Genomic DNA, 54,409 nt, shown 5'->3' with positions numbered 1-54,409 from the left:
ATTTCAGCGGCGGGAAGGTGAATCCGCTGATCGGCTCGGCAGGCGTGTCGGCAGTGCCGATGGCCGCCAGGGTCAGTCAGATCGTCGGGCAGAAAGCCAATCCCGGCAATTTCCTGCTGATGCATGCTATGGGACCGAACGTGGCCGGTGTTATCGGTACTGCTGTAGCCGCCGGCACCATGCTGGCAATGCTGAAATAATAACTGCCGGTGGAAATTAACCGATAAAAGGAGGAAGAAACGTGTCTCCAGCTCTGATTACACTTTTGGTATTGGGAGTAGTCGCGTTATTGTTTGTTACGGAAATTATTCCGCTGGAAATTACGGCAATGGGCGGCGCCATAGCTCTCGGCATTCTGGGCATTATTCCGATGAAGGTTGTATTTTCCGGCTTATCCAATTCCACAGTCGTTCTGTTTGCCGGCATGTTTGTCATCGGTGCGGCCATGTTTCATACCGGACTGGCGCAAAAACTGGGCGCGGCGATTGTCCGCTTAGCCGGAACCGGGGAAAACAGTTTGATGTTCGGTACGATGCTGATTGCCGCCTTGATTTCATCGGTATCATCCAACACAGGCGCCACGGCGGCTTTAATGCCTGTCATTATCGGTATTTGTTCAGTTGCGAGGATGCCGGCTTCCCGCCAGTTGATGCCGCTGGCGTATGGAGCCGGTCTGGGCGGTATGATTACCCTTGTGGGGACGCCGCCTAACATTATCGCCGCAGGGACTTTAAAGGCTGCAGGTTTTCAGCCGTTCGGCTTTTTTGAATTTGCCTGGATCGGCATTCCCCTTACAATAGCGGGGATTGCTTATATGATGTTTGCCGGAAAATATTTTCTGCCGAAAGAGCAGCTGACGCCGCAGGATTCAGCGGCAGATGCCGCGCCTATCGCAGCCAGCCAGACAGCGGCAGCTGCCGGCAGTGATTCAAAGAAAATGTGGATCACCGGGGCAACGCTGATTGGAGTCGTTATTGTCATGGCGCTTGATTTACCGCAGCTGCCATTGGAAGTGGCGGCTGTAATTGGTGCGATTATTTTGATCCTGACGAAATGCCTGACTGCAGACCAGGCTTATTCCGGCATAGACTGGGTAACTATTTTTCTGTTCGCCGGCATGATGCCGATAGCAACGGCGTTGGATCAAAGCGGGGCGGGCAAACTGATAGCCGATCAGGTTGTAAGTTTGCTGGGCGGCCATCCCCATCCGCTGATGGTGACCGCGGTGCTCTTCTTACTGTCAGGCGGTTTGACCCAGTTTATGTCCAATACAGCCTCTGCCGCATTGCTGGCGCCCATTGGCATATCTATTGCCCAAAGTCTTGGCGCCAGTCCTTATGCCGTGCTGATGGCCATTGCCGTCGCTGCTTCCTGTGCTTTTATAACGCCGGTGGGAACTCCGCCCAATACGCTGGTACTGGGACCCGGACGATATAAGTTTATGGATTATGTCAAAGCGGGAAGCGGACTGACAGTAGTTTGCTTTGTGTTGTCCCTGGTTATTATTCCGATTGTATGGCCGTTTTTCCCCAAATAGCAAATAAAATTAGTAGCGGCCAGTATCAGAGTATCATGCCGGCCATGCTGAAATCACTGATGGGATACGGCTGCAGGGCTATTCCGGGGGCAGATGATCATGCTGCCCCCTTGGTTTAGCGCATTCCACAGCCAAAAGTGGAGGACAGATGGAAATATATCGTGAACGATCACACTATAACAGCAGCAAACTGATCTGGCTTTGGCTGGCTGCCGCCGTGCTGGCAGTGTGGCTGGGCGAAGAACTGCACTCCGTTTGGACAGGCAGGCCAAGTCTTTTGGGAATTGGGTATATTGTTTGTTTTATCGGCCTGCTGCTCTGGCGCTATGCGATCCGTTACACCTACAGCCTGACAAAACAGCAGCTGGTGATTCGCAGTCATTTTCTCTGGCTTTCCCGCACTTTTACAGTAGACTTGAATTCGGTGGAGAGTTACTCCGATCAATATGTAAAAAAGTTATTTAACCGTAACGGGATAAAACGTTATGTGTACCGCTATTCTTCCGGCGACGGCAATCTCATCAGGATTATTGTTTTTCATTGCAAGGGAGAGCGGCAGGCCGTGCTGATTAAGGTGCAGGATTGTTTTATGGATGAACTCAGCAGGCTGCTTCCGGGTAAATACAGGGAGACAGCAAATCAGTGAGGTGATGGCTGATGAGTGAAGCGGAACAGGCAGCAAGAATTATTTTATTGTTTTTCATTGTTTTACTCATTACTTTTATCACTTCTAAAATCATTGGCGAAGAGCGGAAGACTCAGTGGTTTAAAAAACGGCAGCGAAATTCATTTTTTACCAGACGGGGAATTTTGGGTGAAGCCTGCTGCTTTGGGGTTCCCTGCAAATGGCAGGGGTTAGCGGTGGCTTTTCTTATGCTTGGCAGTATCGGTATAATCAGTTATTTGCTGCTGTTTGTGCTAGGTTCTAATTCGTTATAATGACAACGGTTTAACGTTTATATCAAGTTAAGGAAAAGCATCCTGCGGATAAAAAGGTCACGCGGGATGTTTTTATTGTGGGTCAACAGCAAATTCAGCAAGCTTCTTTTTATGCGGATAAAAGAACAGCAGGCCAAAAATGAATTGACAAAACAAGATAGTAGATAGTACAATTTAGCTATGGATAAGAAATATCCATAGCTAAAAAATACTAATTAACGCGAAGGGAGAGTAAGCGGATGACAGAATTGTTATTGGCACGCTGGCAATTTGGCATTACTACCACCTATCATTTCTTATTTGTACCGTTGACTCTGGGTTTGTCCATCCTGCTGGCTATTATGGAGACAATCTATGTCCGGACCGGTAATCAACGGTACAAAAAGATGACTCAATTTTGGGGGAAGCTGTTTTTAATTAATTTTGCCTTAGGCGTGGTAACCGGTATTGTCCAGGAGTTCCATTTCGGGATGAACTGGTCGGAATATTCCCGCTTTATGGGGGATATTTTTGGCGCTCCTTTGGCAATGGAAGCATTAACGGCATTTTTTCTGGAGTCGACTTTTTTAGGGTTGTGGATCTTCGGCTGGGAGCGTCTGCCGAAACGGCTGCACGCCGCAACTATCTGGATCGTGGCGCTGGCCAGCAATTTATCGGCTTTCTGGATTCTGGTCGCCAATTCGTTCATGCAGTCGCCGGTAGGGTATGTTTTGCGGAACGGCCGGGCGGAAATGATTGATTTTACCGCACTTGTTACCAATCCTTATGTGGCGTTTCAGTATTCTCACACTTTTTTTTCCGCGCTGACAACAGCCGGCGTTTTTGTTACGGCGATCAGTGCGTATTACTTGTTAAAGGAAAGCTATCGGGAATATTTCCTGCCGTCGTTTCGGTTGGGAGTTGTTTGTATGCTGCTCGGGGCGGTGCTGGCTGGAGGGACAGGACATTTACAGGCGCAAAATATTGCTAAGGTTCAGCCGATGAAACTGGCTGCCGTGGAGGCGCTGTGGGAAACGGATTCATCGGCGCCGCTGGCTCTATATGCTTCCATTGATGAAGAAAAACGGCTGAACAGCAGCGAAATCAGTATTCCGGGAGCGCTCAGCTTCATGGTACATAATTCTTTTACCGGCGAGGTGAAGGGTATTAATAATCTGCAGGCAGAATACACGGCTGAATTTGGGCCGGGCAATTATATTCCTCAGGTGACGCCGTTGTTTTGGAGTTTTCATATCATGTTTTTAACCGGCGGCTGGCTGGTGCTGCTTGCCGCGCTCGGTGTTTTATTGCTGCTTACCGGGCGCCTTGAATCTCAGCGCTGGTTTTTATGGGCAGCCTTGTGGACGCTGCCGGTTCCCTATATTGCCAATTCTACGGGCTGGTTTGTGACGGAAATAGGGCGGCAGCCCTGGATCGTTTACGGACTGCAGCGGGTGGAGCAGGCGGTTTCTCCCGGTGTGCCGGCGCCCAGTATTTGGATCTCGCTGATTGGCTTTACCTTGGTTTATGGTGTGCTGGCGTTGTCGGCGGTGTATTTGGGGCGGAAGATTATTCTGCAGGGACCTGACATCGGTCATGGCCGGGAGCAGCAGCAATCTAAGGCGACGAAGGAGGCGGCATTATGGAGCTGAATGTCCTATGGTTTATTCTGATAACGGTTCTGTTTGTCGGGTTTTTCTTTCTGGAGGGGTTTGACTATGGCGTAGGAATTCTGCTGCCCTTTTTAGGAAAAAATGATACGGAACGGCGAATGCTGATTCAAACCATCGGGCCGGTCTGGGACGGCAATGAAGTCTGGATGATTACGGCCGGCGGTGCGTTGTTTGCCGCTTTTCCCTCGGCATATGCCACGTTATTCAGCGGTTTTTATCTTGCTTTGTTTTTGCTGCTGCTGGGCTTGATTGTACGGGGGGCGGCTTTCGAATTTCGCAGCAGGGATGAAAGCCCGGGCTGGCGATCAACCTGGGATGGGATGATTTTTATCGGCAGCTTTCTGCCGGCTCTCCTTTGGGGTGTTGCAGTGACTAATTTAATCCAAGGGGTCCCTATTAATGATAAAATGCAGTATGTGGGAACTTTCTTTGACTTGCTCAGTTTATATACCGTTGTGGGTGGTCTGGCGTTTTTACTGGTGTTTACGTTCCATGGCTCCCTATTTCTGACCTTGAAGGTGGAGAAGGGGAATTTGATGGAACGGGCCCGCAAAATAGCGCTGGCGGTTGGCGTGGCTGCCGCTGTCGTATTTTTGGGACTGGTGGGACTGACATATACGAATACCGGCTTGTTTAGAAACAGCGGCGCTGCAGTCAGTTTATTGGCGGCTGTTCTGGCTTTTGTCTTTGCTTATTGTTTCGTGTATGGGCGCCGGTTTGGTCTGGCGTTCGTCTTAAACAGTTTATCGGTGGCTTTGACAACGGCTGCCTTTTTCTGGGGCTTGTTTCCCCGGCTGATGGTATCCAGTTTGAATCCGGAGTGGAGCCTGACTATTTACAATGCTGCTTCTACTCCGTATACTTTAAAAATCATGACGATAGCCGCACTGATTCTGGTTCCGGTCATTCTTCTTTATCAGGGCTGGACTTATTGGGTGTTCCGTAAACGGGTTACTGCCAAAGATTTGGAATACTAGCAGCCGGATTCACGTTTCAACCGGTTACGGGGTGGGCTTTGCTCACCCCGTTCCCAGTTCAGGGAGGAGTTTATGATTGATAAAAGACTGCTGGGCCTGCTCAGAGACAAGAAAAATTTACCGACGGTGCTGGGCCTTGGTGCAGCCGGCGGAGTGCTGGCTGTTTTGCAGGCTGATTTTCTGGCAAAGATTATAAATGGGGTCTTTTTGGCGGGAATGGCCTTGGATGCGGTCTGGCCCTGGCTGCAGGGATTGCTGGGCGTCATTCTGCTGCGGGGGGCAGTGGCGTGGGCGGCCGGGGTTCTGTCCCATTCCCTTGCCGCGGCGGTACAGGATGATATCCGGCAGCGGCTGGTGCAGCAGATGTTTGCGTTGGGACCGGTACGGCTGGCAGCGGTGGAAACGGGGAAGCTGGTGAATTTGCTGACCCAGGGGGTGGATAATTTAGAACCCTATTTTGCCCGTTATTTTCCCCAGCTGGCAACAGCGGTAGTGGTTCCGGTTATTATTTTGACGGCAGCGTTTCCGGTGGACCTTTCCAGCGGGCTGCTGCTGCTGCTGTCGGCGCCGCTGATTCCGCTGTTTATGATTTTGATCGGCAAAGCCGCCGCTGGGAAGAATCAGCGGCAGTGGCAGACGCTGTCCCGGCTGAACGCTCATTTTCTCGATGTAGTGCAAGGGCTGACGACACTGAAGCTGTTTGGCCGCAGCTTGGAACAGATTCAGGTGATTGCCCGGGTTAGCGACCGGTTCCGGGATACGACTTTGGGAGTGCTGCGCATTGCTTTCCTTTCCGGTATGGTGCTGGAACTGTTATCGACAATGAGTATTGCTCTGGTGGCGGTGACTGTGGGCTTGAAGCTGCTGTATGGCAGGTTGGAATTTGTTCAGGCTTTTTTTCTGCTGCTGCTGGCGCCGGAATTTTATTTGCCCATCCGGCTGCTGGGAAACCACTTTCATGCCGGTATGGCGGGAAAGGCAGCGGCTGAGGATATTTTCCGGCTGCTGGAACAAAAGGCTGACAGACCGGCTGGCGGGATGAAAGCTTTGTCCCGTCAGCAGCAGATCAGCGTTGTTTTTCAGCAGGTTTGCTTTTCTTATTCGCAACAGGAGCTGCCTGTTCTGCGGGAGCTTTCTTTTCGCTTGGAGCCGGGGGCGAAGGTCGCGCTGGTGGGCCCTAATGGGGCGGGAAAAACGACGGCTGCCCACTTGCTGCTGGGGTTTATTCAGCCTACGGCCGGCAGAATCTTGGTTAACGGAATACCGCTGCTGGAGATCCGCCCCGAAGACTGGCTGCGGCAGGTGGCTTTTGTTCCTCAGTTTCCTTATGTATTCCGGGGTACGGTGGCGGACAATATTAGGCTGGGCCTGCGGACGGCGGGGAGCGATGAGGTATTGACAGCGGCGCGGGCGGCGCGGGCGGCTGAGTTTATTGATCAGCTGCCTCAGGGTTTTGATACGATCATCGGCGACGGCGGTTTGCCCCTAAGCGGCGGAGAAATTCAGCGGCTGGCGTTTGCCAGAGCCTTTTTGCGGGATGCGCCGCTGCTGGTATTGGATGAAGCCACAACAGCTTTGGATCCTCAAGGGGAAATGGATATTCGCCGGAGCCTGGAACAATTAATGGCCGGCAGGACGGTATTGATGATTGCCCACCGGCTGGTTACTATACGGAGCGCCGACCGGATTTGTGTTTTGGAAAACGGCTGTCTGACGGAATCGGGCAGTCATGCTGAGTTGGTTTCAGCCGGAGGCCGTTATGCCGCAATGGTATCGGCGGGAGGGATTAGTATATGAAAGCGATGAAACAATTGTTTTCGATTCTGCTGCCGCTTTGGCCGCCAATGCTGCTGGCGGCGGCTCTTGGAGTGCTGACAGTCGGCAGCGGCGTTGGCCTGATGGGCGTTGCCGCTTTTTTGCTTGCCAGTGCCGCGCTGCATCCGTCTATCGGGGAGTTGTCGGCGGCTATTGCCGGAGTGCGGCTGTTTGGCTTGTCACGGGCTGTTTTGCGCTACTTGGAGCGATATTTGTCCCATAATGCCACTTTTCGGCTGCTGAGCCGTCTGCGGGTATGGCTGTATACTCAATTGGAACCCCTGGCACCGGCAGGATTGGAAGAATATCACAGTGGACAGCTGTTAAAACGGATGGTCTTGGATGTGGATCAGCTGCAGTTTTTTTATCTGCGGGTGTTGTCTCCCTTTATGGTCGCTTTATTGATACTGCTTGCCATGGCGTACTGGCTCAGCGGTTTCAGTATGGAAGCCGCCTGGCTGCTGGCAGCCGGTTTTGCCGTTACCGGTCTGCTGCTGCCGGCAGTGCTTCAGGCGGGCAGTAAAACAATGGAGCAGCGAATCTCCGGTTCCAAAGAACAGCTGCATACGCTGTTAATTGATTGTGTCGGCGGGATGAGCGAATTGTCGGCCTTTGACCGGACCGGGTTGTATCGGGAACGGCTGGCTGCTGCCAATGACCGGCTGACAGTGCTGGGAAGAAGGAGATCCCATTATTTTGCTTTGGCGGATTCTTGCGGTGGATTGGGAATGAATTTAACCGTATGGGTACTGCTGGTCATTACCATACCATTAGTGGGACAGGGGTCTGTCAGCGGAATTCAGCTGGCGGTGCTGGTTTTGGCAGTACAGAGCTGTTTTGAAGCGGTGCTGCCGCTGACAGTGGTGCCTCATTATTTTCAGGCAAGTCTGCAGGCGGCAAAGCGGCTTTTCTTGTTAACGGATAAACGACCGGCAGCAGCTTTCGGCAATGGGATTGTGCCGCAGCATTTTTCTATTGAAGTGAAAAATCTGGGGTTTAGTTACGACGGAACAACGCCGGTGCTTGATCGGGTGTCTTTTTCTCTGCCTGTCGGGAAAAAATTGGCCATTGTGGGAGATAACGGCGCCGGTAAAAGCACGCTTTTTTCCTTGCTGTTAGGGTTTCGGCCGGTGCGGCAGGGGGCGATTTGTTTTAATGGGATAGACATACGGGAGTTTAAGCCGGAAGATTTGCGCTGCCGGTTTGGAGTCGTACCCCAGCAGACTCATATTTTCCACGGCAGTATTCGGGACAATATTTTACTGGCGAAGCCGGAGGCAGATGAACGGGAGTTTGTCTCCGCCGCGGTCAATTCCGGCGTGGATGGTTTTGTCAGACTGCTGCCTCAGGGCTATGATACTCTGGTAGGGGAAAACGGGCACCGGCTTTCCGGCGGCCAGCGTCAGCGCCTGGCTATTGCCAGAGCTCTGCTTAAAGAAGCACCGGTGCTGCTGCTGGACGAACCCACAGCCGGGTTGGATGCCGGAGCGGAACGGGGCATTATGGCGGTTGTGGAAACAGCTATGTCCGGAAGAACTACGCTCCTTATTACTCACCGTCTGCTGGGATTGGAGACGATGGATGAGATCCTGGTTATGAAGCAGGGAAGAGTGGTGGAGCGTGGGACACACCAGCAGCTTATGGCGGTGAAGGGGTTGTTTTACACTCTATGGAAGCTTCAGCAGGAAGCAGTGTTTTAAAATTTGACAAAGAGATTATTCCGTGGTATACTACATTATTGTCAAATACCAAATATAAACCGTCCTGTGACGGTAATCTGAAAGAAAGAGTTAGAATTACCCAAGTTCTCTCTGTTCTATCGCGTATTGGTAAAGATAAGAGGTAATTGCGGCTGATAACAGGCGTAAGTCTGTTGTAATTACCAATCCATAGTAGGGAGGAACAAAAATGAATATTGAACAGCGTATCTATGCCGTTGGGAAAAGGCTGGTTGCTTTAGGCTACTATCCCTTCCAGGTAAAAAATATTATCCAGGATGTAATTGGTAATATTCAATTAGAAGATACAAGTCCTGTGCAGCGTATTCAAGTCATTAATGCCTTGGAAAATTATGAAAAACTTGGCAATGAATTCTTGTTATGCTACAGTAAATAAGAGCCGTCAGGCTCTTATTTTTGTTGTAGAATGGGCGATGGCTACTATTATAGCTATCATCGCAAGGCGTTAGCCGCGGCGATCTTACGGCGGATGGGTGCAATTTGCAGCAGAGAGATTGCTTCGCTGCCGCTCGCAATGACAGCGCCAAGTACCAAGCTCCAACCAGAAAATACAGAATTATTATTAAAGTGGTTCAATATAAAGTGGGACAGCCTTGATTTTTTTCCCAGCATTTGCTATAATTAGAGTTGGGCTTATGGGATAGTCCGTACATAAAACGCATAATTCAAATAAGAGGGGGCATTTGTTTATGAAAGTTACCGTTGTAGGTGCTGGTAATGTAGGCGCAACCTGCGCGTATGTGCTTGCCCAAAAGGAAATTGCCAGTGAAGTTGTTTTGTTGGATATTAAAGAGGGCCTTTCCGAAGGGAAAGCAATGGACATGATGCAGACTGCTGCTCTGCTTAATTTTGACAGCAGATTGATTGGCAGTACCAATGATTACAGTAAAACCGCCGGTTCCAGTGTTGTAGTCATTACTTCCGGTATTCCCCGTAAACCGGGTATGAGCCGGGAGGATTTGATTGGAACGAACGCCGGCATTGTTAACGGCGTAGTTTCAAATGTTTTGAAATATTCACCGGACGCAGTTATCGTTGTAATCAGCAACCCAATGGATACTATGACTTACCTTACTCTTAAAACCAGCGGCATACCGAAGAATCGCATTATCGGTATGGGCGGTCTTCTGGACAGCAACCGTTTCAAATATAATCTGGGTCAGGCGCTTGGCCGTCCTGCTACCGACATTCAGGGCATCGTTATCGGCGGTCATGGCGACAAGACCATGATTCCGTTGGCTCGTTTCGCTACCTATATGGGCATTCCGGCTGCCGATCTGCTGGATGCTGAAGCTTTGCAGAAAGTTGTTGCCGACACTATGGTTGGCGGGGCTACTTTGACTAAATTACTGGGAACCTCCGCTTGGTATGCTCCCGGCGCTGCCGGAGCTACTCTGGTAGAAGCCATCGTTCGCGACGAAAAGAAGCTTATGGCTTGCTGCGTAGCGTTGGACGGCGAATACGGTCAGAAAGATATCTGTATTGGCGTTCCTGTTGTAGTTGGCAAAAACGGCGTGGAGAAAATTGTGGAATACAAACTCAACGACGCAGAGAAAGCCAAATTTGCCGAGAGTGCTGCTGCGGTTCGCAAGACGAACAGCGTGCTCCACGATATGAAATTAATCTGATTAATTTTCCGTTAATTAAAGAAGGCAGCTCGGGAGAGCTGCCTTCTTTTAATAACTGGGGGGAGAACATATGGACTTGCAAACGGTTCGTAAAATCGCCCGGGATAAATTCAAGGGCAGCTGCCGGGTCTGTCCAGTATGCAATGGTGTGGCTTGCGCCGGGGAAGTACCCGGCATGGGCGGGTTGGGAACAGGAGCAGGGTTTAAAAATAATATACAGGCATTAGCAGGCTGTCGGCTGAATTTGCGCACCGTTCATAATGTGGAGCAGCCTAAAATGGCTTGCCGCATTCTCGGGATGAATCTGTCTCTGCCGGTGATTGGGGCGGCTATTGGCGGGATAGGCTTCAATATGAATGAAGCGCTCACTGAAGGTGAGTACACTGCCGCCGTCGTATCCGGCTGTCGTCAGGCCGGGATTATCAGCATGACCGGCGACGGCCCCAAGCCGCTGGTGTTTAACGCCGGGATGGAGGCAATTCAGGCGGAAGATGGCTGGGGAATTCCTATTTTTAAACCGCGCGAAACCGATAAGATTATTGAAAAGGCAAAGCTGGCGGCTGCTGCCGGAGCGCCGGCCTTTGGTATTGATATTGATGCCGCGGCACTGATTAATATGACAAATGCCGGTCAGCAGGTGGGACCGAAGACCCAGGCCGATTTGGCGTATATCAAGCAGCATACTACGATACCGTTTATCGTAAAGGGCATTATGACCCGGGACGAAGCGGAAATGTGCCGGCTGGCCGGTGTCGATGCGATTGTAGTATCGAATCACGGCGGGCGGTCGCTTGATTATACACCGGGAACGGCTGAGGTGCTGCCCCACATTGCCAAAGCGGTTAAAGGAAAGCTAACGATTCTTGCTGACGGTGGCATACGAAGCGGCGCTGACGTATTGAAGATGCTGGCGTTGGGAGCCGATGCCGTTCTGGTCGGCCGGCCGCTGGCCATTGGCGCTGTGGGCGGCGGTAAGGAAGGCGTAATGCTAACGGTGCAGAAACTGGCCGGTGAATTGCGGGCTGCTATGGTGCTGACAGGAACCGCCGATGCTGCTGCGGTTTCGCAAGATATTCTTTGCTAGCGGGGGAGAACCCAGAGAAGGTTATGGGGATTTTGAACCGCGAAGGGGGTGTAGTGGGGGAGTTTGAACCGCAGAGAAGGCAGAGGGGTTACGGTTTTATGTTGTTAGAAAAAAATATTGCCAGCGATTGGTCCAGCGGGATATAATAGATTTGTCGGAAATAAACCATGGATCTTTTTTGGGAAATACCCTGCTTAAAGGAGGGAACAGCGCGGTGTGTGGCTTTTTACTGCGCATTATCATTAATTCAGTGATTTTATTTTTTTTAATGGCCGAAATACCGGGGGTTTTTGTGGATACCTTGGGTGGAACCTTATTGGGAGCTGCGATTATCGGGCTGGCGAATGCGGCAGTGCGGCCCATTTTGACACTGGCGGCGATGCCGTTTAATTGGGTTACACTGGGTGGGTTTACTTTTTTCACCAATATACTGGCACCGCTGATGGTTGTTAAAATGCTGCCGGGATTTCAGGTTTCCAGCTTTTTGGCACCCATGGCCAGTGTTATTGTAATGACACTGTGCAGCTCTACTTTGTCGAAGGTAATTCATGATCGTTGATGAGAATTTTGCCTAAAGCAGAGTTCTCATTTTTTCCCTTAGTTAGGAGGTAAGTATGTCGATACGATTGGTAGCTGTGGATTTGGATGATACGTTATTAGATAACAATACGGCTGTTTCCCTCCGGACGCGGCAGGCAATTCAGACGGCCATCGAGCAGGGAGTAACGGTGACAGTCGCTACGGGGCGGATGTATCCGTCGGCGCTGCCCTATGCCAGGCAGCTGAAGCTGGATGTACCGATTATCACTTATAATGGAGCGATGATCACGGCTTGCTTATCGGAAAAAAGATTATATTACCGGCCATTGGATTATGCTGTGGCGTGTCAGGTTTTAGAACTATTTCGGGAGCGGGGCTGGTATATTCAATCTTACGTGAATGATGTGCTGTATGTCAGGGAAAAAAATGACAGGACCAGACGGTATGAGAAAGCGGCGGGTGTTACGGCCCGGGAAATAGGCGACAAGCTTTATCGGCCACCGGTGGCGCCGACCAAAATGCTGGTCATTGCGGAACCGGAGAGATTGGACGAAATTAGAGAAACGGTAAAATCAATGTTTGGAGAACGGCTTTATGTCGCTAATTCTAAATCAATTTATTTGGAAATCGCTCATTCTACAGTGAATAAAGGCCGGGCTTTGGCATTTTTAACCGATCAGCTCCATATTAACCGCCAGGAAGTAATGGCGGTGGGAGATTCTATTAACGATTTAGATATGATCGAATACGCCGGCTGGGGAGTGGCTATGGGGAACGGGGCGGATGCCGTGAAGGAGGCCGCTCAGGCGGTTACTTTGCGTAATGATGAAGACGGTGTGGCGGCAGCCATTGAAAAATATGTTTTACGTTAACAAAAATAGCGAAGCAGCAGGAATATAACAATATTTACTCTAATATTCTAAATATACATATTAATTTTAGCCAATGACTGGCTGAATGGAGAGTGACTGGACAATGAATATTGTAGTAGCTCCGGATTCTTATAAAGGCAGTGTTTCGGCAATGGGTGTGGCCAATGCTATGGAACAAGGCGTGCTGGCGGTATTCCCTGAAGCAACAGTGCAGAAGCTGCCGATTGCGGACGGCGGTGAAGGAACGGTGGAAGCACTGGTAGCATCTACCGGCGGGCAAATGATTCAGGAAGAAGTGGTTGGCCCGCTTGGTACGCCGATAAAGTCTTATTGGGGAATACTGGGCGACGGGGAAACGGCGATTATTGAGATGGCCGCTGCTTCCGGCCTGCCCCTTGTGCCAAAAGATAAAAGAGATCCCCGGATTACTACTACTTATGGTACCGGGCAGCTGATTCAAGCCGCTTTGCAAAAAGGACTGAATAAGATCATTATCGGGATTGGCGGCAGTGCTACGAATGATGGCGGAGCCGGCATGGTACAGGCCTTGGGGGCAAAATTCCTGGATGCTTCCGGCACTCCGCTGCCCCAGGGCGGCGCTTCACTGGCTAAACTGGCTCAAATTGATCTTTCCGGTTTGGATAAACGGTTGGCAGCGGCGGATCTTATGGTTGCCTGTGATGTGGATAATCCACTGTGCGGGCCGCGGGGGGCTTCGGCGGTATTCGGGCCGCAAAAGGGTGCGACGTCGGCGATGATTGCCGAATTGGATAAGGCTTTGAAAATTTATGCTCAGTTAGCTGCCAAGGCGACCGGCAAGGACATTGCCGAATGTTCCGGCGCCGGGGCAGCCGGCGGATTAGGTGCCGGATTGTTGTTCTTTACGAATGCTAAACTGCGTCCGGGGGTTGAGATTGTTTTGGAAGCCGCCGGATTTGCCGCCATGGTGGAAGCCGCCGATTTGGTTATTACCGGTGAAGGCCGGACGGATTTTCAGACGGCTTTTGGCAAGGCGCCGGTGGGTGTGGCAAAAGTAGCAAAACAATGGAAGGTACCGGTGGTCTGCCTTGCGGGCGGCTTGGGGCAGGGAGCCGACGATGTGCTGCAGCAGGGGATTGACGGCTTAATGAGCATAATTCCCCAGCCTATGACGCTGGAAGAGTGTATGGAAAACGGCGCGGCGCTGATTGAAACGGCTACCGCTCGCTTATGCCGCCTGGTTCAGGTTGGCATGCAGGTTCGTAAATAAGAAATCGAAGCAGATAACAAAAGAACGATTGCCATTTCTTCCGGCAATCGTTCTTTTGTTATCTTTCTTAAATAATGACAGAATTTAGTACCAAGTGCTATTTTTTCGTTCCTCGTCCCTCGCAATATGAGCTGCGTGCCAAAAGCCAAAAGCCAACAGCCAACAGCCAAAAGCCAACAGCTCATCGCCAATAGCCACTCCCCAGCCCCGGCAGTTCTCCATACTGTTCCCCGCTTTTTCCCCTACGATTTTATATACATTTTTGTCAAAAAGCAGTTTACTGATCCCCATGTCAGGAATATATGTAGATGAGGGATAAATTCGGGGCAAAGGAGGAAGGGGTTATGATGCGGTTTATGCGGCAGGAGTGGAAATTTTTTATCGTTCTGCTGCTTGTTATCGTGGCATTGGGCGTGATTTATTATGAGTACAGGCAATACAAAGAGGAGCATCAGGCGGCCCAGGCGGCAGCGCAGCCGGCTGTTACCATTAATACCGCCGGGGAAAAGTCTAAATCAGGTGAACCGCAAGTCGTCTATGTACAAGGGCAGAATACCAATACGAAAGAAATTGTCTATGTTCCCCGGGAGGTGGACTCTCAAACCGGACAGGCGGAGAAAACCGATGTCCAGTTTGAACGGCAGCAGGAAAAAATCTACGTCAAAGTAAATGGTAAGGACTTTGAGATTCCGGCCAATGTTAAGGAGAGCACTAAGTTTGAAAATGGCAAGCTGGTGGTAATGGAGCAGTCGGAAATGCAGGTCAAGCTCACAGCCCCTAAGCCTGCCTTTAATTTAGGCGTGGGATGGTCCAGGGAAGGGGCGGCGGTGCAAGTCAACGGGCCATTGTATAAGAATGTCTCCTGGTGGGTATATGGTGATAAAAAGACGATGGCGGGAGGACTGCAGTTTCCTATTATGAAGTAAGGAAAAACCGGGGCCTTTTTGCTTTTTTGGCCGATTTGCCCTATAATTAATGGTACCGAAAAGAGGGCTGTGGCGATGGAGTTTTTCGGAGAATGCGGCAGAATGAATTGACCCCGGGGGAGTGAGAACATGGATAATTTTCGTTTGGTTATTGTTACAGGAATGTCGGGCGCGGGTAAAACCCAGGTGGTACGGGCCATGGAGGATTTAGGGTACTTTTGCGTGGATAACCTGCCACCGGCGCTGATTCCAAAATTTGCCGAGTTATGTTCCCAATCCGCCGGGCAGGTCAGTAAAATTGCACTGGTGGTGGACATCCGGGGACGCGAGTTTTTTGATACCTTGGTACAGGTATTGGAAGACATGGAAAAACAGGGATACATGTATGAAATGCTGTTCCTGGAGGCATCGGATGAGACGCTGATTCGCCGTTATAAGGAAACCCGCCGGCGTCATCCGATGGCGCCTCATGGACGGATCAGCGAGGGTATTGCCCGGGAACGGGAGCGGGTGGAGCATGTCCGGGGGCGTGCTACCCATATCATTGACACCTCGGACTTATCTACTGCCAACCTGAAAGAGAAGATCATTGCGCTGTTTGGCGGTGAAAAAGAGACGGAGCGGATGACCATTACAGTGGTATCCTTTGGTTTTAAATACGGTGTGCCGCTGGATGCGGATATGGTTTTCGATGTGCGGTTCTTGCCCAACCCTTTTTATGTGGAATCATTGCGGCGCAAAAGCGGTATCGAACCCGAAGTGGGAGATTATATTTGGAAATGGCCGATTACCCAGCAGTTTATGGAAAAATTGGCGGGATTAGTGGACTTTTTGGTGCCAAATTATATCAGGGAAGGAAAAAGCCAGTTAATTATTGCTATTGGCTGTACCGGCGGACTGCATCGCTCCGTATTTGTGGCTCATAAAATCTACGAGGGTTTGCGCAGCAAAGGGTATAAAGTCAATATTGAGCATCGGGATATTAAGCATAATATAGTGGATGCTCGTCCTGAGTGCAGCGGTTCTTTATAGTGGACAGTCAGGGATGATGATTTTGTTGTGTGGGTTTGTTATTGATCTCGACGATCAGGGAAGGTGTAGCTCGTGCACTTTTTAAAGTGGATGTATCCTGGTATAAAGCTGAAACGCTGGTTGTTACTGTTTTCCCTGGGGGTTATTGCAGCCAGTATCGGGTTAGCCATCGTCTTTAACTATAAATATGTCGGGGTCATCGAAGAAACGATCTTTAGGATGGCTTATTTGATGACAGGCAACTATCATTATACGGTTACTACTTTGGTGGGAATTACGGTGATTCTGTGCGGATTGGCGATTATGACGCTGGCTACCCGCCAAATTATCCGTTCCGTGATCAGTGTGCTGATTCCGGAAGGTGCCGATCGCCTGATTGAAATCATTTTCGAAAAGCGCAAACTGAACCGGGGACCGGCGGTGACGGTGATTGGCGGCGGCACCGGTTTGTCGGTGCTGCTCCGGGGGATAAAAAGTGTAACCAGCAATATTACGGCGATTGTTACGGTAGCCGATGACGGTGGTTCTTCCGGCCGGATCCGGCAGGATCTGGGAATGATTCCGCCCGGAGATTTGCGCAACTGTCTGGTGGCGCTGGCTGATACGGAGCCCTTGATGGAAAAGTTGTTTCAGCATCGTTTTGGCGGTGCCGGCGATTTGTCCGGGCATAATTTTGGCAATCTGTTTATTGCTGCCATGACGGAAGTGCTGGGAGATGTGGAAAAGGCACTGAAAGAGTCCAGCAAAGTGTTAGCCGTAAGGGGACAGGTGCTGCCTGCTTCGACGGAAACGGTGCGTTTGGCGGCGGAGATGGAAGACGGCAGCATTGTTGAGGGAGAATCGCAGATTCCCTTGGCGCATAAACGAATCCGGCGGGTATTTTTGCGGCCTCGGGACGTTACTCCGGTAAAAAGCGCTTTGGAAGCGATCCGGGAAGCGGATGCGGTTATTTTAGGGCCGGGCAGCTTATATACCAGCGTGCTGCCGAACCTGCTGGTAAAAGAAGTGGCGGAAGCTTTGCGCCAGACTTCGGCAGTGAAAATTTATATATGCAACGTGATGACCCAGCCGGGAGAGACGGATGGATATACGGCTGCCGATCATGTACGGGCAATTTTGGATCATGTGGGTCCCGGGGCTATTGACTATGTAGTGGTTAATTCCCAGGATGTAGCGGATAATCTGCGGACGCTTTATGCCAGTCAGGGCGCCTATCCGGTCGTGGCGGATATTGAGGCGATTGAGGCATTGGGCGTCAAGGTGGAGGCTGCCAATATTATCAGCGAAACCAATTTGGTGCGCCATGATCCGGTGAAGTTATCCCGGACCATTATATCCATGGTTTATAACTTAAAGGCAAGCTCGGAACGGATGCGGCTGCTGGATTATTATTTAATTGCCGATAATATTAAAAAGCTCAAGGATTTAGAGGACTGAAAAGCGAAGTGAGGGAAAGTGTCGTCTTATTCTACTGAGGTAAAAAACGAACTGGCACGGCTGATCGGAGAATCTTCCTGCTGTCAGGTGGCCGAATTGGCGTCGCTCATGCGGATGGGCGGTACGATGCTCATTGGCCGCAACGGCAATTTGGGAATTAATTTTACCACCGAAAATGCAGCTGTTGCCCGGAAAGCATTAAGTTTGATGAAACGGGGATTTAATCTGAAAACTGAAGTGGTGGTTACTCGGGGACGCCGCCTGAAAAAAAATAATTCTTATCAGATAAAAGTGGTTCCGTCACCGGTGGTAACGGAGCTGCTTTCAGTGCTGGGCATCATGCGCGGCGACAATATTAATACCGGCAAGGATACGGGTATTTTACGGAAAACCTGCTGCCGGCGCTCTTATTTGCGGGGGGCTTTTCTCGGCGGCGGATCGGTGAATAAACCGGAAGGGGAGTATCATCTGGAGCTGGTTACCAGTAATATTGATTTTGCCAAAACCCTGGTTCGCCTGATGAAAAATTTTCATTTGCCGGTGGGAATGACAAGCCGCAAGAATGATTATATTGTCTATTTGAAAGATGGCGACGGGATTACCACTTTTCTGCAAATTATCGGTGCCTGCAATGCGTTGCTTGCTTTTGAAAATGTCCGGGTGGTCAAGGATATGCGCAATCAGGTTAACCGGTTAGTCAACTGTGAGACCGCCAATTTGCAGAAGACAGTCAATGCCGCGGTACGACAGATAGAGTCTATTCGGCGGATTGACCGGAAGCTGGGACTGGCGAATTTGCCGCCTGCATTGCGGGAAACGGCGGAACTGAGGCTCAGTCACCCGGAAGCTACTTTGCAGGAACTGGTGGATGTAATGGACGGACGGGTCGGCAAATCCGGAATGAATCACCGTCTGCGGAAACTGGAACAGATAGCCCTTGAGCTCAGAGAGGGAGGAACATATGAAACGAATCAGTAAACTGTTGGCGCTGGGCGCCTTTTTTATGCTTGCTGCCGGTGTCTGGCTGTCTAGCCCCGGAGCGGGAGTGCCGATCCTCGAGTATCATCAGGTGGTGGATGATCAGGAAATGTACAGTATCAGTCCGGCGGATTTTGCCAGCCAAATGGAATATTTGGCACGCCATGGCTATACGGCTATTTCCTTGAAAGAGTTTTGTGATGTGAAAGAGGGGAAATATAAACTGCCGGCAAAGCCGGTTATTATTACTTTTGATGATGGCTATGATGATAATTATTTTACAGCGCTGCCGATCATGGAAAGATACGGTATGCGGGCCAGCGTTTTTGTTATCAGCGGTTTGGTGGGAGAGCCGGATTATCTTACCTGGGATCAAATCCGGGAATTAGCGCAGCATCAGATTGAAGTTGGTTCCCATACCGTTAACCATGTGCCTTTGGGACAGGTCGATTCCGCTGAATGTCAACAGGAAGTGGCGGAATCAAAACAGGTGATTGAGGCGCAGTTAGGCAAAAAGGTGGAATTTCTGACCTATCCTTATGGCAGTTTTAACGCCGCTGCAGCGGAGACTTTGCGGCGGGCCGGGTATCGGGGTGCTCTGACCGGGGTTGTCGGTTTGAATTTTAGCGGCGATAACACCTATACGTTAAAACGCATCAATGTCCCCCGGCCTAAACTGGGGCTGCTGGAGTTTCGGGTACGACTGTTTCGTGCCTTGCTTTACAGTAAATTAGAAATTTGATAGTTTACATAACGGAAGTCTATTGCTATAATGTAACTAGCGAGGGGGGAGTTTATGAAGTGGTTACGCTACATAGTGCCGTTGGTGGCACTGGTGGTTACTATGACCGGCATAACACCGGACGCCGAAGCCGGGGCTGTCAGTCAGCAATTTGCTAAAAACGATTTTTTAAAACTACCGGAATGGTCAGTTACAACTTCCGGTTACGGCGGTAAATTGCTGCTATCAGACAGTCCGGAAACAGTGACGGCTGACGGGATCATGTATCAGGATACGGTGAAGGGCGATGCCCGGTTGTTTTTTCATCATGTGAATGGTACGGATAAGCCGAAGAAAATTGTTGTTTTATTGGAGAATACCGGCACCGAGCCGGTTCATATCACTGTGTCCCAGCATGGTCTGGGCGGTCCGGGGCTTGATTACCTGGCAGTGGGAAAAGCGGCCCAAATGGCTTATCTGAAGGGCGGCGATCTGTATCTGGTGGAAGTCTCGCCTCAAGGTACGGCGGAACTGGCAGTCGGTCTCAGCAGTATCATTGTGGAGCCCAACGCGCTGGTCAATGGAATTTATGATTTTTCGGCGGATCAGCCGGTGAAGGTTAAAACCATCATGCTGCCGGTGAATGAGGATATCGAAAAATTTGCGGCTCAGGCTAAGGTGCTTCCGGCCGATCAATATAAGCTGCGGGGAACTTTTGACAATAAAGACCGGCTGCTGGTACCGGTTAATGTTTATAATGCCAAAGACGATGGTATGGTGGCAGTAACCCTGGCCGATAACAAAATTGACCGGTATGCGAGAGGCGTGGATGCTACCGATGGGTCTCAGGTGCTGAACTACGGCAATTACGGCGTAGTGTACAAACTGTTTATTCCATCATCAGCCCTGGACAACAAATTATCTTGCTATCTCAATCCCCGGGGCGGTGAATATGCCGGTGGACTGGGCGTGAAATACCGTTACCAGGAGCAGCCGGTGCTGGCGACACCTTCCGACCGGTTGTCCTTCGGTGTTCATGGGTCAACTGATGCCGCTTTTATCGGCGCTTTTGACGGCGGACAATCCCTGTGGCTGACCTTCAGCCCGCCGGGAGCTTCCAATTTGCCGGTGAAGCTGGTAATTGCCCCTGATTTTGCTGCGGCAATTCATGGCTCATAGTTTTTGGCTCATGGCGTAAAGCACTTGGCACTTAGCACTTGGAACTGGGGGTAAAGAACTATTTTACGGTTGAGGTCGGCGCAGCAATCTTAGCAGCGCCGCCTTATCTTTCTTGATAATGATAAAGTGAACTTTTTTTAGCAAGTAGCCGCAAGTAAAAAATCGTTCAGCCAACGTTGAACGATTTTTTTACTTGCGGGTTTAAAAAATTTCGTCCTTTCTTCATTTCCCGGTGCCCATTACCCGGTTCCAGTCTCCGGTGCCATGAGCTATGAGCCATAAACCATGCGCGAAAAGACGCGTCAGCGGCTTTACTTATGCACTCGATATTTTTTTCACAAATAAAAGTGATTTTTTTAACAAAGCTAAAAGGAATATTTTTATTCGTGGCGAAACATACTATATACAGGGACGAATGATGTTCCTGTGGGACGTTTATAAACCCAATCGGGTATAAACGCGCTTAAAGCTGATAGTGACCTCCCAATTTAATAGATTCATTCTATGGGTTACTAAGAGCAAAAAAGAGTGTGCTGGACACTCTTTTTTGCATTTTCGGCTAAAAATGCTCATCCTTCGCGGAATAGATGTTGATTCCTGAGGGGAAAACGGCTAAAATAAAAAGAGTAATAGTACATATGCTGTCAAGGAGGGGTTATTGTGGCGAAACATATTACTACTGTAAATACAGCGTCTTTGCAAAAAACTGTACATACGGGCGGCTGCGGCGAATGTCAGGCTTCTTGTCAGTCGGCATGCAAAACTTCGTGTACCGTTGGCAATCAGGTCTGCCAAAAGCAGTAGTCCGCGGGGACAGCCCCTTGCCGAAAGTTTCCGGCAGGGGGCTTAATTTTTATCTGGGTTGGAAAGGTGAAAAAAAGATGAACATCCATAAATTTCATGTCAATAATATGTATATTCTGCTGGATGTGAACAGCGGTGCGGTACATGTGATTGATAAAATGGTATACGATATCATGGACAGCTTTGACGGCAGCAACGGGGAAGAAGTGCTGTGGAAGCTGTCTGGCCGGTACAATCCGGCTGATTTGCGGGAAGCCTTGGCGGAGCTGGGCAGCCTGATCGAGAGAGAGGAACTGTTTGCTCCGGTGTTAACTGTACCGCCTACTTTCAGCGCCAAACCGCTGGTGAAGTCCCTGTGTCTGCATATTGCTCATGACTGTAATCTGCGCTGCGGTTATTGTTTTGCCGGAACCGGCGATTTTGGTCATGACCGGGGTCTGATGCCGAAAGAAGTAGGTCAGCGGGCAGTTGATTTTATTATTGAAAATAGCGGTCACCGGCAGCATTGCGAGATCGACTTCTTTGGCGGCGAACCGCTGATGAATATGGAAACTGTTAAGCATGTGGTACAGTATGTCCGTAAACGGGAACAGGAAACCGGCAAGATTTTCAAGCTGACGCTGACAACGAACGGAGTACTGCTCAGCGAGAAAGTTACGGCGTATCTGAACGAAAACAATATCAGTCTGGTTCTCAGCCTCGATGGCCGGCGGGAAGTCCATGACAGAATGCGGCCTTTTGCCGGCGGTCAGGGATCCTATGACCGGGTGCTGAAAAATATTAGACGGACAATCGAGTCCCGGCATGATCAGAATTATTATCTGCGGGGAACTTATACGGCTTATAATCTGGATTTTGCCGCCGATGTTCTGGATATGGCTGATCAGGGATTTTCTCAGCTTTCCGTAGAGCCGGTGGTGGCGAAAGATTGTGATTATGCTTTGCAAGAGGAACATCTCCCGGTATTGTTTGCGGAATATGAAAAATTGGCGCAAGAGTATTTGGATCGCAAGCTGGCCGGACGGGGTTTTGATTTTTTTCATTTCAATGTGGATATTAATAACGGTCCCTGTGTCGCCAAACGGTTAAGCGGCTGCGGTGCCGGTCACGAGTATTTCGCAGTAACGCCGACGGGAGATTTGTATCCCTGCCACCAGTTTGTCGGTCGGGAAGAATATCTTTTGGGCAATGTATTTGACGGGGTGCAGCGGCCGGAGATGCCGGAAAAATTTCGTCAGGCTCATGTGCTGAATAAACCGGACTGCCGGGAATGCTGGGCCCGCTTTTATTGCAGCGGCGGCTGTCATGCCAATGCCCAGCTGTTTAATAATGATATTTACAAGCCCTACAAAATCGGTTGTGAACTGCAGAAGAAACGCTTGGAATGCGCTTTGATGGTTCAGGCGAAATTAGCGTTGATTAGGCAGGAGAATCATGAACAAGCGCGGAAGTAATAAGCATCCCCGAAAGTAGGAATTGCGATGTTGAAACGTTTTAATATAAGGGTCACGGGTATTGTGCAGGGGGTGGGTTTCCGCCCCTTTGTTTTTAATCTGGCCAGAAGCCTAGCTCTGGGCGGCTGGGTATGGAATACTTCGGCCGGTGTTGAAATTGAGGTTGAAGGGCAGACTGAGCAAGTTAATTCGTTTTACCGCCGACTGCAGGGGGAATTTCCGCCTTTGGCCAGACTGGACTCTGTTGAATTTTCTGAACGCCCGCTGCAGGGGGAAAGAAAATTTGTTATCCGTCCCAGCAGCAGTGGTGAAATGCGTACGGTGCTTATATCACCGGATGTGGCCACTTGTCCGGATTGCCGGCGGGAACTGCTGGACAGCCGGGACAGGCATTTTAGGTATCCCTTTATTAACTGTACTCACTGCGGGCCTCGCTATAGTATTATTAAGGATGTACCGTATGACAGGGCATCAACCACGATGGCGGAATTCCCCATGTGCCTGGACTGTCAGACTGAGTATAACAATCCGGCAGACCGGCGGTTTCATGCCCAGCCCAATGCCTGTCCGGTGTGCGGTCCGTCTTACCGGCTGCTGGATAAAACAGGAGAACCGATGGAGGAGCAGGCGGATTTGTTTGGTCAGGTCCGGCAGTTGATTCAAGCCGGTGCTATCGTGGCGATTAAGGGGATTGGCGGCTATCATCTGGCCTGTGATGCTTTTAATGGCTTCGCGGTGGACAATCTGCGCCGGCGTAAGGTGCGGGAAGACAAGCCTTTTGCCGTTATGGGCGGCAGTATGGCAGCGGTGCGGCAGATGTGCCTTGTAAATCAGACGGAGTCGGAGTGGTTGACCGGTACGGTGCGGCCGATTGTCCTATTGATCAAAGGAACCGGTTATTGCCTGGCGTCAGGTATTGCACCAGGCAGCTCCTGTATTGGGGTTATGCTTCCCTATGCTCCGGTTCATTGGCTGCTATTGCAGCCGGATGACGTATGGGTGATGACCAGCGGTAATCGCAGTGATGAACCGATTGCATATGAGGATGCGGATGCAAAGGAAAGACTGTTCGGTATTGCCGATTATTTTCTGGTGCATAATCGGATGATTTACCGCCGGGTGGATGATTCGGTGCTGCGTGTGGTAAAAGACAAACCGTATATGCTGCGCCGCAGCCGGGGCTTTGCTCCGGCGCCGGTGGCACTGGCCGGCGAGTATCCGTGCGTTTTGGCTGTTGGCGGTGAGCTGAAAAATACGTTTTGCTTAACCCGTGGACGACAGGCATTTTTAAGTGCCCATATCGGTGATTTGGAAAATTTGGCAACCTATCAGTCTTACTGTCAGTCTATTGCTCATTATCAGAAGCTGTTTGACATACGGCCGGAGATGGTGGCCTATGATCTTCATCCCGATTATCTGGCTACGAAATATGCCCTCAGTCTGGAACTACCGGGAATCGGTGTTCAGCATCATCACGCGCATATTGTTTCCGTATTGGCGGAATACGGCATTAACGAGCCTGTGATTGGGGTTGCTCTGGACGGTACCGGGTACGGAACGGATGGCAATTTGTGGGGCGGGGAATTCTTGCTGGCGGACTGCCGCCAATTTGTCCGGCTGGGACATTGCCGCTATCTGCATTTACCGGGGGGAGAAAAGGCTATCCGGGAACCATGGCGGCTGGCGGTATGGCTGCTGTACGAATTGTACGGCAAGGAGTTTGTCCGCTGGCAGCTTCCTTTGGCCGGCAGACTGCCGACTGGCTGGGAACTGCTGGTCAGCGCGACAGCACAGGGAATCAACGCGCCTTTATCCTCCGGTGTCGGACGGTTGTTTGACGCGGCGGCGGCTCTTCTTGGCCTGCGAAGCGTTATTCATTATGAGGGACAGGCAGCGGTGGAACTGGAACAGGCAGCGGAAAGGCAGGCAGGAACGGTTCTGCCTTACGACATACAGGAAGGACAGCCGAAGATACTGGACTTTCGTCCGGTTTTTGCCGCAATGGTTGAAAAATTGCGGCAGGGAAAAAGCAGCGGCGAGCTGGCTGCTGCTTTTCATACTACGCTGGCAGCGGCGGTAGTGGATATGGTTGGTAGAATCAGCCGGGATACGGGAATCCGCCGGGTTGCTTTAAGCGGCGGTGTATGGCAGAATATGACATTACTGAACCAAGTAATCAGAATGTTGCAACAGAATAAATTAATGGTTTACATTCACCGACAGGTGCCGTCAAATGACGGAGGTCTGGCGTTAGGGCAGGCGATAATCGCCGGCGAGAAGATAAAGGAGAGTCGATAGATATGTGTTTAGCCGTACCGGGAAAGATCGTCGACAAGCAGGATATGCTGGCAACGGTGGATATAAGCGGCGTGACTCGAAAGGTGAGTCTGATGCTGCTGCCGGAGGCCCAAGCAGGGGATTTCGTCTTAATCCATGCCGGCTTTGCCATCCAGCGGTTGGATGAGGCAGAAGCCAAAAAAACGCTGGAGTTGTTTAAGGAGCTGGAAAAATATGCAGAGCTTGACGCCTGAGGAGCAGCGGCGGACTGCCGGTTTTTTCACGACTGAAATCAGTCATCGGGTCAAACGGCCGCTGCGGTTAATGGAAGTGTGCGGTACGCATACGGTTGCCATATTTAAAGCCGGTATTCGCCAACTGCTGCCAGCGGGGGTGGAGCTGGTCAGCGGCCCCGGTTGTCCGGTTTGCGTAACACCGAATGAATATTTGGATACGGCGATTGCTTACAGCCGCCAGCCGAATGTGATACTCACTACTTTTGGCGATATGCTGCGGGTGCCGGGATCGTCCTCAAGCTTACTGGTGGAAAAGGCGGCCGGAGCGGATATTCGTATTGTATATTCACCTTTGGAAAGTTTGGATATTGCCCGAGATTATCCCGACAAGCAAGTTATTTTCCTGGCAGTTGGTTTTGAGACTACGGCGCCTACTGCCGCCGCCACTGTTCTTACCGCAGCCCGGGCCGATTTAAAAAATTTTTCGGTATTATCTTCCCATAAACTGGTGCCGCCGGCATTGCAGGCGCTCCTCGACCGGCCGGGAGTCAGGGTGGATGGTTTTTTGCTGCCCGGCCATGTCAGTGCTGTCATCGGAGTGGAGCCCTACCGTTTTTTGCAGCGGAATTTTGGCATTCCGGCGGTGATTGCCGGTTTTGATCCCCTGGATATTCTCCAGTCGGTTTATATGCTGGTCCGGCAGCTGGAAGATGGCGCAGCGAAATTGGAAAACCAGTACAGCCGAATTGTGCCTGCTGCCGGTAATCCGGCGGCCTGCAAATTACTGGAACAAGTTTATCAGCCGGCTGATACTGTCTGGCGGGGATTGGGAATGATTCCATCATCCGGTCTTGTATTGCGGCCTGGATATTCCGCTTTTGATTCCCGGAGCAAGCTGCCGGTGGTTGTGGAACCTGCCAGCGAGCCAAAGGGCTGCCGCTGCGGTGAAATTCTCCAGGGCAGCATCAAACCGACAGCCTGTCCGCTGTTTGGCAGATCCTGTACACCGGATCATCCGGTCGGCTCCTGTATGGTGTCGGTGGAAGGAACGTGTGCCGCCTGGCACAAATATGGAGCAGGGAGATGGCAGTTATGACGATGGAACGGATTCAGTTAGCCCATGGCAGCGGCGGCAAGCTCAGCCATGATTTGGTCAATCAGGTAATGTGGCCGGCTTTCGCCAACCCAATTTTAGGGGAGATGCATGACGGAGCCCGGTTTTCCATTAACGGGGCCGGACTCGCCTTTACCACCGATTCTTATGTGGTGAAGCCCTTGTTTTTTCCTGGCGGGAATATTGGCAAACTAGCGGTTTGCGGCACAGTCAATGATTTGGCCATGACCGGCGCCGTGCCTCTCTATCTGAGCGCCGCCTTCGTATTGGAGGAAGGGTTTCCCCTGGTTGATTTGAAACGGATTGTTGATTCCATGGCGGAAACTGCCAGCCGGGCCGGGGTACAGATCGTGACCGGTGATACCAAGGTAGTAGAAAAAGGAGCGGTAGACGGAATTTACATTAATACCGCCGGGGTGGGGCAAATCAGGGAAAACGTAAATGTTTCCGGTTGTCAGGCCAGGCCGGGACAGGATATAATTTTAAGTGGGACACTGGGGGAACATTCTATTGCAGTCATGAGTGAACGGCATGGATTGGTTTTGCCGGAAACCATAGTCAGTGATTGTGCTCCTTTAAACGGGCTGGTTGAGCAAATCTTGTCCCGTGTGCCTCAGACAGCGGTGTTGCGGGATCCGACCCGGGGCGGCTTGGCGACGGCTCTTAACGAAATCGCGGAGCAGTCCCAGGTAGGCATTATGCTGGAGGAGACAAGCATTCCGGTACAGGCTGCCGTAAGAGCAACTTGTGATATTCTTGGCTTTGATCCGCTTTATCTGGCCAATGAAGGGAAAATGCTGCTATTTGTTGAACCGGAGTATTCGTCTCAGATATTGGAGATTATGCACGGACATCCTTATGGGCGGCAGGCTTGCGTCATCGGCTCGGTAATTGGGCAGCGGCCGGGACAGGTTGGGCTTTCTACAGCCATTGGCGGAGTCCGCCTGCTGGATATGCTGACGGGGGCTCAGTTGCCGCGAATTTGTTAAGTGGTTATCCTTCTAATTATTCGTAAGGGTTCATATATATTAAGTAAAGTGAAGGCAAGAGGGAAGGTGAGCATATGGACTGTGGTCTGAAATTAGAAATGCAGCAAAAATTGGTTATGACACCTCAATTACGTCAAGCCATTGCCATTTTGCAACTTTCTTCACTGGAACTGGCGGCTATGGTCGAAGAGGAAATGCGGGAGAATCCATTACTGGATATCGAAGAACGGCAGCCGGAGCTATCGGAAGAGCAGCCAACAGAAGATAGCAGTAATGATGCCAATGATTATGGGGAATTTACCGATTATCTGGCAGGCGGGGGGACGGACTATTCCATACGGAGAAACGAGGACAAAGCCACATTTGAAACCTTTGCCGCCAGCACGATTACTCTGCATGAACATTTGGAACTTCAGCTTGATTTAGCAACGGCGGATGGGAAAATAAAGGCTGTCGGCCGCTACCTGATAGGCTGTATTGATGATAATGGCTATCTTTGCGGAACGGTGGATGAGATTAAAAAAATAACAGGAGCTTCTTCGACAGTAGTTGAAAACGCCTTAGCCATGATTCAAAAATTTGATCCGGAGGGTGTTGGCGCCCGGAATCTAAAAGAGTGTCTGACAATTCAGCTGCAGCAGCGGGAAATTGACAGCAAGCTGGTTCAGAGTATTGTGTCGGATCATTTGCCGGACTTGGCGAAAGGCAGCCTAAAAGGAATCGCAGCAGCATTGCAGTGCTCCCTGAGGGAAGTGCAGCAGGCAGTGGACATTATCAAAAGACTGAATCCGAAGCCGGGTCAGGCTTTCGGTCGGGGACGGCTTGATTATATATTGCCTGATGTGAGTATTGAGCGGCGGGAAGATGATTATGTCATCAGCGTGAATGATCAAATGGTGCCGCGGCTTACCATCAGTTCCAGCTACCGCAATCTGGCCCGGGAAGGAAATCCGGAGGCCCGGAAGTATGTGGAAGGACGGCTGCAAGCCGCTCTTTGGGTAGTCAAAAGCATTGAACAGCGGCGGCGCACGCTTTATAATGTTACGCAGGCCATTGTTGATTTACAGCGCAGCTTTTTCGATTACGGACCGAAATATTTACGGCCCCTGGTTATGAAAACAGTGGCGGATCGTCTGGGAATTCACGAGTCAACGGTGAGCCGGGCGACGGCCAATAAATATGCGGCCACTCCCTATGGCTTGGTTAGCTTGCGTTCCTTTTTTTCTGCCGGTGTGTCGGGAACGGCCGGTGAAGATATTGCCGCATCCAATGTGAAACAGGAAATTAAGCAGTTGATTACCGGCGAAGACGCGACTGCGCCGCTTAGTGACCAGCATATCAGCAATATACTGCAGGAGCGGGGGATTGGGATTTGCCGCCGCACGGTGACAAAGTACAGGGAAGAATTGGGAATTGCCGCGTCAAGCAGACGAAAAAGATACTGACGGAGATAGTTTATTTGTGATATTATAATAGCAATATGGCGATGGGAGCGGAAAAGGGGGATGGGATATGATAGCGGACTGGGAGATTGCCTTGCGGCTGGTGGCTGCCGCTGTATTGGCCGGAGTAATCGGTTACGAGCGTCAGTCCCATCATAAGTCGGCCGGATTGCGGACTCACATTCTGGTTGCCGTAGGTTCCTGCCTGATTATGGTACTCTCGATAAACATTTATCAGTCGGTGCAGGGGCAAACCAACGCCGATCCTACCCGTCTGGCTGCCCAGGTAGTCAGCGGCATTGGATTTTTAGGCGCCGGCAGTATATTAAAGGAAGGACCGACAATCAAAGGACTGACCACCGCCGCCAGTTTGTGGGTAGTATCCGGGGTTGGCCTTGCTGTAGGCAGCGGCTATTATACCAGCGCTCTGGCCACAACCTTATTGGTGTTTGTTACCCTGACAATTTTAGCGAAGATGGAACATAGAATGTGCAGTGACCGGGCTTTTAGTTTAACGGTGATAACGATTGATACTCCCGGTCAGCTGGGTTTGATCAGTGTTGCTTTGGGAGAAGCCGGCGGCAGTATTCGGGACATCAAAATTGAGGAACAGGAGCATTTGCTGGTTGTTACTTTTGCATTGCGGTTCCGGCGGGAAGTAAATCAGGAAAAACTAATTGCCGATTTATCTCAGCTGAATGGAGTCATGAGTGTAAAAAAAGACTGTTTAATTGATTAGGGACTTTTTCAGCGGTGAAAGCATAGAATATCAGTAAAATAGAAAATTGAGATGAGGCGAAGCCTTTGTCAACCTCTAACTTTTTGAATTTATTGTGTTCTGCCGGCCAGGTGATACCGGCGCCGCGTACGCCGGAAGACTTTAAATACGCGATTACTAAAACGGATTCGGCGAGTATTATTTTGCTGTTCGGCGATATTATTATGCTGCCGGATCTTTTGGCTCAGGCGCAGGCTTACCGGAAGCGGCTCTTGGTACATCTGGATTTACTGGAAGGAATCGGCAAGGATGAGGCAGGTATCCGGTTTTTAGCCCGCTTAGGAGTTACGGGACTGATTACGACGAAATCCCACTTATGCAAAATTGGCCGGGAAGAGGGGATGCTGGTAATCCAGCGGTTATTTTTACTGGATTCGGATGCCTTGAAAACCGGTCTTCATCTTCTGCGCAAGTTTCAGCCGGACGCCCTGGAAGTATTGCCGGCATCCATTCCCGCCAGCGTAGTCCGTCTGCTGGCAGAGGAAACTCAGCTGCCTATTTTGGCCGGAGGACTGATGCACACTCCCGAGGACGTTCAGCAGTCGTTGCAAAACGGAATTTATGCCGTAAGCGCCAGCAAACGGGAGTTGTGGAATACTGTGTATACATTGCAAAAATAGCTTTTCGGAGCATTATATAGCTTGACAAATTTTTTTCGGACGGTTACAATAAAAGCAAGATAAGATTATAAGAAAATTCAAAAAATGAACAATTGGGAATGGAGAATAGAGAGATTCCTGACTAAAGTTACACTTTTTGTGTAGTTTTGTCAGGAATCTTTTTATTAAGGAGAGGAGCGAGGAATATGGCTAAGGTAGATGGGCGGGACGTTTTATCATTATTGTTTCAGGCTTTGGTCGTCGCATTCCTGGCAGGTATTTGTGGATTTTGGTTTAGCTAAGGCGCGGAATAAGCGGCGATGGCGACGGCCTGTTGATGCAAGAGGATGGGGGGAGAAACTTGATTGCGGACATTGATGTTTTTATCCGGCTGGTGGTTGCATTATTGTTAGGCGGCTTGATCGGCTATGAACGGCAGGCTTGTAACAAGTCTGCCGGGCTGAGAACGCATGTGCTTGTCTGCATCGGTTCCTGCCTGATCATGGTTTTGTCCATTAATATTTACCATACGGTACAGGGCTTGACAAATGCGGATCCAACCCGTTTGGCGGCGCAGGTGGTCAGCGGTATTGGCTTTCTTGGTGCCGGGACCATTATGAAGGAAGGGGCGACGATAAAGGGGTTGACTACCGCAGCCAGCTTATGGGTCGTTTCCGGAGTGGGGCTGGCTGTAGGCAGCGGTTATTATTTCAGCGCCTTATTTGCTACTGTGCTGGTATTTTTAACCCTGACTATGCTGCAGCGGTTTGAGAAGGCCGTTCATATTGACGGCGTGATGATGGTCAGCATTGATGCGATTGACCAACCGGGACAGATTGGCAAGATTTGCGGCTATTTTGGCAGTTCGGGAATCAGCATTCAGGACATCCGGATTGAGGAGGAGAGCAATCAGCATTTGCTTTTATCGATAGCCTTGCGGCTGCCTGAAGAAGCGAATACAAATGGAATGACATCCAGCCTGATGATGATTGACGGAATTTATTCGGTGAAGTGGAATGAAAAATTTTCTTTGCAGGAAGGAATATTCAAAATTTAGTGGAAAATATAATAAAGAAGATAATAGTTTGCATTGGACCGGAGAAGAGAAAAGTCCAATTACACTAGGCTGTGTTCTGGTGTAATTGGACTTTTTTGCATAATTAGAGGCCCGGCGCAATGGGGGGACGTTAATCGCAAAGAACGCAGAGGGAGTTTAACTTAAATAATTTGTTCAATCCGGCAGGAATGTTGCTGTTTAAATGAGAATGACTTATAGTACGAACATTCTTGGTATTTATAATTTAAGAAAGGGGAGATTTTGTAGTGAAGAAACGAATGCTTGTTTGTGTGGCTTTGATTGCGGCGGTTACTTTCCTGGCTATGGTGTTTGCCGGCTGTGGCAGTTCTACCGCCGATAAGCCAAAGGCGGGGGGAGGGCCTAAGGGGACGGTAATGATTTACACCTCAATTTATCCTGACATCATTGAATCGGTAAAACCGGCTCTGGCAAAGGCTTTTCCTGATTTGGAGATCCAATGGTTCCAGGGAGGAACGGAAAAAGTTATGACCAAGGTTTCCGGTGAAATTGAGGCGAATAAAGTTCAAGCCGATTTGCTGATGGTAGCGGATCCATCCTACTACATAACGCTAAAAAATCAAGGATTGCTGCTCAAATATGACGCTCCGAACCGTAAGGATGTCAAAATCAATAAAGACGCAGACGGTTACTGGACCGGTGTGCGGATATCCAATATGGTAATCGCCTATAACACCAGCAAGGTCAACCCGGCCGATGCGCCGAAATCCTGGCAGGATCTGCTTGATCCCAAATGGAACGGGCGGATTGCAATGCCCAGTCCACTGTTGTCCGGCACCGCTTATGTAACGGCGGGAGCTTTGTCCGACAAGTTCGGTTGGGACTATTTTACGGCTTTAAAAAACAATGGTTTGAAGGTTGAAGAAGGAAACGCCGCTATTCAAAATAAACTGATAACCGGTGAATATCTGGCGGTTGTTATTCTGGAAGAAAATATTCTTAAAATGGCCGCTAAGGGAGAACCGGTAAAAGTCGTATATCCGGAAGACGGAACGGTTGTTATTCCCAGCCCGATTGCAATTATGAAGGACAGCAAAAATCCGGAGGCAGCACAGGCCGTACTGAACTGGTGGCTGTCGAAGGAAGGGCAGGAAGCGGTAGTTAAAGGCTGGATGCATTCGGTGCGGGATGATGTGGAACCGCCTAAAGGCGCACCGGCGTTAAAGACATTTATTGACAAATCCTTCAAATTAGATTGGGATAAGCTTTCCCAAGATGCGGAAAAAATTAAGGACACCTTTAGAGCAACAGTATTAGATAAATAAGCTACCGGCGGGGTGAAGAGCAATCTTCACCCCGCTTATAGGAGGACGGCTTTGTGAGTATCCGGGGGATTTTTTCTCGTTTAGATGCTAAGTGGCTCGTTATATTATTGGCAGTCGCCGTATTGGTGTTTTTTGTTGTTGTGCCGATGGTATATTTGGTATATAACAGCTTTATGGCCGGCGGCAGCATTAATTTCAGCAATTACCAAACCGTATATAGTAAAGTCGTGAACTGGACGGCTTTAATGAATACCTTTAAGTTGTCATTGCTGGTGATGGGGCTTAGTTTGGTGATTTCTTTTCCCCTGGCCTGGCTTGTCGGCAGAACGAATCTTCCGGCCAAGGGATTTTTCCGTACGTCTTTTGTTGCAACGTATATGATTCCGCCTTATGTGGGTGCCATTGCCTGGGCCCAGCTGCTGAATCCCAGTGTCGGTTATGTGAATACACTACTGGTAAGCTGGTTTCACTTAACAGCTTCGCCCTTTAACATTTACAGTATGAGCGGTCTTGTTTGGGTATTGACCCTGTTTTATTCACCTTTTGCTTTTATCACGATTTCACGGGCTTTGGAAAAAATGGATCCTACACTGGAGGAAGCTGCCAGGATTTCAGGCGCCTCGCCCCTGCGGGCTCTGGTGGATGTTACCCTGCCGCTAATGTTTCCCAGTATTCTGGCGGGGGGGCTGCTGGTCTTTATTGCCGCCGGATCCTGTTTCGGCATTCCGTCGATTATCGGTATGCCGGCTCAGATTGAGGTGCTTACCACCCGGATTGTTACTTATGTCTATATGGGAGACAGCAAAGGCATCCGGGATGCAACAGCTTTGGCGGTTTCGTTAATGCTGATCGCCAATTCCCTTTTGTTCTTTATGACTTATATGGTAGGGAAAAAGGATTATGTCACCATTGGCGGCAAAAGCACCAGACCGAATATTGTAGATCTGGGCAAATGGAAATGGCTGGCTGTTGCGATAGTGATAGGCTACGGATTGGTTTCAGTGTTCCTGCCGCTGGCGGCTATTCTGGTGACTTCCATGATCAAATCTTTGTCCCAGCCCATTACCTTCAGTAATCTGACTTTTGCCAACTGGCTGCCGGTTATGCAAAGTCAGCAGTATTTAGTCCCGATTAAAAACAGTTTTATTACGGCAACAATTGCGGCGACGATTTCCACCTTTATTGCTATCTTAGTCAGCTATTTATTGGTGAAAACCAAGGCCAAAGGGCGAACGATACCGGATGTCTTATCGACTTTGGGCGGAGCTACTCCCAGTGTGGTTATTGCTCTGGCTTTGATTATCACCTTTTCCGGCAAAATCGGCTTAAATCTATATTCTACTCTTGCCATCCTGATTGTTGGCTATATGGTCAAATATCTGACCATGGGAGTTCGCACGATTTCGGCTTCTCTGAGCCAGGTGCATTCATCTTTGGAAGAAGCGGCGCTGAATTCCGGTGCAAGCTGGATTCGAACCTGTAAAGATATCTTACTTCCCCTAATCGCACCATCAATTGTCGCCGGCTGGTTTCTGGTGTTTATGCCTTCGTTTTATGAGCTTACCATGTCCATCATTTTGTATGGGGCGAAGACAAAAACAATTGGTGTGCTGCTGTATGAACTGCAAACTTATGCCGATCCACAAAATGCATCCGTGCTTTCGGTATTGGTTTTGCTGATTGTGCTTGTCGGCAATTTGATTATTCGGAAGATAACAAAAGGCAACGTTGGTATTTAAGGAGAGGAAAACATATGGCTCAGGTCAAAATCGACGGAATAACCAAGCAATTTGGGGAAGTGAAGGCAGTTGATAATTTTAATTTGACGGTTGCGGATGGGGAATTTGTTTCCATCCTGGGACCATCGGGCTGTGGCAAGACAACGATGCTGCGAATGGTGGCAGGGTTTGAGCGAGCCACGGAAGGCGAAATCTCTATTGGGGATAAGCTGGTAAGCTCCAGTAAAAATGTTACCTTTGTGCCGCCGGAAAAGCGCAATATCGGCATGGTCTTTCAGTCCTATGCCGTCTGGCCCCATATGACTGTTTTTAATAATGTCGCTTATCCATTAAAAATTAAAAAAGTATCCAAAAGTGAAATTGAAGCAAAAACCAATCGGGTTCTCGAATTGGTTCATCTGGATGGGTATGCAAAACGATATCCCCATCAATTGTCAGGCGGGCAGCAGCAGCGGGTGGCTTTGGCCCGGGCGCTGGTAGGCGAACCGCGACTGCTGTTGCTGGATGAACCCCTGAGCAATCTGGACGCCAAACTGCGGGAAAGTATGCGGTTTGAAATTAAGGAACTGCAGCGCAATCTGGGTATTACCGTTATTTATGTTACCCACGATCAGGCCGAAGCAATGGCTATGAGTGACCGAATCGTTGTCATGAATCAAGGAGTGATTCAGCAGATTGACAAACCAATTAAGATTTATGAAAATCCGGTGAACAAGATTGTGGCTGATTTTATCGGGCTGGTTAATTTTATACCGGCAGAGGTTACGGCAGATAAAATTGTTATGCCCAGTCTGCAATACACGCTGCATCAGCCGAGCTCCTTTTCCGGCAAGGCGTTGGTGGCAGTCCGGCCGGAGCATATTGTTATGAGCCAGGAAAATGGCGATTTGCGGGGAATCTTATCCCATAAGTTTTACATGGGAGATTCTACCGACTGCCGGATTAAGGTCAAAGATACCATCCTCCGGGTTATTGCCAAGGCGGGAGCGTTTGCGGACTATCCGGACGGAAAAGAGTTGTTTTTGCGGTTCGATAAAGTGATGGTTTTTCCCCAGAATTAAAAGTTGGGAAAGGTGTTGTCCGCGGCTGGGCGTTGTTCAAAACAAATCAGGTGTCAGCGCGAGGCGTTAGCCGCGCCGCGGCGGGTTCAAGGAATGGATGGAAGAGCGGGCAGCAGAGAAGGTTTCTTTGCTGCCCGCAATTGCAAATGGAAGTCTTTTCTTAAAAAAATGTGGATTTTTTCAATAACTTGGCAGGACTTGACCAGCAAGCAGCGAAAATTAAAATATATAATAAAAAATTTTTTTGCAATGATGGGACACATTATGCTCCTAGGGGACATAACACGTCCGGGAGGGAAAAGGCTTGGAAAGAATTGTTCAACTGCATCGCAAAATTGCACCGGAATTGATTGCTGTGGTGGAAGAACGCTACGATATTCTTCGCCATGTGCAGCATGACGGACCCATCGGCCGGCGGGCATTGTCCCAATCATTAGGTATCGGCGAACGGGTCGTCCGGGCACAGGTTGATTTTCTGAAAACTGCCGGGTTAGTTGATTTTTCACCTTTAGGCATGACAGTTACCCAAGACGGGCAGACTATTCTTGCCGATTTGGCTGAATATATCCGGTTATTGCGGGGCCTTACCTTATTGGAGACGGAGCTGGCAGAACGTCTGGGATTAAAACAAGTCATTGTTGTTCCCGGGGACAGCGATCTCGACAGTGCCGTAAAGCGGGAATTGGGCCGCACGGCGGCCAATGTTCTGGCCCAACACTTGACTGAAAATATGACGGTGGCCGTCAGCGGCGGGTCGACAATGGCCGGTATGGCCGAAAGCATCTGCCTGTCGGCGCCGACGACTACGGTAGTGCCGGCCAGAGGCGGGCTGGGTGAACAGGTTGAATATCAGGCGAATATTATCGCTGCGGTCATGGCTGCTAAAATTGGCGGACATTATCGTCTGCTGCACATCCCGGATGGAGTGAGTGAGAAGGCTCTGGGAGCCATTATGGCCGGTGATGCTACGATTACCAGTGTGATCGACATGGTCAAGCATGCGGATATTCTGATCCATAGCATTGGCAGGGCCCATGACATGGCGGTGCGCCGCAGCTGCGATGCATCGCTGGCGGAAGACATCGTCAGCAAGGGGGCGGTGGGGGAAGCTTTGGGACATTATTGCACTCTTCAGGGAGAGTGTGTCTATGTAACCAGCAGTGTGGGCCTGCGCTTGGCTGATTTGGCTCAAATCGGTCTGGTTATTGCGGTGGCCGGCGGCCGGAAAAAGGCGGCGGCCATTGTCGCTGTTATCAGCGCCGGCGGTCAGGATATACTCGTTATTGACGAAGCTGCCGCCAGGGAAATAGCGAATCTTGTTTGAGGTAATGCCACGGGAAGGTGCCGGTTTCGGCGTATTTTCCGTTTAGGTATACAATAATACATAGGGGGTATTTATGTGATGGCAACAAAAGTAGGAATTAATGGGTTTGGTCGTATTGGCCGTAATGTTTTTCGGGCGGCGCTGGGCAATCCGGCGGTAGACATTGTAGCAGTCAATGATTTGACGGATGCAAAAACACTGGCTCATCTGCTAAAGTATGATTCCGTTCACGGCATACTGGATGCAGAAGTCAAAGCAGACGGTAATGATATTGTTGTAAACGGCAAGACCATCAAAGTTTTGGCGGAAAAAGACCCGGCTAACCTTCCCTGGAAAGATTTGGGGGTTGACGTGGTCGTAGAATCAACCGGACGGTTCACCGCTCGGGATAAGGCAGCGGCTCATTTGACTGCAGGGGAGAAAAAAGTTGTTATTTCCGCGCCGGCAAAAAATGAAGATATCACCATTGTTATGGGTGTTAACCAGGATAAATACGACGCGGCTAAGCATCATGTCATTTCCAATGCTTCCTGCACCACCAACTGCCTGGCTCCTTTTGCCAAAGTCCTCCATGACAGTTTTGGTATCAAACGGGGCTTAATGACCACGGTTCATTCTTATACCAATGACCAGAGAATTCTGGATCTGCCCCATAAAGATTTACGCCGGGCCCGCTCTGCCGGCATGTCCATTATTCCGACAACCACCGGCGCCGCCAAAGCGGTTGCTCTGGTTCTGCCGGAATTGAAGGGCAAGTTGAACGGTTTTGCGATGCGGGTTCCCACGCCGAATGTATCGGTGGTTGATTTGGTGGCTGAACTGGATAAAACAGTGACTGCCGAAGAGATCAATGCCGCACTGAAGAAAGCGGCGGAAGGCGAATTAAAAGGCGTTCTCGCTTACTGCGACGAACCGCTTGTATCCAAGGATTTCAACGGCAATCCAAATTCCTCCATCGTTGACGCTTTGTCCACCATGGTTATCGAGGGTAATTTGGTGAAGGTCGTCTCCTGGTATGACAACGAATGGGGTTATTCCAACCGGGTCGTTGATTTAATTGGCTTTATCGCTAAAAAAGGACTGTAAAATCTATAATAATTAAATAGAAAAATGCAGCAGAGGGTCACAGCAGTGTGACCCTCATTGGAGGTAAAGAGTATGGAGAAAAAATGTCTGCGTGATGTCCAGCTGAGCGGCAAAAAAGTATTGGTACGGGTCGATTACAATGTTCCGATGGATAAAAGCGGCCATATTACCAATGATGCCCGCATCCGGGCAACACTGAATACGTTGGAATATTTGCTGGCGCAAAATGCAGCCGTGATTTTGGCCAGCCATCTGGGACGTCCCAAAGGAACAGTGATGCCGGAGTTTTCCCTGGCGCCTGTGGGCAAAAAGCTGTCGCAGCTCATCGGACGGGAAGTACAATTCGCGTCCGACTGCATCGGGCCGGAAGCCGAGCGGAAGGTCAAAGAGCTGCAGCCGGGGCAAATTTTGCTGTTGGAAAATTTGCGTTTTCATAAAGCGGAAGAGAAAAACGATCCGGATTTTGCCCGTCAACTGGCCGGCCTGGCCGATGTGGCCGTGAATGATGCATTCGGTGTGTCCCACAGGGCTCATGCATCGGTGGAAGGGATCACTAAATTTATCCCTATGATAGCGGGCTTCTTAATGGAAAAAGAAATTGTTTTCCTGGGGAGGGCACTGACACAGCCTGTCCGTCCCTTTGCTGCTATTATCGGCGGAGCAAAAGTATCGGATAAAATCGGCGTCATTGACAATTTGCTGGGCAAAGTGGACACGTTAATCATTGGCGGCGGGATGGCTAACACCTTTATTGCGGCTCAAGGCTATTCTACCGGTAAATCCCTGGTGGAAGCGGATAAACTGGAACTGGCTCGCCAATTGATGGAAAAAGCTCGTGAGCAAAAAGTGAATTTGTTATTGCCGACTGATGTGGTGATTGCCGATCAATTTGCGGCCGATGCGAAAACCAAGGTAGTCGGGATTGGCGAGATTGAAGACGGCTGGATGGCGCTTGATATCGGACCGGAGACGGGCATTGCTTACGCCGCGGCTTTGCAGGATGCCAGGACGGTAGTGTGGAATGGACCGATGGGGGTGTTTGAGATGGATGCTTTTGCCAAAGGAACGGAAAAGGTTGCCAAGGCGGTTGCTTCTTCTCAGGCCACCAGCATTGTCGGCGGCGGTGATTCCATAGCGGCCCTGGAAAAGACCGGTCTGGCTAAAGAGATTACCCATATTTCCACCGGCGGCGGCGCATCATTAGAATTTTTGGAAGGTAAAGTATTGCCGGGCATTGCCGCTTTAGCCGATAAATGAGATAGATTAATAGCCTGGGAGGGATTGCAAGTATGCGTAAACCGATTATTGCCGGCAACTGGAAGATGCATAAAACTATTGGCGAGGCTCAGCAGCTGACAAAAGAACTGGTCAAGCTGACGGCTGACGCCAAGAAAGTAGATATTGTCATTTGTCCGACCTTTATTGCTTTAGCGGGGGTAAAGCAGGCACTGGCCGGAAGTGCCGTCAAGCTGGGTGCCCAGAACATGCACTGGGAGCAGCAGGGAGCTTTTACCGGTGAGATTTCACCATCTATGCTGAAAGATGCGGGCTGCGATTATGTGATCATCGGCCACTCGGAACGCCGCCAGTATTTTGCTGAAACCGACAGCACGGTCAACGAAAAATTAAAGGCTGCTTTTGCCAATGATCTGATCCCGATTCTGTGTGTGGGTGAAACATTGGAACAGCGGGAAGCAGGAACTACCGAAGCGATAGTGGAACGTCAAGTCGGCATTGATTTGGCGGGATTATCCGATGAGCAGATTTCCCGGATGGTGATTGCCTATGAACCGATTTGGGCTATTGGCACCGGTCGGACGGCATCTGCCGACGACGCCAATAGCGTATGCGCTTTTATTCGCCAGACAGTCGGAACTATGTTCAAAGGCAGTACGGCAGATGAAGTCCGCATTCAGTATGGCGGCAGCGTAAAACCGGCCAATATCGCCGAATTAATGGCCAAAAGCGATATCGACGGCGCTTTGGTAGGCGGTGCTGCTTTGGATGCTGCTGGCTTTAGCAAAATCGTTAAATTTTAAGAGAAAAAACAGCGTATTTTAGAATAAGGAGGGGATGGCTTGGAAAAATTGCGAATGCCAATCGCCTTGCTGATCCTGGATGGATGGGGCATAGGCCGCCCTGATGATCCCAGCAACGCTATTGCTAATTCTGCTACGCCTCATATGAACTTGCTGCCGGAATTGTATCCGGCTACCAGCTTAGCCTGTTCCGGCGAGGCGGTAGGACTGCCGGAAGGACAAATGGGCAACTCTGAGGTAGGACACTTAAACATTGGCGCCGGGCGGGTTGTCTATCAGGAACTGACCCGGATTACAAAGGCCATTGCCACCGGAGAATTTTTCGACAATCGGGTACTGCGCCGGGTTATGGAACAGGCCAAGGCAGGCCGGGGTGTGCTTCATCTTATGGGGCTGCTCTCCGACGGCGGTGTCCACAGCCATATCCGTCATTTGTACGCTTTGCTGGAAATGGCAAAGCGGCAGGGAATTTCCCAGGTTTATGTCCATTGCTTTCTCGACGGGAGGGATGTTCCTCCCAGCAGCGGGATAGAATACGTGAAAGACTTGGAAAATAAAATGGCTGAACTGGGGATCGGCAGAATTGCCAGCATCGCCGGCCGCTACTACGCCATGGATCGTGATAAGCGGTGGGAACGGGTTGAGAAAGCGTATAATGCTTTAGTGCAGCGGCAGGGCCAGCATGCAGCGACTGCTCAGGCTGCTGTTGAGCAGTCGTATGCTCAGGGACAAACCGATGAGTTTGTAATCCCAACCGTGGTGGACAATTGCAGCGACGGTGGGATTCAGGCCGGCGACGGCGTAATTTATTTTAATTTCCGGCCGGATCGGGGCCGTCAGCTGACCAGAGCCTTTGTGGACGCGGATTTTGCTGGCTTTATCCGTCCGCAAGGCTTGCTTTCCCTTCATTTTGCGACCATGACTCAATATGATGAAACATTGGCTGTACCGGTAGCGTATGCGCCGCAATATTTAAAAAATACTCTGGGCGAAGTATTCAGCCGGCAGGGGCTCACTCAGCTGAGGATTGCCGAAACGGAAAAATACGCGCATGTAACCTTTTTCTTTAACGGCGGGGAAGAAAAACCTTTTACAGGGGAAGAACGGGTGCTCATTCCTTCGCCGAAGGTTGCCACGTATGATCTGAAACCGGAAATGAGCGCTTTGGCAGTAACTGATAAAGTCGTAGCGGAAATCAAAACCGGCAGGTATGATTTGATTATCTTGAATTACGCCAATGGGGATATGGTTGGTCATACCGGCAAGCTGGCGGCGGCTGTTCAGGCCGTGGCCACGGTTGATTCCTGTCTGGGACGGGTGGTTGACGCTATGCGGGACCGGGGGGGAATCACCTGCATCACCGCCGATCACGGCAATGCGGAGTGCATGGCTGATCCGGCAACCGGCGAGCCTTTTACCGCTCATACCACCAACCGAGTACCCTTTATTCTGGTAGCGGAAAAGTACAAAGGGGCGAAGCTGCGAGCGGGAAGCCTGGCTGATATTTCACCTACCATCCTGGAATTGGTCGGCATCGAAATTCCGCCGGAAATGACAGGAAGGAGCTTGTTGGCGAAGGAATAGTACGTGGCGAATAGCTCATAGCTCATGGCGCATAGCCAAGTGCCAAGTGCCAACCGCCATAAAACAACAAGGAGGCAATATATATGACGACAATAGTAGATATTTTTGCCCGGGAGATTTTGGACTCGCGGGGTAATCCGACAGTGGAAGTGGATGTCGTTCTGGAAGACGGATCTTTGGGAAGAGCGGCTGTACCGTCAGGCGCTTCCACCGGAATGTATGAAGCCGTGGAACTGCGGGACGGAGACAAGAGCCGTTATGGAGGCAAAGGCGTTTTAAAAGCAGTGGAAAATATCAACAATACCATCGCACCGGAATTAGTGGGATTGGACGCTTTGGATCAGGTTGCCATTGACAGTGAAATGCTGGAATTGGACGGTACGCCGAATAAATGCAAGCTGGGGGCTAACGCGATCTTAGGCGTATCCATCGCAGTCGCCAAAGCAGCGGCCATTTCTCAGGGACTTCCCCTTTATCAGTATTTAGGCGGCTTTAATGCCAAGGAACTGCCGGTGCCGATGATGAACATTCTCAACGGCGGCAAACATGCGGATAATAATGTGGATATTCAGGAATTCATGGTTATGCCGGTTGGCGCTTCCTGTTTCGCGGAAGCACTGAGGATGAATGCCGAAGTATATCACAACCTGAAAAAGGTGCTGAAAGACCGGGGGTTAAGCACGGCTATTGGTGATGAAGGCGGGTTTGCTCCCAATTTGTCATCCAACGAAGAAGCTTTGAGCGTCATTGTGGAAGCCATTAAAAAAGCCGGGTATAAACCAGGGGAAGAAATCGCCCTGGCTATTGATACGGCCGCTTCCGAAATTTTCAAAGACGGCAAATACAATCTGGCCGGTGAAGGGGTGGTAAAAACTTCGTCGGAAATGGTGGAATTTTATGCCGGCTTAGCCGATAAATATCCAATTATCTCGATTGAAGATGGTTTGTCGGAAGACGACTGGGAAGGCTGGAATTTATTGACCAAGCGGCTGGGTGGAAAACTTCAGCTGGTTGGCGACGATATTTTTGTTACGAATACAAAACGGTTAAAACGAGGTATAAAAGAACAAGTCGCTAATTCCATTTTGATTAAGGTGAACCAGATCGGTACGCTGACCGAAACCTTTGATACGATTGAAATGGCGAAACGGGCCGGTTATACCTGTGTTATCTCGCACCGTTCCGGTGAAACGGAAGACGCTACCATTGCCGATATCGCTGTAGCCGTTAACGCCGGACAAATCAAAACCGGAGCACCGGCCCGTACAGATCGGGTAGCCAAATATAACCAGCTGCTGCGTATCGAAGAAGAATTGGGAAATGTTTCTCAGTACAAAGGCAAAGCTGTTTTTTACAATTTAAAATAGAAGCAGCCAACAGGTAACAGCCGGGAGAATAGTTGCGGCTGTTACCTGTATTAGTAAAATCATGGGAATATATTTCTTGCTTTTTGGTGAGAATGGGAATAACATCGGAAATAATAATAGGTAATACATTGCCAACCTCAATTTAATTGTGCTAAAATATATAAGTAAAACTCTGGGGGGGGTAAAAGCTTTGATTACAGGAATGATGATTCTGGAAGCCATTATATCCATTGCTTTGATTGCCGTTGTAGTGCTGCAGTCAGGAAAAAGTGCCGGGCTGTCCGGGTCTATTGCCGGTGGAGCCGAGACCATTTTTGGCGGTAAGAAAAAAGGCATTGATGAAACCCTGTCGAAAGCAACCATGGTGCTGGGCGTACTATTTGGTGTGGTAACAATGGTTTTAGTGAAATTGATGCAATAGGGTTTTATTGCACCTCAATGAATTTCATTGGGGTATTTTTCAGTATTTTTAGGGGGACAGGATGTCCCAAATTTAAGGAGGAAACTATTAGATGGATTTGTTGTACATTGCACCTGGAGCCGGTGTGCTGGCACTTTTATTTGCTGCTTATCTGATGAGCAGCGTGCTCAGCGAAAGCCCGGGTAATACAAGGATGCGGGAACTTTCCCAGGCGATTTTTGAAGGAGCGATGGCCTTTTTAAACCGTCAGTATAAAACTTTAATTCCGTTTACTGTTGTCATTTTTGTTGTACTGTTTATTGCCAGCGGCTACAAATTGGCCGTATCCTTTCTGGTAGGTGCCGTTTGTTCGGCTGTCGCCGGCTATATAGGCATGAGTTCGACGACAAAAGCCAACGCCCGTACTACCGAAGCTGCCCGCAGCAGTTTGAATAAAGCTCTTGGCGTATCTTTCCGCGCCGGTGCTGTTATGGGTATGGCGGTTTCCGGCCTTGGACTGTTAGGCGTTTCCGTTCTGTACATAATCTTCCGCGATCCGGTAGCGATCAACAGCTTCGCTTTTGGTGCCAGCGCCATTGCGTTCTTCGCCCGTATTGGCGGCGGTATTTATACGAAAGCCGCTGATGTGGGTGCCGACCTTGTGGGTAAGGTGGAAGCCGGTATTCCGGAAGACGACCCCCGCAACCCTGCTGTTATTGCCGACAATGTGGGCGATAATGTGGGTGATACGGCCGGTATGGGTGCCGATATATTCGAGTCTTATGGCGCTACTGCCATTGCTGCCATGCTGATTGGCAACACTCTGTTCGGTATTAATGGTGTGTTATTTCCCCTCTTGATCGGCGCTGCCGGAATTGTGGCGGCTATTCTCAGCACCTTCCTGGTACGCACCGGTGAAAATGGCGATCCCCAGGCTGCCTTAAATCGTGGCCTCTGGTCAACAAACTTGCTGACTGCCATTATGGCTTATGTTTTGGCTACTCATATTTTCGGCGCAAAAGGTTTCGGTATTTTTGTTGCCATTGTGGCCGGTTTAGCGGTTAATATTCTTGTTGGTGCAATTACCGAATATTACACTGCCAATACCAAGCCGCCGACACAGCATATTGCCGATGCATCGCAAACCGGTGCGGCTACCAACATAATTGCCGGTATTGCAACCGGGCTGCGAAGTACCGCTTTACCGATGATCGTATTTGCCATTGCAATCTGGGTTGCTTTTAACCAAGCCGGTATTTATGGTATTTCCATGGCGGCTATGGGTATGCTTTGTACCGCCGGTATGGTGGTTGCCGTTGATTCCTTCGGTCCTGTTGCCGATAATGCCGGCGGCATTGCCGAAATGGCCGAACTGGATCCCAAAGTCCGCGAGACTACCGACAAACTGGATTCCGTAGGAAATACTACAGCGGCGATTGCCAAAGGTTTTGCTATCGGTTCCGCCGCTCTCACTGCCTTGGCTCTGTTTACTGCTTTTGGTGAAGAAATTGTTAAAAATCCGAAATTGGCCGGCCTCGTATCCAACGGTCATCTGGTCATTAACCTGACCGAGCCCGGTGTAATCATCGGCATCTTCCTTGGCGCTACCCTGCCTTTCCTGGTGTGCGCATTCACAATGGAAGCTGTTGGCAAGGCGGCTTTCGAGATGATTGCGGAAGTACGCCGCCAATTTAGAGAAATTCCCGGCATCATGGAAGGCACCGGTCGTCCTGATTATGCCAAATGCGTTGATATCAGCACCAAAGCGGCACTCCGTGAAATGCTGCTGCCTGGTTTATTTGCAGTAGGAACTCCCCTCTTAGTTGGTTTTCTTATGGGGGCGAAATCGCTGGCCGGATTCCTGGCCGGTGCCACGGCTGCAGGAGTTCTGATGGCTATTTTCATGGCCAATGCCGGCGGTGCCTGGGATAACGCCAAGAAGTATATTGAATCCGGTAAATACGGCGGCAAAGGCACTCCGACTCATGCTGCTGCCGTTATCGGCGATACAGTAGGCGACCCCTTTAAAGATACTTCCGGTCCTGCCATGAACCCATTAATCAAAGTCGCAGGTACTATTTCTCTGATTATTGCTCCGTTGCTGTTCTTCTAAAATCAATTTGTGTTCAAAAAGCATCAGGCTTTGCCTGGTGCTTTTTGTATCAATTTTTAGTATCCTTTTTGTCGGCAGCGGCATAACAATAAGATGCAGCTTATTGCGGAGGTGAGATAATGACAGGGCCGATTATCGGTATTTCAGCCGGCAGCATTATCACTGAAGAAGGAGCCGGCAGCGAAAAGCTGAGTGTGAACGAGGCGTATATTAAGGCGATTTGTCAGACTGGCGGCGTTCCGGTGATTTTACCAACCGTTAGCGTAAAAGCAACGATTGAGGCACAAGTCGGTTTGCTGGACGGGCTGCTGCTTTCCGGCGGCGGGGATATCCATCCCTTGTTTTATGGGGAAGAGCCCGATACAAGACTAGGTTTTTGTGATCTTCGCCGGGATGAGTATGAACTTGCACTGATTCAGGCGGCCGCCGGTCGGCACAAACCTATCTTTGGCATCTGTCGGGGAATACAGGTGCTTAATGTGGCTTTTGGGGGGACCCTATACCAGGATATTTCCCGGATACCCGGCAGCTGTCAACAGCATACGCAGCAGGCAAGGAGAGATACTCCTTTCCACACCGTAATCGTGGAGAAAACTACCTGCCTGTTTGATATCGTGGCGACTGAAAGTTTCCGGGTCAACAGTTTTCACCATCAGGCGGTAAAAGACCCGGCACCGGGATTTATTGTCAGTGGCCGCACTCGGGACGGTGTGGTTGAAGCAATCGAACAACCGGGACAGGAGTTTGTGCTGGGCGTACAGTGGCATCCGGAGATGCTGCTCCAGGTCCGGCCTGAGATGAGAGAACTTTTCCGGCGTTTTGTAAAAAAAGCGGCACAGTCAAACCGAAGGAGTAGTATAAAATAGTAAATTTTTCTATCAATAAATTATAATCATTTTCCTATAATGGTATAATGATAGGGGTAGATCAATTTGATGGAGGGATTGCCTGTTGACGATTATGAAAGGGGCCGAACCTTTTTTGCTGCCCGGCGGCGATCACGGCGCGCTGCTGGTGCATGGCTTTACGGGATCCCCATCGGAAATGCGGCTTCTGGGCGATTTTCTTCAGACTCAGGGCTATACTGTTTTTGCCCCCCGCTTACCCGGCCACGGAACCCGGGCGGAAGAGATGGCAAAAACAACCTGGCCGTTGTGGTATGGGGCTGTCGAGGATGGGTATCATATATTAAAACATCTTTGCCAGGAGATTGCTGTCATTGGCTTGTCCATGGGGGCTCTGCTGGCGTTGAAGCTGACTGTTGACTATCCGGTAAGCCGGGTAGTCTCCTTAAGCGCACCGATTTATATCACAGACCGCCGGCTGCCGATGCTGCCGGTTTACCGCTTGTTTCGCAGCTTTGCGCCCAAGCGCCGCCGGCGATATCCGGATATCGATCCGCGATATTCGGTAGGGTACGATCGTACACCCCTTCGCAGTTTGGGAAGCATGCTGGAGCTGGTTAAGCAGGTGGATCGGCTGCTGCCGGTGATGCAAGTACCGGCCTTAATCATCCAGTCCTATAACGATCATACGGTGCGTCCCAAGAGCGCCCGCCATATTTATGAGCGGCTGGGCAGCAGCGATAAGCAGCTGATTTGGCTGGAGCGATCCGGCCACATCGTTACCCTGGACCGGCAGCGAGACAAGGTCTTTCAAGCAGTTGCAGAATTTTTACAGGGCGAATTGAAAGAGAGAGGACGGTAGTCACAGTGGGACAAGTTAGCAATGAGGAAGCAAATCAGTGGTGTTTTGCTTGTGGACGGAACAATCCGATCGGGCTGAAGCTGTCTTTCCGGGAGGAAAATGATACCTACATCAGCCATTTTACCGCCGGACCGGAACATCAAAGTTATGACGGCATTGTTCACGGAGGAATCATTAGTACATTGCTGGATGAAATTACTACTCGCTATTTGTATGCCAGAGGCTGGAATGCAGTTACGGCCCGTCTGGAAATTCGCTATCGTCATCCGACTCCTATTGGGAAAGAACTTACAATTATCGGGCGACTCAAGGGACATAAGGGCCATATGTATGAGATGGCCGGGGAAATTCGACTGCCGGACGGCACGGTGACTGCTCAGGCGAAAGCGATAGTGGCAGTAATTGGAGAGGAAAAATCATGACGCTAAAGGAAAAAATACTGGAATTTATGCATACCGAAGTCTATAAACCCCTTACGGCCGAAGAACTGGCCGAGCAAATGAATCTGAAGGCACGGGAACTGCTGGACTTTTGGCAGGTATTGCAGCAAATGGAAGACAACGCCGATGTGATCAAAACCCGCTACGATAAATACGGCGTGCCGGATAAAATGAATCTGGTCGTCGGACGACTGCAGGCCAGCAATAAAGGATACGGTTTTGTCATTCCGGAAACCCCGAAGGAGCCCAATGAACCGGATGTGTTTATCCCGCCGGATGCCATGATGACCGCTATGCATAATGACCGGGTCGTGGCCAGGGTCCATTTTCACCAGCCCGGCCACGGCAAGGCCAGAGAAGGCGAGATTATCCGCATCATTCACCGGGCCAATCCAAAAGTAGTGGGAACTTTTGAAGCCAGCCGCCACTTTGGCTTTGTTGTTCCCGATGACGTGAGGATCGGCAATGATATTTTTATCCCCAAGGACGAATTTAACGGTGCCAAAGTCGGTGCCAAAGTCGTTGTTGAAATTACGAAATGGCCGGAAAAAAAGCGCAGTGCCGAAGGTAAAATTAGCGAAGTACTGGGGCAAAAAGGCGATCCGGGCATTGAAATATTGTCAATTATTAAAAAAAACAATTTGCCAACCGAATTTCCCCTGGAAGTAGAACGGGCTGCGGCTGCGGCACCTGATGCCATTAATCCGGCTGAACTTGCCGGGCGCCGGGATCTTCGTCAGCTGCCGATCGTGACAATCGACTCGGAAGATGCCAAGGATCTGGATGACGGAGTGAATTTGGAACGGCTCCCCAACGGCCGCTACCGTTTAGGTGTGCATATCGCCGATGTCAGCTATTATGTCCGGGAGAACAGCCCCCTTGACCAGGAAGCCAGGGAGCGGGGAACCAGCGTCTACCTGGTGGATCGGGTCATTCCGATGCTGCCTCAGCGGCTGTCCAACGGTATCTGCAGCCTGAACGCCGGTGAGGACAGACTGGCAATGTCGATTCAGATGGAAATTAACCACATGGGCCAGGTACTCAGCTATGATATTTTTCCCAGTGTGATTCGGGTGGCAAGACGGTTGTCCTACAACATCGTGAGCAAAATTTTGGTGGAGCACGATGAGGCCGTGAAGGCAGAATACCGGGAACTGCTGGAATCACTGGAAGATATGGAACGGTTGTGCCACATTCTGCGGGACCGTCGGATGCGCCGGGGGGCAGTTGACTTTGATTTCCCGGAAATAAAGGTCAAGCTGGACGAAAAAGGCAAACCCATTGAATTAGTCAAGCGGGTGCGAAATTTAGCGGAGTCCATTGTGGAAGAATTTATGCTGGTGGCCAATGAAACCGTGGCCGAACATATGCATGACCTGGATGTTCCCTTTATGTTCCGGGTACATGAAGAACCGGAACCGGAAAAAATGACGAAACTGAATAATCTGCTGCATAACTTTGGTCAAAGTCTGGCCAAGGTGGAGGAAGTGCAGCCGATGGCTCTGCAGAAAGTTCTCAGCAGCATTGCCGGCCGCCCGGAAGAGCGGATCATCAGCACTGTGATGCTGCGCTCCCTGAAACAGGCCCGTTACGAAGCGGAGAATTTAGGACATTTTGGTCTGGCCGCCACCTATTATACGCATTTTACCTCACCAATCCGCCGCTATCCCGACTTAATCGTCCATCGCATCCTGCGGGAAACCTTCAATACCGGCGATGTTTCGGCCAAGCGCCGGGGAAAACTGGCGGCCATGCTGCCGGAGATCGCCCTTCATTCCTCCCAGCGGGAGCGGGCTGCCGCCGAAGCGGAACGGGAAACCGTCGATTTAAAAAAGGTTGAATATATGGGCCAGTTTGTCGGTGAGAAATTTGACGGAGTCATCAACGGTGTTACCGCTTTTGGTATTTTTGTCGAACTGGAAAACGGCGTGGAGGGTTTAGTGCGGGTTTCCAGCATGGACGACGACTACTACCGCTATGAAGAAGACCAGTACGCCCTTATCGGCGAACGCACCCGGAAAGTTTACCGCCTGGGCGACCCGGCCCGGGTAGTCCTGGTGCGGACCAACCCGGAAGAACGGACCATTGATTTTGTACTGGCTTCCTCCTCCGCTCACGCTCTGCGTCCCCAACCGGACAAGAGTAATCAAGGACGGACAAAGGGGAAGGCCACTCCGGCCAAAAAACCCACTTCCATTGCCGAGAAAAAATCAAAAAAACGCAAAACCACAGGCGCCAAACCCCGCCGCCCCAGACCCAGAAAAGCGAAGCGTGCTGCGGCGCCAAAGCCGTAAAATCAATTCTAAAAATCCTACGTCATATGCTATAATAAAGTAACGTTATCGCATATACAGGAGAGGAATACTATGGGAAAAAAGGACCCCAATAACAAACCGGTGGCGGAAAACCGCAAAGCCCGCCACGATTATTTTATACATGAAGCCTTTGAAGCCGGCATTGTGCTGACCGGAACGGAAGTCAAATCATTGCGGGCGGGGAAAGCCAACTTAAAAGACTGTTACGCCCGGATTGAAAACGGCGAAATTATGCTGTACAATATGCACATCAGTCCCTTTGACCAGGGCAATCGCTTCAATCACGAACCGCTGCGAACCCGTAAGCTGTTGATGCACCGGGAGGAAATCAACAAGCTGATCGGCAAAACGAAGGAAAAAGGCTATACCTTGGTGCCGCTGAAGCTGTATTTTACCCGGGGAAAAGTCAAAGTCGAATTGGGACTGGCCACCGGGAAACATACGTATGACAAACGGCAGGATCTTGCCGCCAAGGACGCCAAACGGGAAATGGACCGGGCGTTTCGCGAACGGCAGAAAGAGTAGCCTTATTCCTCAGAATGCACCGCCGGTGATGCTACAGCAGAGCTGTTGCCGGTCCACACCTGAAGAATGACTACACCAGCTAAAATCAATAATCCGCCGCCCGCTTGGAGCAGCGTAATTCTTTCATTGAGCAGTAGACAAGACAGCAGTACGGTGATAATCGGTTCCGTAGTGCTAATGATGGCCGCATTAGCGGCGCCAATGCGGCTCATCCCCGCAAAAAAGAAGAGAATGCCGATAACAGTACCGAAGAAGGCAATACCCAATATCGCCAGTATTCCTGGTAAAGCAATAGCAAATTGCAGTTCTCCGGCAAGTGCTCCGCCCAGCAGCAGATTCATACCGGCGGCAGTACACACGATAGTGGCAGCGGCTACTGAATCAACTTGCCGGAGAACCCGATTCCCAATGACAATATAGGCGGAATACACTACCGCTGCGCCTAAGCCCAAACATATTCCCAGCGGATTGAGCCCGTTAAACGAGACTCCCAGCACCAGGAACAAACCGGCAAAGCAGACAGCTAAAGCGGAGCATTTCGGCAAAGTAACCCGTTCGTCGCCAAGGGCGAAAGCGAGCAAGCTAACCAAGGCCGGATAGGTATAAAGAATCATTGCGGCGAGAGAAGCCGACAAGTATTTCAGCGCCAGCGCAAAAAAAAATGACATGGTTCCATAGCCTAACGTACCCATAAGAAAGAGCTGAACCGATAACTTTTTAGAAATATGAGGCAGAGTACCTCGCAAATATAGTATCAGCCATAAGACGGCTGCTGCCAGCAAAAACCGCAAGGCAAGCATGGTAACCGTGTTTACTCCGGCTGCATAAGCAATTTTAATAAAAATAGCGAGGGTTGCAAAACCGGCTGCTGAAAATAGGACCATCAGTATACCGGTGGTTTTCTTGTCCATTGGAATCAACTCCTTCCTTTATAATATTCAGTTTGCGCAGGAAAAGTTCCTGTCGGTCTGTCTGGCATTGACAGAAAATTTTGGCTGAATAACGCCATTGTCCATTCGCATAGTTTGTGCTATAATAGTCTAACACATAGTTTGCTCTAAATATGGGGGTGTACTGGTTTCGACAGGGGTAGTTGTGGCATAGGTAGCGAGCCGGGGTTCCATCAGCCCGTCAACACGGTGGATCTTAAAGTAAAAGCAAACGACGATTACGCTTTAGCAGCTTAATGCTAACGTCCTACTCTCCTTTTTCCTGCGGGGAGGGATAGGGCGACAAACAGCGGGATACCTGAGGTTCTATTCTCGGCGGACCGACTGGGAAACTTATCGAGATAGCACCAGCGAAGCCTGTCCGCAAGCGTCAACGGTGCGAAATCTAAAATGCGGAATGCGCTCGGAGAAGCCTGTGTAGCAATACTTTTGGACAGGAGTTCGACTCTCCTCACCTCCACCATCTAAATCCCGACTTTTTACAAAAATAGGAAACGGCTATTTGTCTTATAATGGACAAATAGCCGTTTTTGGCGTTTAAAGTTTTATGGAAACCGGTGCTATTTTTAAACACAAAAATGGTCTAATTTAAAAAAACAATTTTGCTTGGACAATAGGCCAACAAACAATCACATTCATGAAAAAATAGAAATAAAAGGTATCAAGGAGTGAGGGCATTTTGTTATTTCATTAATATTCCGTCTACCCAATTCCAGCGGTACCATATTACAGGATTGCTCCCATTTTCGTATTTTTCAATTTGTTCTTTGATATTAGATAACGTGTTATAATAATTGCCAAAATTACCGCTTAAGCAACCACATGAAAAATGATGACAGTTATTGAACAAAATATCATAATCCATTTCATGATTAAGCATCTTTAAAGCCCGTTCTGCAACATCTAGACTGCCAATTGGCTCGTAAGCATCGTAGCGGTTGGAAGTATCATTAAATGGAACCCAGATTTCGCGATGGACGGTATAGAAACTATCGGTAAATTGCTCAAATGACACTTTTTCAATTTTTCCTTCACCGGATAATTGTACTACCTTACCTCCACCATATAAATCCGGAACGACTGAGAGCCCGCGAATTTCGCGGGCTATTGTTGCTTGTGTGGGACGGTTGGGGGCTATGACCTCCACCAGCTAACACCGGATTAAAGGGAGTAAGGCTTTAATATGATACAAAAAAGAACCATCCCCTTTTACCACAACACAATTTTCCGTTCATGCCGTTTCCGGAAAGCTAGGGAAACACTGATTTAATCATTTCCAATTATAGGAAAACTGATGATCCATGTCGAATACATGTAATAGCAAAAAGAGCGAAGGATTGACATGGGAGGATCATCAATGGAAAAGCAGACATCGTTTAGCGAGTGGGAATACAGCCACAAGAAAAAGCAAACTCGGCGAGATGTATTCCTGGAAAAAATGGAAACCCTGGTTCCTTGGAAAGAATGGGTGGCACTCATTGAGCCCCATTATCCTAAAGGAAAGCGGGGACGTCCGCCGATTGGCTGTGAACGAATGTTACGTTTATATCTACTCCAGTCCTGGTACAATTTATCGGATGAAGCAATGGAAGACGCTGTTTATGACAGCCAATCCCTGCGTCAATTTAGTCGAATTGACCTATCGCATGAATCCGTACCGGATGCCACAACACTGCTGAAATTCCGCCATCTGTTGGAAAAACACCATCTGCCGAAACAAATGTTTGAAGAACTGCAGCAACGTCTGGGAGAACAAGGAATCTTCATGAAAGAAGGAACCATTGTTGACGCCACGATTATTGAGGCGCCGACCTCGACAAAAAACGAACGCCAGAAACGGGATCCGCAAATGCACCAAACAAAAAAAGCAATGAATGGCACTTCGGGATGAAAGCTCATATCGGGGTAGATGCCGCCAGTGGTATAATTCATACCCTGGTGACTACCTCGGCCCAAGTTGCGGACATTGTCAAGACTACAGAACTGTTGAACGGAGAAGAAGAGTTGGTCTATGCGGATGCGGGCTATACTGGTATTGAAAAACGAGACGAAGTAAAAAAACAAGAGAAAAACATCACATGGTTGATTGCCAAACGGCGTAGAGCTCTGCGTAAGATGGCAGAGAGTTTGAAAAAAGAAGCGTTGTTGGCAGAGGAATATGCCAAATCCGCCGTTCGCTTGTGGAACACCCGTTCCATCTGATCAAGAACTTGTTTGGTTACAGCAAGACTCGGTATAGGGGACTTGAAAAAAACGAAGCACGCCTGTTTATGCTATTCGCCTCTGTCAACCTACTGATAGCAGGACGTAAGAGCAGACCTGCCTCGGTGGGAAGTTGAACCCGAGGGGAAAGTCTGCCATGAAATCGGATGATCCGGTTTCAGAGCGATAAAGGGTGTTTTCTAGCATCTGTTAAAGATCATTTTGCAATAAAACGAATGTGTTTTGCCTTTTAAATAGTAAAAACAGCTATTATTCAGTGCTTCCCTAGGTTTCTCCTTGCATAAGACGCCAAGAAAGATGGGAATCCGACCACACGGAAAAGTGCTGAAACGGTTCAAGCAGAAAGTAAGAGAAATAACTGGCCGCAACCGCGGTCGGTCAATCGAAGCAATATTGCAGGAACTGCGAAGATATACAACCGGATGGCTGGGCTACTATTCTATAGCAGATATGCGAAATAAGATGCAAGAAATGAATCAGTGGATACGGCGCAGATTGCGGATGTACTTGTGGATGCAATGGAAGAGAATCTCAGCCCGGTTTGAGAAATTGAGAAAGGACATTTCTTGAAGATCTAAAATGATAATTATTTGCCAGCCGGAATGACAAAATAGCATAAAAAACCAATAGACTAAATTGTCGATGGAGGTGAGAAATAATTCCTCCAAATTGCACTTTTTCATGCAATATATTGTCCTAAACAGGAAAATATAGTACAATATATTGCATGAAAGGAGAGCTAAAAATGGATTACTTAAATGCAAATATTGCTGTCAATTTGCGCCGGATTCGGCAAAGCAAACAAATGAGTTTGGAAAATGTAGCATTGGAGACCGGGTTGAGTAAAAGTATGTTGGGACAGATTGAACGGGGGGAAGCCAATCCGACAATCGGTACACTGGGGAAAATTATCAGTGGGCTTAGAGTGAACTTTATGGACTTGGTTGGAGCGCCGCAGGAGGAAAGCTATGTGGTTCGGCGCGTAACCCTCACACCTGCTAAATATGTTGAAGATGCATATAAAAACTACGTGTATTTCCCTTATGAGAAGGAACGCCCTTTTGAAATATATGACATTGAAATTAAACCCGGCAAAGATTATCCCTGTAGTTCTCATGGTGAAAATACCCAAGAGTATTTGATTGTTACAGAAGGAGAACTTTTTTTGGAAGCAGGC

Annotated in this window: 50 protein-coding genes, 1 other RNA gene and 1 pseudogene; 49 read left to right on the top strand and 3 right to left on the bottom strand. The window is 49.7% G+C overall.

The window, feature by feature from the left end; all coding sequences use genetic code 11:
- The 14 genes from ABFC84_14380 to ABFC84_14315 form a co-directional block, all read left to right on the top strand.
- A partial coding sequence (locus ABFC84_14380) for a sodium ion-translocating decarboxylase subunit beta (GenBank protein MEN6413926.1) occupies positions 1-200 on the top strand: 200 nt, incomplete at its 5' end.
- Between the two features lie 41 nt (positions 201-241).
- Positions 242-1,537 (top strand): SLC13 family permease, encoded by a 1,296-nt coding sequence (locus tag ABFC84_14375; protein ID MEN6413925.1) that lies wholly within the window; start codon positions 242-244, stop codon positions 1,535-1,537.
- Between the two features lie 148 nt (positions 1,538-1,685).
- Positions 1,686-2,183: a hypothetical protein gene (locus ABFC84_14370; protein MEN6413924.1), complete on the top strand. Its 498-nt coding sequence runs from the start codon at positions 1,686-1,688 to the stop codon at positions 2,181-2,183.
- 11 nt (positions 2,184-2,194) lie between these two features.
- Positions 2,195-2,476 carry a hypothetical protein gene (locus ABFC84_14365; GenBank protein ID MEN6413923.1) on the top strand — a complete coding sequence of 94 codons (282 nt, stop codon included), beginning with the start codon at positions 2,195-2,197 and terminating at the stop codon, positions 2,474-2,476.
- Between the two features lie 239 nt (positions 2,477-2,715).
- Positions 2,716-4,107 (top strand): cytochrome ubiquinol oxidase subunit I, encoded by a 1,392-nt coding sequence (locus ABFC84_14360; protein MEN6413922.1) that lies wholly within the window; start codon positions 2,716-2,718, stop codon positions 4,105-4,107.
- Positions 4,098-5,105, top strand: a complete 1,008-nt coding sequence (gene cydB, locus ABFC84_14355) for a cytochrome d ubiquinol oxidase subunit II (protein ID MEN6413921.1) — start codon at positions 4,098-4,100, stop codon at positions 5,103-5,105. The genes ABFC84_14360 and cydB overlap by 10 nt, the downstream gene beginning before the upstream one ends.
- Before the next feature lie 72 nt (positions 5,106-5,177).
- Positions 5,178-6,902 (top strand): thiol reductant ABC exporter subunit CydD, encoded by a 1,725-nt coding sequence (cydD, locus tag ABFC84_14350; protein ID MEN6413920.1) that lies wholly within the window; start codon positions 5,178-5,180, stop codon positions 6,900-6,902.
- Positions 6,899-8,620, top strand: coding sequence for a thiol reductant ABC exporter subunit CydC (cydC, locus tag ABFC84_14345; GenBank protein MEN6413919.1), 1,722 nt, complete (start codon positions 6,899-6,901; stop codon positions 8,618-8,620). The genes cydD and cydC overlap by 4 nt, the downstream gene beginning before the upstream one ends.
- 208 nt (positions 8,621-8,828) lie before the next feature.
- Positions 8,829-9,035, top strand: coding sequence for a hypothetical protein (locus tag ABFC84_14340; protein MEN6413918.1), 207 nt, complete (start codon positions 8,829-8,831; stop codon positions 9,033-9,035).
- A 313-nt stretch (positions 9,036-9,348) separates the two neighbouring features.
- Positions 9,349-10,287, top strand: coding sequence for a malate dehydrogenase (gene mdh, locus ABFC84_14335; protein MEN6413917.1), 939 nt, complete (start codon positions 9,349-9,351; stop codon positions 10,285-10,287).
- 70 nt (positions 10,288-10,357) lie between these two features.
- A complete protein-coding gene (locus ABFC84_14330) occupies positions 10,358-11,371 on the top strand; it encodes an alpha-hydroxy-acid oxidizing protein (protein ID MEN6413916.1) in 1,014 nt (337 codons plus the stop codon).
- Between the two features lie 214 nt (positions 11,372-11,585).
- Positions 11,586-11,930 carry a phage holin family protein gene (locus ABFC84_14325; protein ID MEN6413915.1) on the top strand — a complete coding sequence of 115 codons (345 nt, stop codon included), beginning with the start codon at positions 11,586-11,588 and terminating at the stop codon, positions 11,928-11,930.
- Between the two features lie 55 nt (positions 11,931-11,985).
- Positions 11,986-12,783, top strand: coding sequence for a Cof-type HAD-IIB family hydrolase (locus tag ABFC84_14320; protein ID MEN6413914.1), 798 nt, complete (start codon positions 11,986-11,988; stop codon positions 12,781-12,783).
- Positions 12,784-12,886: 103 nt separating this feature from the next.
- Positions 12,887-14,032 (top strand): glycerate kinase, encoded by a 1,146-nt coding sequence (locus tag ABFC84_14315; GenBank protein MEN6413913.1) that lies wholly within the window; start codon positions 12,887-12,889, stop codon positions 14,030-14,032.
- 84 nt (positions 14,033-14,116) lie between these two features.
- Here ABFC84_14315 and ABFC84_14310 read toward each other — a convergent pair whose 3' ends face one another.
- Entirely contained in the window at positions 14,117-14,323 is a 207-nt protein-coding gene (locus tag ABFC84_14310) for a hypothetical protein (GenBank protein ID MEN6413912.1), read from the bottom strand.
- 53 nt (positions 14,324-14,376) lie between these two features.
- Between ABFC84_14310 and ABFC84_14305 the strand changes: the two genes are divergently transcribed.
- The 32 genes from ABFC84_14305 (at position 14,377) to smpB (ending at position 50,059) form a co-directional block, all read left to right on the top strand.
- Positions 14,377-14,958, top strand: coding sequence for a hypothetical protein (locus tag ABFC84_14305; GenBank protein ID MEN6413911.1), 582 nt, complete (start codon positions 14,377-14,379; stop codon positions 14,956-14,958).
- A 129-nt stretch (positions 14,959-15,087) separates the two neighbouring features.
- Positions 15,088-15,990, top strand: coding sequence for an RNase adapter RapZ (gene rapZ / locus ABFC84_14300; GenBank protein MEN6413910.1), 903 nt, complete (start codon positions 15,088-15,090; stop codon positions 15,988-15,990).
- 72 nt (positions 15,991-16,062) lie between these two features.
- A complete protein-coding gene (locus ABFC84_14295; protein ID MEN6413909.1) occupies positions 16,063-17,427 on the top strand; it encodes a gluconeogenesis factor YvcK family protein in 1,365 nt (454 codons plus the stop codon).
- Positions 17,428-17,445: 18 nt separating this feature from the next.
- On the top strand, positions 17,446-18,405 hold the full coding sequence (whiA, locus tag ABFC84_14290) for a DNA-binding protein WhiA (protein MEN6413908.1): 960 nt from the start codon (positions 17,446-17,448) through the stop codon (positions 18,403-18,405).
- Positions 18,389-19,147 (top strand): polysaccharide deacetylase family protein, encoded by a 759-nt coding sequence (locus ABFC84_14285; protein ID MEN6413907.1) that lies wholly within the window; start codon positions 18,389-18,391, stop codon positions 19,145-19,147. The genes whiA and ABFC84_14285 overlap by 17 nt, the downstream gene beginning before the upstream one ends.
- Positions 19,148-19,201: 54 nt before the next feature.
- The gene (locus tag ABFC84_14280; GenBank protein MEN6413906.1) at positions 19,202-20,305 is read left to right on the top strand and encodes a hypothetical protein; all 1,104 of its coding nucleotides are present in this window, start codon (positions 19,202-19,204) and stop codon (positions 20,303-20,305) included.
- Positions 20,306-20,965: 660 nt separating this feature from the next.
- The gene (scfA, locus tag ABFC84_14275) at positions 20,966-21,109 is read left to right on the top strand and encodes a six-cysteine ranthipeptide SCIFF (GenBank protein MEN6413905.1); all 144 of its coding nucleotides are present in this window, start codon (positions 20,966-20,968) and stop codon (positions 21,107-21,109) included.
- 77 nt (positions 21,110-21,186) lie between these two features.
- The gene (gene scfB / locus ABFC84_14270; protein MEN6413904.1) at positions 21,187-22,563 is read left to right on the top strand and encodes a thioether cross-link-forming SCIFF peptide maturase; all 1,377 of its coding nucleotides are present in this window, start codon (positions 21,187-21,189) and stop codon (positions 22,561-22,563) included.
- Positions 22,564-22,590: 27 nt separating this feature from the next.
- Positions 22,591-24,861 (top strand): carbamoyltransferase HypF, encoded by a 2,271-nt coding sequence (gene hypF, locus ABFC84_14265; protein MEN6413903.1) that lies wholly within the window; start codon positions 22,591-22,593, stop codon positions 24,859-24,861.
- Between the two features lie 2 nt (positions 24,862-24,863).
- A complete protein-coding gene (locus ABFC84_14260) occupies positions 24,864-25,094 on the top strand; it encodes a HypC/HybG/HupF family hydrogenase formation chaperone (protein ID MEN6413902.1) in 231 nt (76 codons plus the stop codon).
- A complete protein-coding gene (gene hypD, locus ABFC84_14255) occupies positions 25,075-26,172 on the top strand; it encodes a hydrogenase formation protein HypD (protein ID MEN6413901.1) in 1,098 nt (365 codons plus the stop codon). Before ABFC84_14260 ends, hypD begins: the two co-directional genes overlap by 20 nt.
- The gene (gene hypE, locus ABFC84_14250) at positions 26,169-27,179 is read left to right on the top strand and encodes a hydrogenase expression/formation protein HypE (GenBank protein ID MEN6413900.1); all 1,011 of its coding nucleotides are present in this window, start codon (positions 26,169-26,171) and stop codon (positions 27,177-27,179) included. Before hypD ends, hypE begins: the two co-directional genes overlap by 4 nt.
- Before the next feature lie 74 nt (positions 27,180-27,253).
- A complete protein-coding gene (gene rpoN / locus ABFC84_14245) occupies positions 27,254-28,624 on the top strand; it encodes an RNA polymerase factor sigma-54 (GenBank protein MEN6413899.1) in 1,371 nt (456 codons plus the stop codon).
- A 67-nt stretch (positions 28,625-28,691) separates the two neighbouring features.
- Positions 28,692-29,360, top strand: coding sequence for an MgtC/SapB family protein (locus tag ABFC84_14240; GenBank protein MEN6413898.1), 669 nt, complete (start codon positions 28,692-28,694; stop codon positions 29,358-29,360).
- Positions 29,361-29,443: 83 nt separating this feature from the next.
- On the top strand, positions 29,444-30,019 hold the full coding sequence (locus tag ABFC84_14235) for a glycerol-3-phosphate responsive antiterminator (protein MEN6413897.1): 576 nt from the start codon (positions 29,444-29,446) through the stop codon (positions 30,017-30,019).
- A 340-nt stretch (positions 30,020-30,359) separates the two neighbouring features.
- A complete protein-coding gene (locus ABFC84_14230; GenBank protein MEN6413896.1) occupies positions 30,360-31,055 on the top strand; it encodes an MgtC/SapB family protein in 696 nt (231 codons plus the stop codon).
- Positions 31,056-31,321: 266 nt separating this feature from the next.
- Positions 31,322-32,359 (top strand): ABC transporter substrate-binding protein, encoded by a 1,038-nt coding sequence (locus tag ABFC84_14225; GenBank protein ID MEN6413895.1) that lies wholly within the window; start codon positions 31,322-31,324, stop codon positions 32,357-32,359.
- Positions 32,360-32,412: 53 nt separating this feature from the next.
- Positions 32,413-34,098, top strand: coding sequence for an iron ABC transporter permease (locus ABFC84_14220; protein MEN6413894.1), 1,686 nt, complete (start codon positions 32,413-32,415; stop codon positions 34,096-34,098).
- Between the two features lie 14 nt (positions 34,099-34,112).
- Entirely contained in the window at positions 34,113-35,159 is a 1,047-nt protein-coding gene (locus ABFC84_14215) for an ABC transporter ATP-binding protein (protein MEN6413893.1), read from the top strand.
- Positions 35,160-35,463: 304 nt separating this feature from the next.
- Positions 35,464-36,483 carry a sugar-binding domain-containing protein gene (locus tag ABFC84_14210; protein ID MEN6413892.1) on the top strand — a complete coding sequence of 340 codons (1,020 nt, stop codon included), beginning with the start codon at positions 35,464-35,466 and terminating at the stop codon, positions 36,481-36,483.
- 78 nt (positions 36,484-36,561) lie between these two features.
- Complete coding sequence (gene gap, locus ABFC84_14205) at positions 36,562-37,569, top strand: type I glyceraldehyde-3-phosphate dehydrogenase (GenBank protein MEN6413891.1); 1,008 nt, start codon at positions 36,562-36,564, stop codon at positions 37,567-37,569.
- 72 nt (positions 37,570-37,641) lie between these two features.
- Positions 37,642-38,826 (top strand): phosphoglycerate kinase, encoded by a 1,185-nt coding sequence (locus ABFC84_14200; protein MEN6413890.1) that lies wholly within the window; start codon positions 37,642-37,644, stop codon positions 38,824-38,826.
- A gap of 32 nt (positions 38,827-38,858) precedes the next feature.
- On the top strand, positions 38,859-39,608 hold the full coding sequence (gene tpiA / locus ABFC84_14195; GenBank protein ID MEN6413889.1) for a triose-phosphate isomerase: 750 nt from the start codon (positions 38,859-38,861) through the stop codon (positions 39,606-39,608).
- Between the two features lie 54 nt (positions 39,609-39,662).
- Positions 39,663-41,192, top strand: coding sequence for a 2,3-bisphosphoglycerate-independent phosphoglycerate mutase (gpmI, locus tag ABFC84_14190; GenBank protein MEN6413888.1), 1,530 nt, complete (start codon positions 39,663-39,665; stop codon positions 41,190-41,192).
- Between the two features lie 83 nt (positions 41,193-41,275).
- Entirely contained in the window at positions 41,276-42,559 is a 1,284-nt protein-coding gene (gene eno, locus ABFC84_14185) for a phosphopyruvate hydratase (GenBank protein ID MEN6413887.1), read from the top strand.
- Between the two features lie 190 nt (positions 42,560-42,749).
- Entirely contained in the window at positions 42,750-42,980 is a 231-nt protein-coding gene (secG, locus tag ABFC84_14180) for a preprotein translocase subunit SecG (GenBank protein ID MEN6413886.1), read from the top strand.
- 91 nt (positions 42,981-43,071) lie between these two features.
- Entirely contained in the window at positions 43,072-45,072 is a 2,001-nt protein-coding gene (locus tag ABFC84_14175) for a sodium-translocating pyrophosphatase (GenBank protein ID MEN6413885.1), read from the top strand.
- A gap of 119 nt (positions 45,073-45,191) precedes the next feature.
- Positions 45,192-45,938, top strand: a complete 747-nt coding sequence (locus ABFC84_14170) for a gamma-glutamyl-gamma-aminobutyrate hydrolase family protein (protein ID MEN6413884.1) — start codon at positions 45,192-45,194, stop codon at positions 45,936-45,938.
- Between the two features lie 94 nt (positions 45,939-46,032).
- Positions 46,033-46,779 carry an alpha/beta fold hydrolase gene (locus ABFC84_14165; protein ID MEN6413883.1) on the top strand — a complete coding sequence of 249 codons (747 nt, stop codon included), beginning with the start codon at positions 46,033-46,035 and terminating at the stop codon, positions 46,777-46,779.
- Between the two features lie 5 nt (positions 46,780-46,784).
- Complete coding sequence (locus tag ABFC84_14160; GenBank protein MEN6413882.1) at positions 46,785-47,201, top strand: PaaI family thioesterase; 417 nt, start codon at positions 46,785-46,787, stop codon at positions 47,199-47,201.
- Positions 47,198-49,513: a ribonuclease R gene (rnr, locus tag ABFC84_14155; protein MEN6413881.1), complete on the top strand. Its 2,316-nt coding sequence runs from the start codon at positions 47,198-47,200 to the stop codon at positions 49,511-49,513. Before ABFC84_14160 ends, rnr begins: the two co-directional genes overlap by 4 nt.
- Positions 49,514-49,585: 72 nt before the next feature.
- Entirely contained in the window at positions 49,586-50,059 is a 474-nt protein-coding gene (smpB, locus tag ABFC84_14150) for an SsrA-binding protein SmpB (protein MEN6413880.1), read from the top strand.
- Positions 50,060-50,061: 2 nt separating this feature from the next.
- Here the strand turns inward: smpB and ABFC84_14145 are convergent, their stop codons facing one another.
- Positions 50,062-50,970, bottom strand: coding sequence for a DMT family transporter (locus ABFC84_14145; protein MEN6413879.1), 909 nt, complete (start codon positions 50,968-50,970; stop codon positions 50,062-50,064).
- A 154-nt stretch (positions 50,971-51,124) separates the two neighbouring features.
- Here ABFC84_14145 and ssrA point away from each other — a divergent pair.
- Positions 51,125-51,472: a transfer-messenger RNA gene (gene ssrA / locus ABFC84_14140) on the top strand.
- 219 nt (positions 51,473-51,691) lie between these two features.
- Here ssrA and ABFC84_14135 read toward each other — a convergent pair.
- Positions 51,692-52,156 carry a lecithin retinol acyltransferase family protein gene (locus tag ABFC84_14135; GenBank protein ID MEN6413878.1) on the bottom strand — a complete coding sequence of 155 codons (465 nt, stop codon included), beginning with the start codon at positions 52,154-52,156 and terminating at the stop codon, positions 51,692-51,694.
- Between the two features lie 210 nt (positions 52,157-52,366).
- Between ABFC84_14135 and ABFC84_14130 the strand changes: the two are divergent.
- Positions 52,367-53,348, top strand: a pseudogene (locus ABFC84_14130) (IS5 family transposase).
- 629 nt (positions 53,349-53,977) lie between these two features.
- On the top strand, positions 53,978-54,409 hold a 432-nt coding region (locus tag ABFC84_14125), incomplete at its 3' end, for a helix-turn-helix transcriptional regulator (GenBank protein ID MEN6413877.1).

The sequence above is a fragment of the Veillonellales bacterium genome (genome assembly GCA_039680175.1).
Taxonomy (GTDB): Bacteria; Bacillota; Negativicutes; order JAAYSF01; family JAAYSF01; genus JBDKTO01.
The sequence above is the reverse complement of the archived record's forward strand: the minus strand, read 5'-3'. Positions and strand labels throughout refer to the sequence as shown.

What these genes read in the sequence shown, in the direction of transcription:
- ABFC84_14370 (MEN6413924.1), top strand. Translation starts at nt 1,686, where the DNA reads ATGGAAATATATCGTGAACGATCACACTATAACAGCAGCAAACTGATC.
- ABFC84_14365 (MEN6413923.1), top strand. Translation starts at nt 2,195, where the DNA reads ATGAGTGAAGCGGAACAGGCAGCAAGAATTATTTTATTGTTTTTCATT.
- ABFC84_14360 (MEN6413922.1), top strand. Translation starts at nt 2,716, where the DNA reads ATGACAGAATTGTTATTGGCACGCTGGCAATTTGGCATTACTACCACC.
- cydB (MEN6413921.1), top strand. Translation starts at nt 4,098, where the DNA reads ATGGAGCTGAATGTCCTATGGTTTATTCTGATAACGGTTCTGTTTGTC.
- cydD (MEN6413920.1), top strand. Translation starts at nt 5,178, where the DNA reads ATGATTGATAAAAGACTGCTGGGCCTGCTCAGAGACAAGAAAAATTTA.
- cydC (MEN6413919.1), top strand. Translation starts at nt 6,899, where the DNA reads ATGAAAGCGATGAAACAATTGTTTTCGATTCTGCTGCCGCTTTGGCCG.
- ABFC84_14340 (MEN6413918.1), top strand. Translation starts at nt 8,829, where the DNA reads ATGAATATTGAACAGCGTATCTATGCCGTTGGGAAAAGGCTGGTTGCT.
- mdh (MEN6413917.1), top strand. Translation starts at nt 9,349, where the DNA reads ATGAAAGTTACCGTTGTAGGTGCTGGTAATGTAGGCGCAACCTGCGCG.
- ABFC84_14330 (MEN6413916.1), top strand. Translation starts at nt 10,358, where the DNA reads ATGGACTTGCAAACGGTTCGTAAAATCGCCCGGGATAAATTCAAGGGC.
- ABFC84_14320 (MEN6413914.1), top strand. Translation starts at nt 11,986, where the DNA reads ATGTCGATACGATTGGTAGCTGTGGATTTGGATGATACGTTATTAGAT.
- ABFC84_14315 (MEN6413913.1), top strand. Translation starts at nt 12,887, where the DNA reads ATGAATATTGTAGTAGCTCCGGATTCTTATAAAGGCAGTGTTTCGGCA.
- ABFC84_14310 (MEN6413912.1), bottom strand. Translation starts at nt 14,323, where the DNA reads ATGGGGATCAGTAAACTGCTTTTTGACAAAAATGTATATAAAATCGTA.
- ABFC84_14305 (MEN6413911.1), top strand. Translation starts at nt 14,377, where the DNA reads ATGATGCGGTTTATGCGGCAGGAGTGGAAATTTTTTATCGTTCTGCTG.
- rapZ (MEN6413910.1), top strand. Translation starts at nt 15,088, where the DNA reads ATGGATAATTTTCGTTTGGTTATTGTTACAGGAATGTCGGGCGCGGGT.
- ABFC84_14285 (MEN6413907.1), top strand. Translation starts at nt 18,389, where the DNA reads ATGAAACGAATCAGTAAACTGTTGGCGCTGGGCGCCTTTTTTATGCTT.
- ABFC84_14280 (MEN6413906.1), top strand. Translation starts at nt 19,202, where the DNA reads ATGAAGTGGTTACGCTACATAGTGCCGTTGGTGGCACTGGTGGTTACT.
- scfB (MEN6413904.1), top strand. Translation starts at nt 21,187, where the DNA reads ATGAACATCCATAAATTTCATGTCAATAATATGTATATTCTGCTGGAT.
- hypF (MEN6413903.1), top strand. Translation starts at nt 22,591, where the DNA reads ATGTTGAAACGTTTTAATATAAGGGTCACGGGTATTGTGCAGGGGGTG.
- ABFC84_14260 (MEN6413902.1), top strand. Translation starts at nt 24,864, where the DNA reads ATGTGTTTAGCCGTACCGGGAAAGATCGTCGACAAGCAGGATATGCTG.
- hypD (MEN6413901.1), top strand. Translation starts at nt 25,075, where the DNA reads ATGCAGAGCTTGACGCCTGAGGAGCAGCGGCGGACTGCCGGTTTTTTC.
- hypE (MEN6413900.1), top strand. Translation starts at nt 26,169, where the DNA reads ATGACGATGGAACGGATTCAGTTAGCCCATGGCAGCGGCGGCAAGCTC.
- rpoN (MEN6413899.1), top strand. Translation starts at nt 27,254, where the DNA reads ATGGACTGTGGTCTGAAATTAGAAATGCAGCAAAAATTGGTTATGACA.
- ABFC84_14240 (MEN6413898.1), top strand. Translation starts at nt 28,692, where the DNA reads ATGATAGCGGACTGGGAGATTGCCTTGCGGCTGGTGGCTGCCGCTGTA.
- ABFC84_14215 (MEN6413893.1), top strand. Translation starts at nt 34,113, where the DNA reads ATGGCTCAGGTCAAAATCGACGGAATAACCAAGCAATTTGGGGAAGTG.
- gap (MEN6413891.1), top strand. Translation starts at nt 36,562, where the DNA reads ATGGCAACAAAAGTAGGAATTAATGGGTTTGGTCGTATTGGCCGTAAT.
- ABFC84_14200 (MEN6413890.1), top strand. Translation starts at nt 37,642, where the DNA reads ATGGAGAAAAAATGTCTGCGTGATGTCCAGCTGAGCGGCAAAAAAGTA.
- tpiA (MEN6413889.1), top strand. Translation starts at nt 38,859, where the DNA reads ATGCGTAAACCGATTATTGCCGGCAACTGGAAGATGCATAAAACTATT.
- gpmI (MEN6413888.1), top strand. Translation starts at nt 39,663, where the DNA reads ATGCCAATCGCCTTGCTGATCCTGGATGGATGGGGCATAGGCCGCCCT.
- eno (MEN6413887.1), top strand. Translation starts at nt 41,276, where the DNA reads ATGACGACAATAGTAGATATTTTTGCCCGGGAGATTTTGGACTCGCGG.
- ABFC84_14175 (MEN6413885.1), top strand. Translation starts at nt 43,072, where the DNA reads ATGGATTTGTTGTACATTGCACCTGGAGCCGGTGTGCTGGCACTTTTA.
- ABFC84_14170 (MEN6413884.1), top strand. Translation starts at nt 45,192, where the DNA reads ATGACAGGGCCGATTATCGGTATTTCAGCCGGCAGCATTATCACTGAA.
- ABFC84_14165 (MEN6413883.1), top strand. Translation starts at nt 46,033, where the DNA reads ATGAAAGGGGCCGAACCTTTTTTGCTGCCCGGCGGCGATCACGGCGCG.
- rnr (MEN6413881.1), top strand. Translation starts at nt 47,198, where the DNA reads ATGACGCTAAAGGAAAAAATACTGGAATTTATGCATACCGAAGTCTAT.
- smpB (MEN6413880.1), top strand. Translation starts at nt 49,586, where the DNA reads ATGGGAAAAAAGGACCCCAATAACAAACCGGTGGCGGAAAACCGCAAA.
- ABFC84_14145 (MEN6413879.1), bottom strand. Translation starts at nt 50,970, where the DNA reads ATGGACAAGAAAACCACCGGTATACTGATGGTCCTATTTTCAGCAGCC.